This window comes from Photobacterium sp. SP02 (assembly GCF_038519165.1).
Taxonomy (GTDB): Bacteria; Pseudomonadota; Gammaproteobacteria; order Enterobacterales; family Vibrionaceae; genus Photobacterium; species Photobacterium halotolerans.
The window spans coordinates 115,344-171,993 of record NZ_JASJOJ010000004.1 but is presented as its reverse complement, the minus strand read 5'-3'; the positions used below and the strand labels follow the sequence as shown (position 1 = coordinate 171,993).

The following is a 56,650-nucleotide window of genomic DNA, read 5'->3' as shown; positions in this document are numbered from 1 at the left end:
CTCAGGGAAACAGATTTGGACATTGATTATCTGAGTGCTTTTATTGCCCTGGCAGACTCCCTGTCTGAGCACAAGGAGCCAGCTGCTCTGTAACATCAGATCTTAGCTTTCATGATCAGCGCGTCTTCGCGGCCGTTAGCACTGACACTGCTGTCGGCCCGGTAATAGTCTTGCCGGCGACTGACCAGCTCGAAACCACTGGCCAGGTATAACTGACTGGCCCTGGTATTGCCGGCCCGCACTTCGAGCCAGATGTCCTGCCCGCCATCTGCTTGGGCGGCAGTCACAAACGCCGCCAGCAACTGACGGCCCAGCCCTTGTCCCTGCCACTCAGGATCAACCGCAATATTAAACAGGCTCACTTCACCGGCCACGGACTGGCCAAAACAGTAGCCCGCCACTTTGCCGTCAACCCGCATCACCAGATTCAGGGCGATACGGGACGGCGTTTCTCTGATCTGGCTTTCTGTCCAGGGAAACGGGTGCGCACGTTGCTCGATCGCCCACACCTCATCAAGGTGCGCTGCTGTCATAGGCAGGAATTCAATCATTGAAGGCACAGATCTGCTGCCACAATGCTTTCTTGCTGGCGGGGTTATCATGCATCTGACGCAGTGACGCTGAGTGCAGTACCTGGCAATCGGACGGCTCAACGCCCTGACAACCGGCGAACCAGCACCAGGTCAGATGATGCTCACCCAGCTCAGACAAGGCGTGTGGCGGCAGAGTCAATGCCTGCTCCGGGGTCAGCTTCATGCTGCGCAGAATATTGCCGAACAACCAGGCATCGTGTTCATCCATCTCATCCGCGGTCACAAACAGCAATTGACAGGATTCAGGTAAATCAATCACAGACTGAACCCAGTCAGGAAAACACTCAGGCTTTCTGATTTGCCAGTTGGTCAGTCCCATTTCCTGCAATAGCTGCATGTCTCTTTGTTGCATGATGTGTTTACCGCTTTTGATGTTCTGTTAGGCCGGGAGCGCGGAAAATGGGGCGCTGTATTCAACCAGGCCATGATGACCGCTCAGGGTGGATGGCAGCAGTTCCTGAACCATGAAAGCCTCTTCCGGCACCGGCCAGGTGCAGCGCAAGCCGTGCTCCGCCGCCGTGACATAACCGCCTTTACGGTAATAGCTGTGATCCCCCAGCACCACCACCACAGGGTAACCCAGCTCTGCCAGTATTTCTGCACTTTCGCGCATCAGTGTCTGGCCGATCCCCTGCCCGCGGTATTCGGCTTTCACCACTAAGGGTGCCAGCCCTTGCCAGCCTAAGTCCTGCCCGCTGACAGTGACCGGACTGAAAAAGATATGACCAACCACTTCACCTTCATCATTGCATGCCACCAGCGATAACGTCATATGGCCATTTTCACGCAGGGTCATGACCAAATCCGCTTCCGCTTCGGTATCAAATGTGTGTCGCAGCAAGGCATCGATAGTCAGAATGTCCGCCGGCACTTCAGTTCGAATCAGCATAGTTATCCTCGAAGAGACAGTCGTCAGACCGTCATTGAATGTGGCGGGTATCCGCCACATTTAGCCGGCCCTATTTTGCGGCCAGGCCAGTGTGATAACAACCTCTTTCTCGCCAGACACAAAAAAGGATATCAGCACAGATTCATAGTAATGATACCTTCCCTGCCGACACTAGGGCCGTCCGCCTGGAATCAGGCCAGTCAATATTTTGCTGATTCGTATTTGTGTTGCAGACATGCAGATGAAAAATCAATGTCATACCGAGCCAACCGGGCTTTTCTTCTTCTCGCCAATACAATTGCAAATATTAACCGCTGAAATAATCTGCTTTTAAAACATTATTTTAGATTCATACATCTCGTTTACTCCGGCTAGTTTTTTGTAACCGGTGTCAATAAATCCATTTTTTTACATTTCAAATCAAAATTTTCTCATGAAAATAGGATTTTTTGACAATCAGACATTTTCTGACGTTATATTACGGGTACGACTTAGCCAGAAAGGGACATCCGAGCGATGTCAGCAGTAACAGACAATTTCGCCATGCCGACTGAATTCATCAACAATTGGTTTTTTCAACTGACAGGCAATAGCCCATTCCTGTTCGCCATTCTGGACAAGCAACACCACTATGTCGCAGTCAATCAACACTACTGCCAGCTCAGCGGCCTCAGCCGGGAAGAACTGGTGGGGCGCCGTGATAGCGAAATACTCGGTGAAACCTTTTACCACACCCTGCAGCCATACTACGAACGCGCCCTGAACGGCGAATACGTGGAAGGTGATGTGATTCTCAATGAACACAGGCATCACACCTGCCTGTATTTCAGTGTGTCGCCACTGCGCGATGAGAGCGGCGAAGTGACCGGCCTGGCTCTGCATGCGATGGATACTTCTGAACGCTTACACCTTGCCAATGCCGTGGCTGAACGTGAAGACCACTTTAACCAACTCAGCCAGCTGATGTCTGATGGCTGCCTGCTGATCGAAAGAAATCAAGTGTTGTCCGCCAACCCGATGGCCGCTCAGCTGCTGGGCTTTGCTTCTCCGGATGACATGACTGGCGAAGATTTAGGGCAGCTATTAATAGACAGCAGAAACAACCGGCCTTTTGGTGAGCAACTGGCCGGACTGAGCAACGGCAAAGCCTACCATTGCCTGACCAGTCAACGATGTCAGGTGGAAAATGTACTGACACTGACCCTGAAAGACACCCTGGTGGTTGGCTCCCCGGCCAGTCTGGTTGTCCTGAGGCAGCCACAGACACAACAAGTCCAGCCCGAGCAGGTGGAACAGCTGATTCATACCGACCCGCTGACAGGTTTGTATAACCGCCACGGATTCAGCCGTCGCCTGGAGCAGATGATCAACCGACAGACCCCGTTAGTCATGCTGTATCTGGACATAGATAATTTCAAAAACATCAACGATTCCCTGGGCCATCACATTGGCGATCGGGTGCTGCAGGAAATTTCCCAGCGCCTGCGTCAACTGTTGCCGGAGAACGCTGTGATAGGTCACCTGGGAGGGGATGAATTCGGCATTCTGCTGCCCGATCCCATCCATGCTGAAATTGGCGAGCAGGTCTCGAAAAAGATTATTGCCCTGGTGAACCAGCCTTTCGACCTGATGCACTTCAGCAAGCATCTGGCCTGTTCGATCGGGATGGTGAACTACCCGGGCAACGGCAGTGATGCACGTTTGCTGCTGCAGCATGCCGATACCGCTATGTATGAAGCCAAGAATCGCGGGCGTAACCGTCTGGTTACCTTTGACGAGACCATGAACAAAGAAGCACGAATGCGGTTGTGGCTGGAAATTGAACTGCAGAAAGCCTTACAGAACAAAGGGCTGGAAGTCTGGTATCAGCCCAAAGTCAGTGCGAGGGATTTCTCCATTCACGGTGCCGAAGCTCTGGTGCGCTGGAAACACCCGATTGAAGGTTACATCAGCCCGGCCCAGTTTATCCCGGTGGCTGAACGCTCAGGCCTGATCGAACAGCTTGGCCAGGTGGTGATGAAAGAAGTCTTCACCACGGTTAAATACTGGAAAAAACAGGGGCTCCTTCAGGGCCGGGTGGCGATCAACCTGTCACCGCAGCAATTTGGTAATCCCAACCTGATTCAGTATGTCTCAGACTTGCAGCGAGCCACAGGTGTCAACCCGGATGATATCACTTTTGAACTGACCGAAAGTGCCATGCTGGGGGAAAACGAACACACCATACAAATGCTGAACGCCATCAAAAAACTGGGGTTTGCCTTATCGATTGACGATTTTGGGACTGGCTACTCCTCTTTGTCTTACCTGGCCCGATTCCCGCTGGACGAGCTCAAAATCGACCGGGCATTTATCAAAGATCTGGAAACCGTGCCTAAGCAGCTGACCCTGATCGAAAACATTATCAATCTGGGTAAGTCGCTGAATATGAGTGTCGTCGCTGAAGGTGTGGAAACGCGCCAGCAAGCCGCCCTGCTATCCAATCTCAATTGCGATTTCATACAGGGCTTTCACTTTTTCCGCCCGCTGCCGAAGCATGATCTGGAAACCATACTGATGAAAAACTTCCGCGGCAGATTTTAGGCCTGATGCACAGTCATCCCCCCTGCTGTGCGACAATCTCTTCTGTCCTGCGCAGCAGGTAATCCTTAAACGCCTGACAGCGAGCAGGCATTGGATGCCTGGGGCGAAAGTACAGATTGATATCAAACTGGCTGGCAACATAATCAGTCAGTAGCACAGTTAATGCCCCTGACGCCAGAGCGTCCTTAATCACAGAATGCGGCAAATAGGCCACACCGGCGCCTCTGATTGCCATATCGCGCAGTATCTCACTGTTATCACATTCCAGCGCATCGCTGATAGCCACAGCGCGGTTAATGCCATTTAACCGGAAATACCAGCGATTACCTCCAACCAGTGAACTGGCATAAAGGCAGCGGTGATCTCTTAAATCTTCCGGTTCCGTTGGTCTGCCGCACCGTGCCAGATAGCCTGGCGACGCGCAGGCGTATAACGGCTCACTGAGCAACAACCGGCGGATCAGCAAAGAGTCTTTCTCTTCCGTTTCCCGGTTGGTCGCTTTGGCCCGGATAATAAAATCCACATGTAACGGATCAGTCTCCCCTGCTTCAATAAACAAGCGAAAGTTCACCTGGGGATGCATTTCCATGTATTCCGCTATGATTTCACGCAGATAATAACTGGCGTACAGCGGTGTCGATGAGATACTGATAATGCCCCGCTGTTCATCTGCCATACTGCCCACTTCAGCGCAGATGGTATCAATTTCCGGCAACAGAGAAGAAAAACGGCGATACAGCATTTCTCCGGCATCCGTCGGTACGAGTTGGCGGGTACTGCGTTTGATCAGCTCGACGGCCATCAGCCCTTCCAGCTCCTTTACCCACCGGCTGGCCGCCGCCGCGGAAATGCCCCACACCTCCGCAGCCTCGCGAAACGAGCCATGCTGGATAACGGAACAAAAAAACACGATTTTATCTAATTGTTGCTGGCGAGGATTAATCCCGACCAGTGACTGGGTCATAGCACATTCCTTATGGTTTGAACGCCCGCCCGACCATGCTTTTCAGGCATGGGCCGGGAGCAATGAGCTTCAATAATGCCTGCGCAATCCTGGCTGCACTAACACCGGCACCTCGTCTTACAGCTCGCTTCACAGTCTTATGATCCACATCCGGCGATTTAAACGGTTTTGTGCCCAAACTGAGGAGAAAAAATCTCTGCTGACATCAAAGTCAGACCGGGATCAATCACAGGAGTGAATGACATGTGCGCCAGAATATCACGCTCAAGATCCACGCCTGGCGCAATTTCTTCCAGCACCAGACCTTGCGGTTCAAGCCGGAACACGGCACGTTCAGTAATATAGCGCACCGGTTGTCTGGTCTGGATGGCCCGTGAAGCGGAAAACGTAATTTGTTCCGCTGTCTCAACAAACTTACTCTGGCGGCCTTCCTGCAGAATATGCAGCGCTCCGTTCCTGACGGCGATCTCTAACCCAGCAGCTGTAAAAGTGCCACAGAAAAACAAAGATTTAGCATGCTGACTGATGTTGATGAAACCACCACAGCCCGGCAGTTTATCCCCAAAGCGGGACACATTGATATCGCCGCGGGCAGAACACTGTGCCAGGCCGAGAAAGGCCTGATCGATCCCGCCGCCATCATAAAAATCGAACATCTGATCCTGAGTAATGATGGCCTGCGGGTGTCTGCTGGCACCAAAATCCAGCCCGCTGGCCGGCAGACCGCCGATAGCGCCGGGCTCGACGGTAAGAGTCATGGTATCAAGGATGCCCAGCTTGCCGGCAACAATTGCAATGTACTCCGGCACGCCAATCCCCAGATTCAGTACAGCGCCGGGCGTCAGCTCCTGCACGGCGCGGCGGGCAATAAGGGTTTTGGCATCCAGTTGTTCCGGCAGACTATCCCGGTGCGCTACCTGATGTTCGCCTGAACCTGCCCGTCCGACAAAATCGGGATTGAAACGGGTGGCAAAGGTCTGCATGTGTTCCGCTTCATCATGGCAAAGCACAATAGCGTCGACAAAAATACCCGGAATTTTGATGCTATGAGGATCGAGTGTACCGGCCGGCACCAGCCGTTTGACCTGCACGACCACTTTGCCGCCCTGATTACGGGCTGCCTGCGCTGCGGCCAGATTTTCCACCACCAGACACTCATCTTCCATCGTGATATTGCCGTTTTCATCTGCCGTTGTGCCGCGCAAAATAGCCATATCCACCGGCAGGCGACGGTAAAACAGGTACTCTTCGCCGTTGATCTCCAGCACAGACACCAGATCGTCGCGGGTTATCGCATTAATCTTGCCGCCTTCAAGCCGGGGATCGACAAAGGTTCCCAGCCCGGTTGTTGTCACTGTCCCGGGCTTTCCGGCTGCCGTATCGCGCAAGAGGTGTGAAATCACCCCCTGGGGCAGGTTGTACGCCTCAATCTCATTGCTCAGGGCCAGCTTTTGCAGGTCGGGCACCAGGCCCCAGTGGCCGCCAATCACCCGCTTAACCATACCCGGTCTGGCCAGATGATTCGCCGCCCGTCCTTGTCCGTCTCCCTGACCGGCTGCAAAGATCAATGTCAGATCGCGGGGTGAGGTTTCACTGTCGTAGCGTTCACCCAAGGCCCTGATGATCGACTCTGGTACCACGGAACCGATAAATCCCCCCAGCATGACGGACTGCCCGTCGGTGATCCATGCCGCGGCTTCTTCAGCCGTAAGTTGGGTAACTGCCATGCGCAACTTCCTTTTACCGTGCAATTGCCTGAAGTGTATGAATCCCATCCCCTTGCTTTAATAGCTACAGATGAAATTGTGTTTTTCGAAACTGGCCACAACCAGCCACAAACACGTGATAACATATTGAAATTAATAAAAAATATCATTATCAATTAAAACAGGGGCTGCGATTTACACCTGGTATAGCATGATGCGGCTCGCACTTTACCACTGAATATAAAAATTGGACCGACCAGTGATGTTTTCAATCACGACTGAGAGGTCTAGGATGTTAACGACCTGTTACAACTATAACCATGAAACGGAGAGAGAATATGGATGTTGCCGTGATACTGCTCACGCTTGTGGGTTTGATGTACTTTGCCTACCGAGGCGTGTCAGTTCTGATCCTCGCCCCCATTTTAGCCATGGCCGCTGCACTGCTTACCAGCGATTTCCCTTTTTTGTATGCACTGTCTAATGTCTTCATGCCCGCCGCAGCCAATTACATCAAACTGTACTTCCCCATCTTCATCGCCGGGGCTATCTTTGGCAAACTGATGGGCGCATCGGGTGCTGCCCGTGCTTTATCACGTTTTATCATTCAGCATCTGGGTACCAAACACGCGATATTGTCTGTCGTGCTGGCGACCGCGTTGCTGACGTACGGCGGCGTGTCACTCTTTGTGGTGGTCTTTGCCATGTATCCGATTGGTGCAGCCACTTTCCGCGCGGCCGGTATTCCTAAGCGCCTGCTGCCTGCGGCGATCACTCTGGGTGCTTTCACCTTTACCATGACGGCGCTGCCGGGCACGCCGCAGTACCTGAACACCATGCCAACCATACCGTTCGGCACCACTATTTACGCGGCACCGGCCTTGGGCTTGCTGGCCGGAACTATGATGCTGGTGCTGGGAGTATTGTGGATCAAATACCGCGCCCAGAAGGCCATTGCGGCTGGTGAAAATTATGGCGACCATGATGAAAGTGATAAAGATCTGGATGACAGCGCCGCAACACCGAGCGTCTTGATGGCACTGGTTCCGATTCTGATGGTATTTGTCATCAACTTTGTACTGACCAATATTTACTTCAAATCACCTGCTGTGATTGCCGAATATGAAACACTGGATACGCGGATCAACGGCACCTGGCCTGTGATTATCGCGCTGGCTGTCGCCATTATCTTCATGCTGGTGAGCTATCGTCGCTATCTGTTTGATACCAACAAACACGTCTTCGACGGTTCGGTGGGCTCTCTGCTGCCCATTTTCAACACGGCTTCTGAGGTAGGCTATGGTGCTGTGATTACCGCCCTGTCGGCCTTTGTGATTATCAAAGCCGGTATTGCCGCCATTGATATTCCGGATCTGTTCAAAGTGGCGCTCACCTCGACCAGTCTTGCCGGTATTATTGGCTCGTCGTCCGGCGGGACAGGTATGGTGCTGGCTCTGCTGGGCAATGATTTTCTGAGTACCGGGATTAACCCTGAAGTGCTGCATCGCGTGGTCTTGCTGGCCGCTGGCGGGCTGGATACACTGCCGCACTGTGGTGCTGTGATTACTTTGCTGGCGGTTTGTCGCCTGACTCACAGACAGAGCTATGGGGATATTGCCGTGGTGACTATGGCGATTCCGCTGATGGCGGCCTTTACTGTCATAGTGGTACACCTCAGTACCGGTCTGGTCTGACAGGCTCGGATCAACAACGCCCCGATTAATGCGGGGCGTTGTTATTAGCCGGTATTCTGGATTATTTTACGCTGTTATTCGCTGCGACAAGGCTGAATATAGATGGCATCTGACGGAAAACGGCCATCCTGGCTGGGATGCTGGCGATGTAATCGACACAAATCCTGAAAAATGCTGATCGCTGTGACTGTAAATGCTTCTGCCTGCCAGCTATCATCCTGCTTGATCTCAATCATCACTTTGTCGCCCTGGCTGACATGCTCAGGTAAGCGAATGTCGTAGGTATGGCTGAATGCCAGCAACCAGTAATTATCGACAGTCACCAGGCGGCCTTCGCCCGGCGTGGATACCGAATAAACATAGTCGAGCTGCTGTGCTTTGGCTACGCTGACCGCCACCATTGCCATTAACGTGAAAGCGACATAAAGCCTGAACATAACCGCCACCTGCAAAGCACTCTTTCTAACACTATAGTGATTGCAGCTGGTCGGTATTTTCTTAACTCAGCGACAGAGCGGCTTAAAGTTCATCGCCTATGTCGCCGCTGGTATCGGCTTCACCCTGCAAACTCGCCAGTAAACGATTGAGCTCCAGAGTCGCAAACCTGTGCTCAACAAACTCGTAGACATTGCCGGCTAAAGCCAGTTTATACAGCTGAACAGCTTCCGCATACTGGTTGTTATGCTGATAACGCTTGGCCATATAGAAGTAGCTCTCGGTCAAACGCTCCGCCATCTGCTCATTGGTTTCACTGTCTTTCACTATGCCATCGAGAAGCTGTTGTTCCGATTCGCCGCCAAGCAGCATACCGGCAATGTTCCAGCCCCAGTCTTCGCGCTCTGCCTGGTCAAACCGGTTCTGCAGATTTTGTTTGGCTTTGTCCGGCTCTGATTCCAGCTCAACCATATACAGCCAGATAGCACGGTAAGGATCATTGGGATCCTGCTGATAATGCGCCAGTAAATCCTGTTTGGCTAAGTCAAACCGACCGCCATAATACAACGCGATACCGCGGTTTCGCTGTGCAAACGGATGGCTGATATCCAGTTCCAGTGCAGAGTCAAAGGCCTCGTAGGCCGCGTCAAAATGCGCACTCTGCGTAAAATACACCCCAAGAATATTAAAAATATCAGGCTGTGCGGGGTACAGAGACAGCGACTGGTTAAAGTCCAGTCGGGCCAGATCACGCAGGCCAATGCCATCATGAAGCAGCCCGCGCTCATAGTAGATCTGCGAACGGGTTTCATCGTTCAGATCACTGCGTCCCAATAGCTGATCAATACGTGCTAACTGGATTTGTTGCTGTATGGTTGGCTGCAGCGGGACCGCAATCAGCGGTTGCTCCCAGCTGGAATAGGTACTCGTAGAACACCCTGCCAACATAACGGCCATCGCAATGGCTACGTACTTACACCTCTTTGCAAACAATGCCATTCTCCCCTGCCCGTGCGAACCCGTTGCCGCTCATCAACACTTGATGAGCCAAAGGTAGCGATTCGGTTTTGATAGTTCATTGGTATAAAAAAGGGGCTGTCACAGCCCCACTTTTATTACGTAATGAAGACAGGCTTATCCAGATGGATTAAGCATCTTCACCAGCGGCTGGTGCCTGCTCAGGTTGTGCTTCCTTCATGCTCAGACGGATGCGGCCCTGACGGTCGATTTCCAGTACTTTGACCTGTACTTCCTGACCCATTTGCAGGTAATCAGAAACCTTCTCAACACGCTCCTGAGCGATTTGAGAAATGTGTACCAGACCTTCTTTTGTACCGATAACAGAAACAAAAGCACCAAAATCAACAATTCGCACTACTTTACCAGTATAGATGCGGCCAACTTCAACGTCTGCGGTGATTTCTTCGATACGGCGAATCGCTTCTTTCGCAGCAGTCCCTTCGGTGGCTGCAATTTTCACTGTACCGTCGTCTTCGATTTCAATCGTTGTACCGGTTTCTTCGGTCAGCTGACGAATTACCGCACCACCTTTACCGATCACATCTTTGATCTTCTCTGGGTTGATCTTCATGGTGTGAATACGAGGAGCAAACTGAGAAATGTCATCGCGAGCAGTGCTGATAGCCTGATCCATCACACCCAGGATGTGAATACGGGCGCCTTTAGCCTGGTTCAGAGCAATCTGCATGATCTCTTTGGTAATACCTTCGATCTTGATATCCATCTGCAGTGCAGTAATACCGTCGTTAGTACCGGCCACTTTGAAGTCCATGTCACCCAGGTGATCTTCATCGCCCAGAATGTCAGACAGAACCACGAAATCGTCGCCTTCTTTCACCAGACCCATAGCGATACCCGCTACAGAGGCTTTGATTGGCACACCGGCGTCCATCAGAGCCAGAGAGGTACCACAGACAGAGGCCATAGAAGACGAACCGTTTGATTCAGTGATCTCAGACACTACACGTACAGTGTACGGGAACTCGTCAACTGATGGCATTACCGCTTTGATACCGCGCTTAGCCAGTTTACCGTGGCCGATTTCACGACGCTTAGGCGAACCCACAAAGCCAGTTTCACCTACACAGTATGGAGGGAAGTTGTAGTGCAGCAGGAAGTGTTCTTTACGCTCACCGGTCAGCTCGTCCAGGATCTGCGCGTCACGCTGGGTACCCAGAGTGGCAGAAACCAGCGCCTGCGTTTCACCACGGGTAAACAGTGATGAACCGTGAGTACGTGGCAGTACACCAGTACGAACGTCCAGAGCACGAACCATGTCTTTTTCACGGCCATCAATACGCGGGTTACCGGCAATGATGCGGCTGCGAACCACGTTCTTCTCCAGAGAGCCCAGCATGTCGCGGATTTCGCGCTCATCCAGTGCGGCATCTTCTGCCAGCAGTTCAGCTACCACGTCAGCTTTGATGGCACCCACTTTCTCGTAACGCGCCATTTTTTCAGTGATTTGGTAAGCATCTGTCAGACGACCTTCTGCTTTTTCAGCCACGCGTGCTTTCAGTTCGGTGTTAACGGCCGGAGCCACCCAATCCCACGCCGGGGTTGCCACTTCTGCAGCGAATTCTTTGATGGCATTGATCACAGTTTGTTGCTGGTCATGACCAAAAACAACGGCTTGCAGCATTTGCTCTTCAGTCAGACGGTCTGCTTCTGATTCAACCATCAGCACTGCGTTATCTGTACCGGCAACAACCAGATCCAAACGGCTCTCAGCCAGTTCTTTGTTGCTTGGGTTCAGCACAAGCTGGTCATTGATGTAACCCACACGGGCTGCACCGATTGGACCGTTGAAAGGAATACCTGAGATAGCCAGAGCGGCAGAGGTACCAATCATGGTCACGATATCTGGGTTAACGTCCGGGTTAACAGAAACCACAGTCGCAATCACCTGCACTTCGTTTTTGAACGCATCAGGGAACAGCGGACGGATTGGACGGTCAACCAGACGGGCCGTCAGGGTTTCATTTTCAGAAGGACGGCCTTCACGTTTGAAGAAACCACCCGGGATTTTACCGGCAGCGTAAGTACGCTCCTGGTAGTTAACAGTCAGAGGGAAAAAGTCCTGGCCTTCTACCGCTTCTTTTTTGCCCACAACAGAAACGAAGACGGAAGTGTCATCCATGCTAGCCATTACAGCGGCAGTAGCCTGACGCGCCATCACACCGGTTTCCAGTGTTACGGTATGGTTGCCGTACTGGAAGGTTTTAACGATAGGATTCACGTGAATTTCCTTAAAATATTGATCTGCTTTTCTATTTGCGTCTGTAAGTATATCCGACACAGCAAAAAGCGTCATGTGAAGTGGGGTACTTTAAGCACATTTCACGCATCGCGACTAATGGCAAAAGCCGATTTGGGCAGCCTCTGTCAATAGCCGCGACCTCTAGGTCGACGAAAACGACTCGTGAACGCTATTCAGTACCGTTTTAAAACAACTTTCCAGTCAGAGATTGGCATCTCCGACCGACAGATGCAAAAAAGAAAGGAGCCAATCGGCTCCTTTCTTCCAGCAATCTTAGCGACGCAGACCCAGACGCTCGATCAGAGACTGGTAACGACCCAGATCTTTGCCTTTCAGGTAGTCCAGCAGCTTACGACGACGAGAAACCATGCGCAGCAGACCACGACGGCTGTGGTGATCGCCTTTGTGCTCTGCAAAGTGACCTTGCAGGTGGTTGATCTGTGCAGTCAGCAGTGCAACCTGAACTTCAGGTGAACCCGTGTCGTTTGCGCCTTGCGCGTATTCAGCAACGATAGTTGCTTTAGTTTCTGCATTCAGAGACATAACTCATTCCTAATACAAAATAGTAAAATTTGTGCCAGCCAATCTCTGATTCAGCCGACACCCGAGCCGCGAATTATACGCACCTGTCCGGAAGGCCGCAAGCGGAATATGATTCACCTGACAGGCCGCTGAGCGGCTTATTTCTCTTGGTCAGCCTGGTCCCGATTGGCCAGCACACGCTTAGGCGCCACCATGTTCTCGGCATTGATTTCACCCACACCGATGAAATCACGTTGCTCACCGGCTGTCAGCCTAACCAAGGTGCCGGCATCAGGCACACGACCGGCCTGGACTGGTTGGCCATTGAGCACATAACTGGCGACACCCGGCAGTAAGTTCACTTCCGGTAAATCCTGTACTGCCGAGTCGGTTGGCAACAGCAGCGGATCCAGCAGCTCTTTCGGCTGAATATCCTGCTCTCTGGCCTGCTCCAGCAGCGCTTCGAGCTGCTCTAGCGTGACCATTTTGTCCAACGGGTACTTAGAGACACCGATACGGCGCAGATAAGTGACATGCGCTCCGCAGCCCAGCATCTCACCCAGATCATCAACGATAGTGCGGATATAGGTGCCTTTGGAGCAATGGACTTCCATCTCAACTTCGTTGTCGCTAAAGCGCAGCAGTGAGATTTCATACACTGTGATATCGCGGGCCTCACGAGGTACTTCTTTGCCTTCACGGGCATATTCGTACAACGGGCGTCCCTGATATTTCAGCGCCGAAAACATAGACGGAATTTGCTTGGTTGTACCGCGAAACTTGGCAATACAGCGCTCCAGCAGACCACGGTCTACCTTCACTTCTCGGGTTTCGACCACTTCGCCATCCGAATCCGAGGTATTGGTACGCTCGCCCAGCTTGGCGATGACCCGATAACGCTTATCGGAATCCAGCAAGAACTGGGAAAACTTGGTCGCTTCCCCCAGGCAGATTGGCAGCATACCCGTCGCAAGCGGATCCAAAGCGCCGGTGTGGCCTGCTTTTTCCGCAAAAAAGAGACGTTTTACTTTTTGCAGGGCATCATTTGATGTGATGCCGCCCGGCTTATCCAGCAGCAGAACACCGTCTACCGGACGCCCTTTACGACGACGCGCCATTAGTTATCCTCACCTTCGTCCTTAGGTTCGTCAACGCGGCGTGCTTCGTCATCACGAACAACCTTGCTTACCAGGTTGGAGATGCGCATGCCTTCGGTCAGCGACTGGTCAAAAATAAAGTTCAACTCAGGTGTCACTCGCAGACGGATTTGCTTACCCAGCAGCGAACGAATGTAAGGTGCCATTTCGCGCAACGCTTCCAGGCTGTCTTCCGGTGTTTGTTCACCGATAGTCAGGAAGGTGACATACACTTTGGCGTATCCCATATCTCGGGAGACTTCCACACTGGAAATTGTCGCCATGCCAATACGGGGATCTTTAATTTCGCGTTGCAGAATCACTGCCAGCTCTTTTTGCAGCTGCTGAGCAACACGTTGTGTACGGCTGAATTCTTTAGCCATTTGATTCTCTCTCTAAAAGTCGGCCGCCTACCTCGACACAAAGGGGAGCCGAAGCTCCCCAGTGTTCATTCCAGGTCAGCGAGCAACCTGATTAATCCAGCGTACGCTGAATTTCAACGATTTCGAAAACTTCAATCTGGTCACCAACGCGAACATCATTGTAGTTCTTCACGCCGATACCACACTCGTAACCGTTCTTCACTTCTTGTACGTCATCTTTAAAGCGACGCAGTGATTCCAGTTCACCTTCGTAAATAACAATGTTATCACGCAGGACACGAATTGGGTTGTTACGCTTGATGGTACCTTCGGTAACCATACAACCGGCAATCGCACCCAGTTTCGGTGATTTGAACACATCACGTACTTCAGCCAGACCGATGATTTCCTGCTTGAACTCAGGAGACAGCATGCCGCCCATCGCTGCTTTCACTTCATCAATCAGCTGATAGATGATGGAATAGTAGCGCAGATCCAGGTTCTCAGCTTCGATGGTCTTACGGGCAGACGCATCCGCACGGACGTTGAAGCCCAGCAGAATCGCGTTAGACGCGGCAGCCAGTACGGCGTCAGTTTCAGTGATACCACCTACGCCGGAACCGACGATGTTCACTTTCACTTCTTCCGTTGACAGCTTACGCAGTGAATCGGCAATCGCTTCCACAGAACCCTGTACATCGGCTTTCAGTACAACATTCAGTTCAGCCACTTCACCTGCAGTCATGTTAGAGAACATGTTCTCCAGCTTGGCTTTCTGCTGGCGAGCCAGTTTCACATCGCGGAACTTACCTTGACGGTAGAGTGCCACTTCGCGCGCTTTACGCTCATCACGGACAACAGTCGCTTCGTCACCCGAAGACGGTACACCAGACAGACCCAGAATCTCAACCGGGATAGACGGACCCGCTTCTTCAATGTCACGACCCAGCTCATCACGCATAGCACGTACGCGACCATATTCCAGGCCACACAGTACGATGTCGCCTTTGCGCAGCGTACCTTCCTGAACCAGCACAGTCGCAACCGGACCACGGCCTTTATCCAGGCGGGATTCAACCACCACACCTTTCGCCATGCCTTCAGAAACGGCTTTCAGTTCCAGAACTTCTGCTTGCAGCAGAATTGCTTCCAGCAGACCATCGATGTTCGTACCCTGTTTGGCAGAGATATGAACAAACATGTTCTCGCCGCCCCACTCTTCCGGCATCACGTCGTACTGGGCCAGCTCGTTCTTCACGTTGTCTGGGTTAGCATCTTCTTTATCGATCTTGTTCACAGCAACGATCAGCGGTACACCTGCCGCTTTCGCGTGCTGGATCGCTTCAATCGTCTGTGGCATCACGCCATCGTCTGCGGCAACCACCAGGACAACGATATCCGTCGCCTGTGCACCACGGGCACGCATAGCGGTAAACGCGGCGTGTCCAGGGGTATCCAGGAAGGTGATCATACCGTTATCGGTTTCAACGTGGTATGCACCAATGTGCTGAGTAATACCACCGGCTTCGCCTGCCGCAACGTGCGCTTTACGGATGTAATCCAGGGTAGATGTTTTACCGTGGTCAACGTGACCCATGATAGTCACAACCGGAGCACGAGGGACAACAGTCAGATTCTCGTCGCGATCAGACAGTACGGCTTCTTCCAGCTCGTTCTCTTTACGCAGGATAACCTTGTGGCCCATTTCTTCAGCAACCAGCTGTGCGGTTTCCTGATCGATAACCTGGTTGATCGTGGCCATAGCGCCAAGCTTCATCATCACTTTGATAACTTCAGCCGCTTTCACCGCCATCTTGTTAGCCAGTTCAGCAACAACGATGGTTTCACCGATAACAACATCGGCTTTGGCAACAGTGGCTGTTTTATCGAAGCCATGACGCATTGACGTAGGCTTGCTCATTTGCTGCTTGCCACGACCACGCTGGTTACGTCCACCTCGTTGAGGCATCGCACGTTCACGCGGCTCATCACCCTTAGGACCGCTGGCGGCTTTTTTCTTTTTAGCACGGCGACGAGATTCTTCCTCGCGACGGTCTTGTTCATCTTCCGCCGCACGGGCATGGGTAGAAGTAGTCGTGTGGTAGTCTGATTGTTCCATAGCACCTGTTTCCTGGTCCTTTTTCGACCAGTTCTTTTCATTGATTTCTGCCATTTTGCGTGCCTCTTCTAGCTGACGCTGACTGTCTTCCTCGGCTTTACGCTTGGCTTCCTCTTCCCGGCGGCGTTGCAGTTCTTCAGCTTCTTTCTTAGTAGCCTGTTGCTCAGCGGCACGCTTCGCTTTCTCTTCTGCCTGACGTGGATTGGCATCCACTGCATCACGATTAGCTTGCTTCTCTGACTGCTGGGCTTTCTCTTCTGTTAAGCGTTTTTCTTCCGCTTCACGCTGAGCTTTTTCTTCAGCTTCACGTTTAGCCCGCTCTTCTGCTTCGCGTTTCGCTGCTTCTTCTGCAGCACGCTTGGCTTCCTCTTCAGCCTTGCGCGCTTCTTCAGCACGCTGCTCTTCTTCAAGGGCTGAGCGCTTGACATAGGTGCGTTTTTTACGCACCTCTACTTGAATGTTTTTACTCTTTCCGCCTGTACCCGATACACTCAGCGTGCTACGGGTCTTACGTTGCAGAGTCAGGCGGGTCGGTGCCTCGTCAGTGTTACCACCGTGTTCTTTCTTCAGGTGGCTCAACAGAGACTCTTTTTCCTGTTGGTTGACACTGTCTTCAGCTTTTTTGCTGATGCCAGCATCGGCAAACTGTTGAAGCAAACGATCAATCGGGGTACCGATTTCTTCGGCAAGTGCCTTAATTGAAACCTCTGACATGCTGCTCCTCCCTTGCTAATTAATTATGCTTCGTCGCTGAACCAGCAGATATTACGGGCAGCCATGATCAATTCACCCGCGCTGGTTTCATTCAGGCCTTCGATGTCCAGTAGGTCATCAGTACCTTGGTCAGCCAGATCTTCCAGCGTACAGATACCTTTAGCGGCCAGTTTGAATGCCAGTTCGCGTTCCATACCATCCAGGCTCAGCAGGTCTTCGGCAGGCTCAACCCCATCCAAAGACTCTTCCTGCGCAAGGGCAATAGTGGTCAGTGCTTCTTTCGCACGGTTACGCAATTCGTTAACCGTATCTTCGTCCAGGCCGTCAATTGACATTAATTCCTGAACAGGTACATAGGCTACTTCTTCCAGGCTGGTAAAGCCTTCTTCAACCAGGACAATCGAGAATTCTTCATCGATTTCCAGGTACTTGACAAACAGATCAATCGACGCCTGCGCTTCGGCCTGGTGCTTTTTCTGCAGATCTTCCACAGTCATCACATTCAGTTCCCAGCCGGTCAGGACAGATGCCAGTCGAACGTTCTGACCGCTACGACCAATGGCCTGCGCCAGATTGTCTTTCTCAACCGCGATATCCATGGTGTGGTTGTCTTCATCAACGATGATAGAGCTTACCTCAGCCGGTGCCATGGCATTGATAACGTACTGAGCGGCGTTTTCGTCCCACAGTACGATATCGATACGTTCACCACCCAGCTCACCGGATACCGCCTGAACACGCGCACCACGCATACCAACACAAGCGCCGACAGGGTCGATACGTTTGTCATTGGTTTTCACTGCAATCTTGGCACGAGAGCCAGGATCACGGGCAGCGCCCATCAGTTCAATCATCTCTTCACCGATTTCCGGTACTTCGATGCGGAACAATTCAGACAGCATTTCAGGCTTAGAACGAGTCATGAACAACTGGAAACCACGCGCTTCAGGGCGCACAGCATACAGCAGACCACGTACGCGGTCACCTGGACGGAAGTTTTCACGTGGCAGCTGATCTTCACGCAGAATCACAGCTTCAGCGTTGTTACCCAGATCAACAATAATGGCATCGCGGTTTACTTTCTTCACCACGCCTGTGATCAGCTCACCTTCATTATCGATAAACTGTTCAACGATCTGCGCACGCTCAGCTTCACGCACTTTCTGTACGATAACCTGTTTGGCCGTTTGCGTCGTGATGCGGTCAAAGGTCACAGAATCAATCTGCTCTTCAACATAATCACCCAGCTCAACAGTTTCATCGTCATACTGCGCGGCTTCCAGAGTAATTTCCAGAGTTGGCGCCGTTACTTCGTCCACAGCTTTCCAGCGACGGTAAGTATCGAAGTCGCCCGTTTTACGATCAATCGCAACGCGCACGTCAATTTCAGCTTCGTACTTTTTCTTTGTTGCTGTTGCCAGTGCAATCTCCAATGCTTCGAAGATACGCTCACGCGGAACAGCTTTCTCGTTGGATACCGCTTCAACGACAGCCAAGATTTCTTTGTTCATTTCTAATGCCCCAATTTAGCGGTTAGAATTTTGGAACCAGGTTGGCTTTGGCAATATTGCTAAGCGCAAAGGTTTCTTCATCGCCTTTCACGTTCAACGTGACTAGCTCACCGTCAACGGCAACAATGTCACCTTTCCACTTACGGCGATTACTCATCGCCATTTTCAGGACCAGGCTGACCTCGTGGCCAATAAACTGCTCATAATGTGCCGCTCTGAACAGCGGACGATCCAGACCCGGGGAAGAAACCTCCAGGTTATAAGCAACAGTAATAGGATCTTCAACATCCATCACTGCACTGATCTGACGGCTCACATCGGCACAATCATCGACTGTGATACCGTTCTCGTGGTCAATGAACACACGCAATGTGGAATGTTCACCCGCACGAATAAACTCCAGACCCACCAGTTCATAGCCCAAGGCAGTAACTGGCGCTTCCAGTAGTTCAGTTAGTTGCATCTCTAAAGCGGTCAAGACAACCCCCTGGAAACAAAAAAAGGGCATTAAAGCCCAGTAGATACCTGAATGGTCATGTTTCAGATAATAAAAAACCCCGAATTACGGGGTTTATTATCTCTGGACCCTGATAGCTAAAACCTCTTAAAGGTTATAGCAGAAAAACGAAATCGATTCTGTTCCGGGAATCGTCGTCTTTCAAAACTCGGTTATGGTGCCGGTTTAATCTGGGCGGCAATCCATCGATGGCCTGAGAAAATAACTCAAACCTTCGTCCAAGTTGGTTGCGGGGGCCGGATTTGAACCGACGACCTTCGGGTTATGAGCCCGACGAGCTACCAAGCTGCTCCACCCCGCGTCCGTAATTCTGAGAGCGATTATATCCCTCAGTGGTTACTCTTTCAAGTAACGGAAACAATGGTGCCGAGAAGGGGACTTGAACCCCTACACCTTACGGCACTAGCACCTCATGCTAGCGTGTCTACCAATTTCACCATCTCGGCAAATCTGTTAATTACTGAGGAATATCGCTATTTACAGGCGCTTGCTCAGTTGTATCAACAGCTTGTTCTTGCTGTGCTGGGGCACTTAAGTTTTCCCAGCCACTTGTTGCATCCGCTTGTTTTGCGCTTAAATTGCCCAGAACCAAGCTGATCACAAAAAATACAGTTGCAAAAATTGCAGTCATTCGGGTTAAAAAATTACCAGAGCCGCTGGCACCGAACAAAGTTCCTGATGCACCAGCCCCGAATGAGGCTCCCATATCTGCGCCTTTACCCTGTTGAACCAGAACCAGGCCAATTACACCAAGCGCAGCCAACAGATAAATCACAAGTAGAATTTCGTACATGGGTTCCACCTATGTTCCATAGTGTTGTGCCGGCTTTGCAACAGCAGTGCCAGCGCACCCCTTTGTCAGGAGCGAGGGAATACTAGCGAATGCCGACAGGAGTGACAAGCGATTTTTCTCAGAATGTAGTGATTGATGAATCGCTTGTGTAATAAATGAACAGTTTTCAGATAAGGATTCCGGTTACAGACTGACAAACCGGAATCCCTTTCAAGGCAAGCTGTTAACAGCACTCTTTGACAGCAGCAGCAATCGACAGGGCCGAATCACTCACCAGAGCACCGTCTTCACCTTCAACCATGACACGAATCAGCGGTTCAGTACCAGATTTACGCAATAATACGCGACCACGCTCACCGAGTTTAGCTTCTGCGGCTGCTTTTGCGGCCAGTACCGCCTCAGACTCCAATGGGTTGGAATCGCCAGCGAAACGGACATTTTCCAGCACTTGCGGGAACATAGTCAGCCCCTCACACAAGGCTTTGAGTGACAATTTACTGCTGACAATCGAGGCCATCACCTGCAGGCCAGCTACTATACCGTCACCTGTCGTCACTTTGTCCAGCACTATGACATGGCCAGAGTTTTCCGCGCCTATGGTCCACTGGTTTTTAACCAGCTCTTCCATTACATAGCGATCGCCGACCTGAGCACGAACAAACGGGATCCCCAGGTTTTTCAGCGCCAGCTCCATCCCCAGGTTTGTCATTAATGTGCCTACGACGCCCCCTTTCAGCTCACCACGACGCAATGCATCACGGGCAATGATATACGCAATCTGGTCACCGTCGACCTTGTTACCGTCTTCATCAACCATGATCACCCGGTCACCATCACCGTCCAGCGCAATACCGAAATCCGCTTTTTCCTGCAGGACTTTAGCCTGCAAGGCGCGCACATCCGTCGCCCCGACCTCGGCATTGATATTGATACCGTTTGGCTCGCAGCCCAGAGTGATCACTTCCGCACCCAACTCGCGAAACACGTTCGGTGCTATGTGGTAAGTGGCACCGTGGGCGCAGTCGACAACAACCTTGTAGCCTTCCAGGCTCAAATGAGATGGAAACGTTCCCTTGCAAAATTCGATGTAACGGCCGGCCGCATCGTTAATCCGATAGGCTTTGCCGAGACTGGCAGATTCGACACACACCAGCTCTTTATCCATTTCGGCTTCAATGGCCGCTTCGACAGCGTCAGGCAGTTTAGTCCCCTCAGACGAGAAGAACTTGATACCGTTGTCATAATAAGGGTTATGAGAGGCCGAAATCACAATGCCTGCTTCGGCACGAAATGTCCGCGTCAGATAGGCCACGGCAGGTGTCGGCATTGGCCCGGTAAAGGCGGCCTGCAAACCTGCGGCGGCCAATCCGGCTTCCAGTGCAGATTCCAGCATATAACCGGAAATGCGTGTGTCTTTACCAATAATGACTTTTTTGGTGCCCTGCTGTGACAACACGCGGCCCGCCGCCCAGCCCAATTTCAAGACAAACTCAGGGGTGATGGGTGACTGGCCAACACGGCCACGGACACCATCGGTGCCGAAATATTTACGTTCAGCCATTAATCTTCGCTCCTAGCGCTTTATTTTCCTGTTCAAGCGTCATACGGCAGACAGCCAGTACATCCTGTGTTTCACGGGTATCATGGACACGGATAATCTGGGCGCCTTTCATCGCTGCAATGGCAGCGCAGGCCAGGCTCCCTGCCAGTGCTTCCGCAGGTGTTTTATTCAGTAATTTACAAATCATCGATTTTCTGGACATTCCTACCAGCAGCGGTAAGCCAAACTGATGGAACTGCTCCAAATGTGCCAGCAACTGATAATTGTGTTCCAGGGTTTTACCAAAACCGTACCCAGGATCCAGCAACAGTTGATCACGACGAATACCGGCTTTTTCACAGGCTTGAATGCGCTCCGAAAGAAACGTACTCACATCTGACAGCAGGTCATCATAATGCGGCTGATGCTGCATTGTACGCGGTTGGCCCTGCATATGCATTAAACAAATAGGGACGCCGGCAGCCGCTGCGGCTTCTATCGCGCCCGGTTCAAGCAGTGCGCGAATATCATTAATCAAATCAGCCCCGGCGTTAGCCGCTTCAGCCATCACTTGCGCTTTGCTGGTATCCACTGAGATCCAGCAATCAAATCGTTGGTGTATGGCTTCCACAACAGGCACAACACGGTCGAGCTCTTCCGCGACAGACACATCGGCCGCACCGGGTCGGGTCGATTCACCGCCAATATCAATGATACTGGTGCCGACGGCCAGCATGTCTTCAACATGCCTTAAGGCATCGTCCAGCTGATTGAATTTACCGCCATCAGAAAATGAATCCGGGGTGAAATTGAGGATTCCCATGGCATGAGGATAAGAAAGGTCTAAGATTTTTTCTTTGCTTTTCAGTAACAAGGCCCATTACTCCTGACTGGGGGAGCGCTCATACTATCCCGAGGCTCGCTTGTTTCTTTACAACTGAGAATATCTGACACAGCAGAAACAAAAAACCCCGAGTCTCCCCGGGGTTTTATATTCACCGCCAGGCATCAGGCCTGCGGTTTATCATTTTCTTCGCTGTGGTGTGGCTGAACCTGCTCTGGCTTCTCAGCCGGCTTGTCGCTTGCCGCATCACTGGCTTTATCTTGTGACTCAGGCGCTTCCGCTTTCAGGGTGTCGTCTTTGTCACCCCAGCCTTTTGGTGCGCGAATCTCAGATTTACGCTCCATCAGGTCGTCAAGCTGACCTGCATCTATGGTTTCATACTTCATCAACGCATCTTTCATTGAATGAAGAATATCCATATTGCTTGCCAGAATTTCACGCGCACGCTCATAGTTACGGTCGATAATGGCACGGACTTCAGTATCAATGGTACGCGCTGTGTCATCAGACATGTGTTTTGTCTTAGTCACTGAACGCCCCAGGAATACTTCACCTTCGTCTTCTGCGTATAACAGAGGACCCAGTTTATCCGAGAAGCCCCACTGAGTGACCATTTTACGGGCAATATCAGTGGCGCGTTCAATATCGTTTGACGCACCGGTAGAGACTTTTTCTACCCCGTAGATCAGCTCTTCTGCCAGTCGGCCACCGTATAAGCTGGAAATCATCGACTCCAGATACTCTTTGGAGTGGCTGACGCGATCCTGCTCCGGCAGGTACATGGTCACACCCAGTGCCCGACCCCGAGGGATAATGGACACTTTATAAACCGGGTCATGATCCGGTACCAGTCGGCCAATAATGGCGTGGCCCGCTTCGTGATATGCGGTCGATTCTTTCTGCTCTTCAGACATCACCATAGATTTACGCTCAGCGCCCATCATGATCTTGTCTTTCGCCAGTTCGAATTCCACCATAGACACAGTACGCTTGTTGCCGCGGGCAGCAAACAGCGCCGCTTCGTTCACCAGGTTGGCCAAATCAGCACCAGAGAAGCCTGGCGTACCACGGGCAATCAGTGATGGTTCAACATCCCCATCCAGCGGTACCTTGCGCATGTGCACTTTCAGGATTTGTTCACGGCCACGCACATCGGGCAGACCGACAACAACCTGACGGTCAAAACGACCTGGACGCAACAGAGCCGGGTCCAGAACGTCTGGTCGGTTGGTCGCTGCAATCACGATAATACCTTCGTGACCTTCGAAACCATCCATTTCCACCAGCATCTGGTTAAGTGTCTGCTCACGTTCATCGTGACCACCACCAACGCCCGCACCACGTTGACGACCTACAGCATCAATTTCATCGATGAAAATAATGCAAGGCGCCGCTTTCTTAGCCTGTTCAAACATGTCACGGACACGGGATGCACCCACACCGACAAACATTTCGACGAAGTCAGAACCAGAGATAGTAAAGAATGGGACTTTCGCTTCACCGGCGATGGCTTTGGCCAGTAAGGTTTTACCCGTACCAGGAGGACCTACCATCAGCACACCGGTTGGGATTTTACCACCCAGTTTCTGGAAGCGGCTGGGATCACGCAGGTAATCCACCAGCTCTTTCACGTCTTCTTTGGCTTCATCGCAGCCGGCAACGTCGTTGAACGTTGTTTTAATCTGGTCTTCACTCATCATGCGTGCTTTAGATTTGCCGAACGACATGGCACCTTTGCCACCTCCGCCCTGCATCTGGCGCATAAAGAAAATCCAGACCCCGATCAGTAACAGCATCGGGAACCAGGATATGAAGATAGAAGCCAGTAAGCTCGGCTCTTCCGGTGGTGTCCCAACCACTTTTACGTTGGCATTAATCAGATCGTCCAGCAATTTCTGATCATTCAGGACAGGCAAGTAAGTCACATAACGGGTGTTATCACGCTTAAATACCGTAATTTCACGATCACTGAACCGTACTTCCCTAATCTGATCCTGACCGATTTCCCGGACAAAAGTCGTATAGTCGACTTGACGGCCAGCACTATCTCCCGGACCGAAGCTCTGAAAAACAGACATCAGCACCACGGCGATGACTAACCACAAAATCAAGTTTTTTGCCATGTCACTCAAGGTGTTAACCTCGCGATAACTTTAAAGATGAATGTAGGGTACTACAGTTTATAACCTGTAGCCACAATATAGACTTCACGGGAGCGATCCCTGGATGAGTCTGGTTTACGGATTTTAACTGCCTTGAACATGCTACGCACCTCGGCCAGATACTGATCGAAGCCTTCGCCCTGGAAAACTTTTACCGCAAAACTTCCATTGGGCGCAAGCACCTGCCTGCACATATCTAATGCTAGTTCAACAAGATACATTGCTCTAGGCTGATCTGACGCCAGATTACCGCTCATGTTCGGCGCCATGTCAGACAAAACAACATCAACCATATCTGGCTGAATTCGCTCAAGTAATGCATCCAGCACAGCTTCTTCACGGAAGTCGCCCTGTAAAAAGCTCACACCAGGCAGGGAATCCATTGGCAGAATATCACAGGCAATCACTTGCCCTGAATCGCCAACAACACTGGCCGCATACTGAGACCAGCCCCCGGGTGCAGCACCCAGATCGACAACTGTCATCCCTGGTTTTAACAACTTATCTTTGCTCTGGATTTCCTCCAGTTTGAAAATGGCTCGGGAACGGTAACCCTTTTTCTGGGCTTCCATGACATACTTATCATCAAAATGTTCCTTCAGCCAGCGTCCGGAACTGGCAGAATGTTTCTTTTTACTCATGCATTACCCAATGCGAATCAACCCAACAGCCGATGGTTCCCGTTCTGGTTCAGCAGTACTACTTTTACTGTGGCCCAGAGTTGGCAGGAACACCAGCGTAACGAAACAACGTTAGTCATATTGACTAGATGGCGTTAGAATACCCTGTTTTCAACCCTTGTTATAGATATTGAGTCACCATGAATCTAAGCACCAAACAGAAGCAATACCTGAAAGGCCTTGCTCACAGCCTCAAGCCTGTAGTCCTGATGGGCGCCAACGGCCTGACTGAAGCCGTGCTGTCAGAAATCGAACTGGCCCTGAACCACCATGAACTGATCAAGGTGAAGGTTGCCGCGGAAGAACGCGAAACCAAGCTGTTGATTGTCGATGCCATCGTTCGTGAAACTCAGGCAGAAAAGGTACAGGTTATCGGTAATATCCTGGTGCTGTACCGTCAGTCGGAAGACCGGAAAATCGAGCTTCCCCGCAAATAAAAAAGGCCGCCAACGCGGCCTTTTTTACTTTTCAAGGCCCGGTTGCTGTTACATTTATTAACAATAAAGCACCCGGCCCTGACCTTTAAACGTACTCGACCTTCTCGATCTCAAACTCTTTTCGACCACCAGGGGTGGCAATACTGACTTCATCACCTTCCTGTTTGCCAATCAAACCACGTGCAATGGGCGAGTTAACTGAAATCAGACCTTTTTTAATGTCAGCTTCATCATCCCCTACGATGCAGTAGGTCACTTCACCGTCAGTATTCACATCCAGCAAAGTCACTGTGGAGCCAAAAATCACTTTGCCGTGATTCGTCATCTTGGTGACATCAATAACCTGAGCCACAGACAACTTATACTCAATATCGCGAATCTGTGCTTCACAGATCCCCTGCTCCTCTCGGGCCGCGTGATACTCCGCATTCTCTTTCAGGTCACCCAGCTCACGAGCTTCAGCAATGGCCTCTGTAATCTGTGGACGACGTTTCATCAAGGCGTCCAGCTCTTGACGCAGCTGCTGTTCGCCGCGGACTGTCATTGGGATCTTTTCCATAAAGTAATCTACCTCGAAACGCCAGAAAAGCAGGATTGCTTTTCGGACAAAAAAAAAGCCAGCCCAGCACAAGTCTGGGCTAACGCATGAATAGAAGAAACGGCTTTTCTGCCTAACAAGATACCTAATACACGGCCTCGGATGCAACCTCTGTCTACAGCTTGCGGTTTAGTCGCTGTCTCTCCATCACATTCCGTCGCTTGCCGCCCTGCACAATTTCGCAGGGCGGCCGCCTTTGTCTGAGTTCCCTGATGCACAAGCGCTGTGGTATTCGGGATAGGAAAACATATCTTACAGGATATTAACGAACTTTCATTGCCACCCCGCTCTCTTACCCCCTATGATTGCCAGTTAGGTTTACAACGGCTCGTCACCATTATGAAAAACAAAGTTGGCTTATTTTTCGCGGCACTCGTGTTATCCCATTCGGCATTTGCCGAATTTTCTCCTGATACCGCGATGGCATCACTCCCCTCAGGGCATGATCTGGCTCTCATTATTACTGACCCGGCAACGGGCAACACCATTTTCAGCCAGCGCGCTGAACAATTGCAGGCTCCCGCCAGCACTCAGAAACTGCTGACAGCCTTAGCAGCCAGGTTGTACCTGGAGCAGAATTTTCGTTTCAGCACTCGGCTAGAGCAGAACAAAGAGCACTTTATTATCCGTTTCAGTGGCGATCCGACGCTATCTCGTGGCGATCTTGCTGCCATGCTGCACACTTTGAAACAAAAAGGTGTCCATCGCATCAAAGGGAATATCTACCTTAACGGCAGCCAGTTTACCGGCTACGAACAGGCATCCGGCTGGCCCTGGGATAGCCTTGGCGTCTGTTACAGTGCCCCGTCCAGCAGTATCACACTGGAACACAACTGTGTTCAGGCGGCCTTATACAGTGACCGGCCACTGGGCCAGCCGACCCGGCTTCATATCCCTGCCCATCAGCCAGTCAGTGCCACCAGCCTGGCCAAAGTCGTCAGCAAAGCACAGCAAAAATCCACCTTCTGCTCTTTGGAGCTGCAAACCCAGCCCGGCAACCATTACCAGCTCAACGGCTGCCTGCCGCAGCGGGATAAGCCCTTGCCGCTGAATTTTGCAGTCGTGGATACCGAGGCCTATGTCCGCGAGGTGCTATTGCAAGAGCTCGACAGAAGAGGCATAGCTTTTGATGGCAAAATCCTGCGCGATGACACTCAGACAGGCCAGCTGATCACCAGCCACAGCTCAGCACCTTTGCCGGTATTACTAAAAGTTATGCTGGAAGATTCTGACAACCTGATTGCCGATAACCTTGCCAAAACCCTGGGGCAGCGCTTCTACGATCAACCGGGCAGTTTTCACAATGGCACCGAAGCAATCAAGCAGATCATCGCTGAGCATACCGGTATCGATCTGAGCCGGGCGGTGCTGGCCGACGGTTCTGGCTTATCCCGGGACAACCGCATCATGGCCAGCGACATGATGAAAGTGATGACTTACATCTACCAGCATAATGACAGCCTGAACTTGCTTGCTGATTTGCCCGTTTCTGGCGAAACGGGCACCCTGCGTTACCGCCAGAGTATCCGGCATGAGCCGCTGAAAAATCGACTGGCCGCTAAATCGGGTTCTCTCTACGGCACGTTCAATTTAGCCGGCGTGATGACAGCCAAATCCGGCAAACCCTTATTATTTGTTCAGTTTGTTACTAACTATCTGCCACCAGAAAAAACAGAAGATGCCCCGGCTGTCATGCCGGAAATTTTCAGGTTTGAACGTCAGTTATATACAGATCTGTATGAGTCGTTTTAACCAGATTCAGACTTGAACCGCGAACTGGCGTCATCATCGCGTGCAAAAAATAACACGAAAAAAAGCCCGTCGTTTCACAACGACGGGCTTGCTATTGCTTTATCAGCGGGCTGTTAAGCCTTGTTCAATCTTGCGTGAAGCTCTTGTACTGAGGTCACCTTATTGCGGTCATCCGCAGTCAGTGCCATACAGGTGGCAAACGCAGCGTTCAGGGTCGTGGTGTAATTCACCTTCTCCAGCAACGCACCGCGGCGCAACACTTTAGAATCTTCAATCGCCTGACGGCCTTCTGCGGTGTTGATGATATAGCTGTACTCGTTGTTCTTGATACGGTCAAGAATATGAGGACGGCCTTCATGCACCTTGTTCACCAGGCGTGGGTTAATACCCGCTTCGCCCAGAATCACCGCAGTACCGTGGGTCGCATCCAGCTCGTAACCCAGCTTCACCAGCTTAGCGGCCAGGTCGACCACACGGCGTTTGTCGTTGTTACGGACAGACAGCAGTGCGCGGCCGGCATTTTCACGGCTGTGCTCTTTACCGCAGCCCAGTTCAGCCTTAGCAAAGGCTTCAGCGAACGTATCGCCCACACCCATCACTTCGCCGGTTGAGCGCATTTCAGGGCCAAGCAGCGGGTCGACACCCGGGAACTTGTTGAAAGGCAGCACCACTTCCTTCACGGAATAGTAAGGAGGAATGATTTCCTTGGTGAAACCTTGCTGTTCCAGCGTCTGACCGGCCATCACACGTGCGGCGATTTTCGCCAGTGGGGCACCCGTTGCTTTGGAGACAAAAGGTACTGTCCGCGCGGCACGCGGGTTAACTTCAATCAGGTACACTTCGTTGTCTTTGACCGCAAACTGGGTATTCATCAGGCCGCGAACACCGAGCTCAAACGCCAGCTTCTCAACCTGACGGCGCATTTCATCCTGAATTTCCTGGCTCAGAGTATAAGCTGGCAGCGAACAGGCTGAGTCACCTGAGTGAACACCCGCTTGCTCGATATGCTCCATGATACCGCCGATCACCACACGCTCGCCGTCGCAGATGGCATCCACATCCACTTCCGTGGCATCGTCCAGGAAGCGATCCAGCAGCACAGGCGATTCGTTCGATACGCTGACCGCTTCGTTGAAATAACGGCGCAGGTCGTTTTCGTCGTACACGATTTCCATCGCACGACCGCCCAGTACATACGAAGGACGCACCACCAGAGGGAAACCGATATCTTTCGATTTCTCAATAGCCTGTTCCATCGCTGTTACTGTCGCATTTTCCGGCTGCTTCAGGCCCAGACGCTCAACAGCGGCCTGGAAACGTTCACGGTCTTCGGCGCGGTCAATCGCATCCGGGCTGGTACCAATAATCGGCACACCGGCCGCTTCCAGTGCACGTGCCAGTTTGAGCGGCGTTTGGCCACCGTACTGAACGATAACACCTTTAGGCTTCTCGACGCGCACAATGGCCAGTACGTCTTCCAGCGTAACAGGTTCAAAATACAGACGATCCGAGGTGTCGTAGTCGGTGGAGACTGTCTCAGGGTTACAGTTCACCATAATGGTTTCGTAACCGTCTTCGCGCAGCGCCAGAGAAGCATGTACACAGCAATAATCGAATTCGATACCCTGACCGATACGGTTCGGGCCGCCACCCAGCACCATGATCTTGTCACGATCGGTCGGGTTGGCTTCACATTCTTCGTCATAAGACGAATACATGTAAGCGGTGTCTGAAGAGAACTCAGCCGCACAGGTATCAACACGCTTGTAAACAGGGTGGATATCGTGACGGTCACGTTCTTTGCGGATTTCCAGCTCAGCCACACCCAGCAGCTTAGCCAGCCGGGCATCCGAGAAACCTTTGCGCTTCAGCTTACGCAGGAAATCGCCGGTCAGACCCGCAAAGCCGTCTTCTTTGACCTTGGCTTCCATTTGGACGATCTCTTCGATCTGTACCAGGAACCAGCGGTCGACATTGGTCAGGTTGAAGACACCATCCACAGACAACCCGGCACGGAAAGCATCGGCGATGTACCAGATACGCTCAGCACCGGCTTCTTTCAGCTCGTGGCGAATCTTAGTCAGCGCTTCAGGATCGTCCAGATCCACCATTTCATCAAAGCCGTTGGCGCCCACTTCCAGGCCACGCAGGGCTTTTTGCAGTGATTCCTGCTGGTTACGGCCGATGGCCATCACTTCACCCACAGACTTCATCTGAGTCGTCAGACGATCGTTGGCACCCGCGAACTTTTCAAAGTTGAAGCGTGGGATCTTAGTAACAACGTAATCTATGGTTGGCTCGAACGAGGCTGGTGTTGCACCACCCGTGATGTCGTTCATCAGCTCATCCAGTGTGAAACCTATCGCCAGCTTGGCGGCCACTTTGGCAATCGGGAAGCCGGTCGCTTTCGAGGCCAGGGCAGACGAGCGGGAAACACGCGGGTTCATCTCAATGATAACCATGCGGCCATCTTTCGGGTTAATACCGAACTGGACGTTTGAACCACCGGTTTCCACACCGATTTCGCGCAGTACCGCCAGCGACGCGTTACGCATCAGCTGGTATTCTTTGTCCGTCAGCGTCTGGGCAGGCGCGACTGTGATGGAGTCACCGGTGTGAATACCCATTGGATCGAAGTTTTCAATGGCACAGACGATGATACAGTTGTCGTTCTTATCACGAACCACTTCCATCTCGTACTCTTTCCAGCCAATCAGGGACTCGTCAATCAGCAGTTCGTTGGTCGGTGATAAGTCCAGACCACGGCGACAGATTTCTTCAAATTCTTCTTTGTTATAGGCGATACCACCGCCTGTACCACCCATGGTGAAAGACGGACGGATGATACAGGGGAAGCCGACCATATCGAGGACTTTGTAGGCTTCTTCCATGGTTTTCGCGGTATCGGCGCGCGGACACTCCAGACCAATCGACTTCATGGCTTTATCAAAGCGCGAGCGGTCTTCAGCTTTGTCAATCGCATCAGCCGTCGCACCAATCATTTCTACGCCGAATTCGGCCAGCACGCCGTGACGCTCCAGATCCAGCGCACAGTTCAGCGCGGTCTGGCCGCCCATCGTCGGCAGGACGGCATCAGGACGCTCTTTTTCAATGATCTTGCGTACAACTTCCCAGTGGATCGGCTCAATATAAGTCGCATCCGCCATTTCCGGATCGGTCATGATCGTGGCCGGGTTCGAGTTCACCAGGATAACGCGGTAACCTTCTTCACGCAGCGCTTTACATGCTTGAGCACCTGAGTAGTCAAACTCACACGCCTGGCCAATCACGATAGGACCGGCACCCAGAATCAGAACACTTTGTATGTCAGTACGTTTTGGCATCGTTTACTACTCCGGCTTAGGCGCTGTGCTGTTTAATCAGGTCGATAAAGTGGTCAAAAAGTGGTGCCGCATCGTGCGGACCCGGGCTGGCTTCAGGGTGACCCTGGAAGCTGAAAGCCGGCTTGTCGGTACGGTGGATGCCCTGCAGGGAGCCATCGAACAGCGACTTGTGGGTGGCACGCAGGTTATCCGGCAGTGTGTCTTCATCAGCCGCAAAACCGTGGTTCTGGCTGGTGATCATCACAACATTGCGGTCCAGATCTTTGACCGGGTGGTTGGCACCGTGGTGACCAAATTTCATTTTCACTGTCTTGGCACCGCTTGCCAGCGCCAGGATCTGGTGTCCCAGGCAGATGCCAAACACAGGCAGGCCTTTGTCCAGAAATGTTTTCGTCGCTTCAATCGCGTAAGTACAAGGCTCCGGGTCGCCCGGGCCATTCGACAGGAAGACGCCATCCGGATTCATCGCCAGCACTTCTTCTGCTGAGGTTTCTGCCGGAACGACAGTCAGGCGGCAACCACGGTCAACCAGCATGCGCAGGATATTACGCTTGGCACCGAAGTCATAAGCCACCACATGGTAAGGTAACTCGCCGGCCTCTTTGGCTTCCGGCAGCCCGCCTTCCAGCGTCCAGGAACCCTGCGCCCAGCTGTAGCTTTCTTTGGTCGACACCACCTTCGCCAGATCCATCCCTTTCAGGCCAGGAAAGGCTTTGGCTTTTTCCAGCGCCAGCGCTGCGTCGAGATTGTCACCCGCCATGATGCAACCATTCTGCGCGCCTTTCTCACGCAGCAGACGGGTCAGCTTACGGGTGTCAATGTCAGCGATACCAACAATGTTTTGAGATTTCAGATAATCAGACAATGTCTGCTGGGAGCGGAAGTTTGAAGCAATAAGAGGGAGGTCGCGAATTACCAGGCCTTGCGCGTGGATTGCAGTAGATTCTTCGTCTTCGGAATTGGTTCCGGTATTGCCAATGTGGGGATAAGTAAGAGTGACAATCTGTTGAGAGTAAGAGGGGTCAGTGAGAATTTCCTGGTACCCCGTCATCGAGGTATTGAAAACAACTTCACCAACGGCCGAACCATCTGCACCGATGGATACGCCGTGGAACACAGTCCCGTCTTCAAGGACTAACAGCGCCGATTTGTTCAAGACAACCTCCAATCTTCATAAAAACGCAAATAAAACAGATAAAATTGCATTTACCCATTCCATAGAAAGTCAAAACCCCAGTCAAGCCGAATTTTGACAAATTGCGCGCATTCTAGTGATCCATGCCCAAACTGTCAACAACAGGGGGAAATTAAATTTTAAATATCGACCACTCCGGCCGCTTAAGCCACCAAACCAGAGAAAGCATATCTTTTCCTGCCTTTTTCCATCGACCTTCCGGGTTGCATGTTCAGGCAACCGTTTGCCAAGCCAGCCAAACGCGTACTACAAATTATCAAGCGGGTAAACCACAGAAATCCGACGACATAACACCTGCTTTTAGAGCGCAGGAAGACACCAAGCACAACAAGCACACAAAAAAGCAAGCAAACCCTTAGATTTACAGCGAAGAGCGCAACAAGAATGCTTTGTCGTTCAATTTGATGATTTATGCAAAACGAAGGAGGGTGAAACAGAGGACTGAGCAGAACACTGCAGCCGGCACCGGCTGCAGTGTGACAGAAGTGATTTACAGATCGTTCAGACCAAGCACATCCTGCATGGTATAAAAACCCGCCGGTTGCTTATCCAGCCAAGCCGCCGCGCGGACTGCTCCGTTGGCAAATGTCATACGGTCTGTTGCTTTGTGAGTGATTTCTACCCGCTCGCCAATATCAGCAAACATAGCCGTGTGCTCACCGATAATGTCGCCGGCGCGAATCGTTGCGAAGCCGATTTCATCGCGGCTGCGCTCACCGGTAATCCCTTCACGGGCATAGACAGCAACATCGCTCAGTTTTTTCCCCATTGCGCCGGCAATCGCCTCGCCCATACCCAGCGCCGTGCCGGAAGGTGCGTCGACTTTATGTCTGTGGTGGGCTTCTATGATTTCGATATCACAGTAATCCCCCATGATCTTGGCCGCTTTCTCCAGCAGCTTGAACGTCAGGTTGACGCCTACGCTGTAGTTGGGGGCCATCACAACGGCTATCTGACTGGCGGCAGCATCGATCCGGGCTTTTTCTTCTTCGCTAAAGCCGGTTGTCCCAATGACAATTTTCTTATTATGGCGCTGGCACAGCGCCAGATTCGCCAGTGTTGCGACTGGCGCTGTGAAATCAATCAGCACATCAAAATCATTGATCGCTTTTTCAATATCATCGACCACAGCCACTTCCAGCTTGCCAATACCCGCCAGTTCGCCGGCATCAACGCCGATCAGGCTGCTCTGAGGACGCTCAGTCGCTGCACCCACCTGTGCCTGTTCAGACTGTGCTGTCGCTTTCAGTAACTGGCGTCCCATTCGCCCTGCCGCACCGGCAATCGCGATTCTGACCATAGCTGTTTCTCCTTAAAACATTCAGCAGATGAAGGTCTGTTTATCTTTCAGGGCCAGATTGACCGGCCTACACGCCAAGACCATGAAAGATAAACAGCCCATTAATCTAGCCTGTATAACGGTGAAAAAAAACCCCGGTATGACCGGGGTTCCAGAAATAATCCTGCGACGGGCTGCTTAGCCTACATTTTTGACCTGCAATTCCCGCGGCACTTCAAAAAACATATTTTCTTCGCGGCCGCTCAGCTCTTCCACTTCGCCACCGGCCAGTGCCTGAATTCGGGCGATAATCTGGTTGACCAGCGCTTCCGGCGCAGAGGCGCCCGCTGTCACGCCCACACTCGCTTTGCCGGTCAGCCAGTTGGCATCGACATCTTCGGCACAGTCCGTCAGGTAGCTTGGGGTACCCAGTTTTTCTGCTAATTCACGCAGGCGATTGGAGTTTGAGGAGTTTTTTGACCCCACCACTATCATCACATCGACGCTGGCGGCCATTTCACGCACGGCATCCTGGCGATTCTGGGTTGCATAACAGATGTCATCTTTGCGCGGCCCCTGAATATCCGGGAAGACCTGACGCAAGCGATCAATGACCTCTGCGGTTTCGTCCACCGACAAAGTCGTCTGGCTGACGTAGTGCAGGTTGCCCGGATCTCTCACCACAGCTTTCAGCTTGTCAACATCGACCGGGGTTTCAACCAGGTACATACCGCCTGTGTCGCTGGCGTACTGGCCCATAGTCCCTTCGACTTCAGGGTGACCGGCATGGCCGATCAGCACCACTTCCATATCGCGGCGACTGGCGCGGGCTACTTCCATGTGGACTTTGGTGACCAGAGGGCATGTCGCATCAAACACGGTTAACTTGCGCGCTTTGGCTTCATTGCGAACAGCCTGAGACACCCCGTGAGCAGAGAAAATAACAATATTATCATCCGGCACTTCACTCAGCTCTTCGACAAAGACTGCCCCACGCTGTTTCAGTCCTTCAACCACAAACCGGTTGTGAACCACCTCATGGCGCACGTAAATAGGCGGCTGATACAGCTCCAGCGCACGCTCAACGATACTGATTGCCCGATCAACACCGGCACAGAAACCACGAGGGTTAGCAAGTAAGATTTTCATATCTGAGGACTCTTTACCTTGATCCTTCCACTCCTGACCTCAAGAGGGCCAGGAACGGATATGGGTTTACCCTTCGATGCTGACCACTTCAACATCAAAGGTCACCCGCTGGCCGGCCAGCGGATGATTGAAATCAACAGTGACAGAATCACCGACCACAGCGGTAATCACACCAGGGATATCCTGCCCGTCCGGGCCGCTGAATGCAATGATAGCGCCGACTTCTGCCGGGGCGTCAGAGCCAAAGCGGGTTAAATCAACATGATGGATATTGTCAGGGTTCGGCATACCGAACGCATCTTCCGGCTCAAGCACAAACTGGTTTTTCTCGCCCTGCGCCAGACCAAGCAGGCAACGTTCAAAGTTGTCAGTCAGGCTGCCATCGCCCATACGAAACTTAGCCGGTTTCCCCATAGACTGAGTAGACTCAGCGACAGAGCCGTCTTCCAGCTTGATGGAAAAGTGCATTAAAACTTCACTGTTGTGCGTGATGACCGACATACATACATCCTGATTACGAATTACTGAGTGGTGCGGCAGGCCTTAACTATCATGCTTACCGGATAAATCCATCGCTTTTTACAATAAAGCGCCGCCCATCGCAACGAGCAGCGCCTGGTTCGTGAGCCTGAACGCCTTACTGGCTGGCTTTGGTCTTGGTCTTTCCGGCCAGTAAGCCTTCCAGAATGATCAGACCCGCGCCAACGCAAATTGCCGAGTCGGCAATATTAAACGCCGGCCAGTGGTGTTGCCCGATATAGAAATCGAGAAAATCCACCACAAAGCCATGGTACAGACGATCAAACAGGTTGCCGAGTGCACCACCTATGATAAGCGCATAGGCAGAGTTGACCATAGTATGGCTGGCTGGCGTACGCCGCATCCAGACCATGAGTAACGCAGTCACCCCTAAGGCAATAGCAGTAAACAGCCATCGCTGCCAGCCGCTGGCATCACTGAGAAAGCTGAAGGCCGCGCCGTAGTTGTGCACATACAGCAAATTAAAGAAGGGCAAGACTTCAATGCGGTTAGGCCAACCGTAACCCATGGTGTCCATCACCAGCAGCTTAGTGCCGATATCGATGGCAAAGACCAGAACCGCCAGCCACAGCCAGCGAATTCCGGATTGCTTCAAAGCAGGTAAATTACTCATCAGGCAAACTTGCGCTCTTCACCCTGACCGTCGATGTTGGTCACACAGCGGCCACAAATTTCTTCATGGCCGGCAATGGTGCCGACATCGGCCACATGGTGCCAACAGCGGTCACACTTGGCCGCTTCCGATGCTGTCACCAGCACCGACAGGCCGGCCACCTCAGTCGGTTTCGCCTCTGCCGGCTTACTGTCGGCCAAAGCCACCTGGGCTTTGGAGGTCAGCAGCACAAAGCGCAGCTCATTTTCCAGACTGCTGAGCTTGGCTGCCAGCTCAGGTTCGGCAAACAGCGTCACCTCTGCCTGCAGCGCACCGCCAAGGCGTTTTTCGTTACGCGCTTCTTCCAGCAGTTTGTTCACTGCGCCGCGAACCGCCTGGATCTCAGTCCAGAATTCGTTGCTGAATGCTTCATTGTCAGACAGCGCAAACAGGCCGTCGAACCACTCGCCGGTGAAGACAAAGGTGTCACGCTCGCCCGGCATCTCATTCCAGATTTCATCGGCGGTGAAAGACATGATTGGCGCCATCCAGCGAACCAGAGCTTCGACAATGTAGTACAAAGCGGTCTGGCAGCTGCGCTGGGCATGGCCCCCGCGTTTGGCGGTGTACTGGCGATCTTTGATCACATCGAGATAGAAAGAGCCCATTTCGATCGAACAGAAGTGCATCAGACGTTGGGTCACTGTGTGCAGGTTGTATTCATCGTAAGCTTTGATGATTTCATCCTGTGCCGCTTTGGCTTGCGCGACCGCCCAGCGATCCAGCGCGACCATCTCTTCGGCCGGCACGCAGTCGGTGGCCGGGTTGAAGCCGCTCAGGTTGGCCAGCAGGAAACGCGCCGTGTTACGGATACGACGGTAAGCATCAGCGCTGCGCTTGAGGATTTCATCTGACACCGCCACTTCGCCTGTGTAGTCAGTCGATGCGACCCACAGACGCAGGATATCAGCGCCCAGCTTGTTGGTAACATCTTTTGGCGCGACCACGTTACCGATAGATTTCGACATCTTACGGCCCTGGCCATCAACCACGAAACCGTGGGTCAGCACCTGGCGGTAAGGAGCCTTGTTTTTCATCGCCACCGATGAAATCAGCGAAGACTGGAACCAGCCACGATGCTGATCAGAACCTTCCAGATAAAGATCGGCCGAATTGCCATTGAACTCTTCGCGGTTATCAACCACGGCATAGTGGGTGACACCGGAGTCAAACCAGACATCCAGGGTGTCGAGCACTTTTTCGTATTGCTCAGCATCGGCTTCACCCATGATCTCGGCAGGATTGAGATCCCACCACGCCTGGATGCCTTTTTCTTCCACCAGCTGAGCCACTTTTTCAATCAGTGCCAGGCTGTCCGGATGCAGTTCCTGCGTTTCTTTATGGACGAACAGTGCAATCGGCACACCCCAGGTGCGCTGACGTGAGATACACCACTCAGGGCGACCTTCGACCATGCTCTCGATACGGCTCTGGCCCCACTCAGGCATCCACTGAACACCTTTGATTTCTTCCAGCGCTTTGGCACGCAGTCCGTTCTGATCCATGGAAATAAACCACTGCGGGGTGGCCCGGAAGATGATTGGGGTCTTGTGACGCCAGCAATGCGGGTAGCTGTGCTCATAAGAGTGATGATGCAGCAAGGCACCGTGTTCTTTCAGCGTCTCGACAACTGCGTCGTTGGCTTTGAAGACGTGCTGACCGGCAAACAGCTCGGTATCCGGCAGGTATACCCCGTTACTGCCGACCGGGTTGGCCACTTCCAGACCGTACTTCTGACCGACCACAAAGTCTTCCTGGCCGTGGCCTGGCGCTGTGTGTACGCAACCGGTACCGGATTCGGTGGTCACATGATCACCCAGAATCACAGGCACATCGAAGCTGTAGAACGGATGATTAAAGCGCAGCAGATCCAGCTCGATGCCTTTACAGAAGCCCAGATTGTGGAAATGCTCGATACCGGCACGATCCATCACATCTTTTGCCAGCTCAGCGGCCACGATCAGACGTTGAGGCTGCTCGCCTTCCACCTGGATCAGGACATATTCCAGATCGTCACGCACGGCTACCGCACGGTTGGCCGGCAATGTCCAGGGCGTGGTGGTCCAGATCACAATGGACACATCACCCTGCCCCTGATGATCACTGGCCAGATTAAACTTGCTTAAGACTTCTGCTTCATCAACGGCTTTGAATTTCACGTCGATGGACGGCGAGACCTTGTTTTTGTATTCCACTTCGGCTTCAGCCAGTGCTGAACCGCAGTCGGTACACCAGTGAACAGGTTTGAACCCTTTCAGCAGGTGGCCGTTATCGGCAATTTTGCCCAAGGCACGAATGATGTTGGCTTCGGTAGCAAAATCCATCGTGCGGTAAGGCTTGTCCCACTCACCCAGTACTCCGAGGCGGATAAAACTTTCTTTCTGGCCTTCAACCTGACCGGCTGCATACGCCCGGCATTTTTCGCGGAATTCGGCGGCAGAGACTTTGTGGCCGGGTTTACCGACTTTTTTCTCAACCATCAGCTCGATCGGCAGACCGTGGCAATCCCAGCCCGGCACGTAAGGCGCGTCAAAGCCGGACATCGACTTTGACTTGATAATAATGTCTTTGAGAATCTTGTTCAGTGCGTGACCAATATGAATATCACCATTGGCATATGGAGGGCCGTCATGCAGTACGAAAGATTTTTTACCTTTCTTGACTTTACGGATTTCACCGTAGAGATCCTCGTCATACCAACGCTTAAGCATTGCAGGCTCGCGTTGCGCCAGGTTGCCTCGCATCGGAAACCCTGTTTCAGGCAGGTTCAGGGTATCTTTATAGTCGCTCATTGATTCTCAATTCCGTTACTTGGGCGAAGTTGGACATGTTGACGATGCTCAGACAGCCACACCCGCGCAGTCTGGGCATCACGCTCGATTTGCGCTTTCAGCGCATCAAAGGAGGCGAATTTAATTTCATCTCGTAATTTGTGGTGTAGCACCACTTCAATCTGACAACCATAAATATCAGACTGATAATCAAATAAATGGACTTCCAGTTGCTGACGCTCGCCGTTCACTGTCGGTCGGCGGCCGATATTCGCCACCCCGGGCAATGGCTGTTGCGCCACCCCCAGCACTTCAACGGCATACACACCGGAAACCGGTGACACCCGGCGCTTCAGCGGCACGTTGGCCGTGGGGAAGCCTATGGTCCGGCCCAGCTTCTGGCCATGTGACACCCGGCCGGTAATACTGTACGGGCGACCCAGCATGGCTTCCGCTGAGGCCAGATCATCACTGGCCAGTGCTTCGCGGATTGCCGTACTGCTCACGCGCTGAGTATCCACACAGTAACTCTGGGTACTGACAACCTCAAAGCCGAATTCACGCCCGGCGGCTTCCAGCATGGCAAAATCGCCGCTGCGGCCTTTGCCGAAGCGAAAGTCGTCACCAACAACCAGAAACTTAACACCCAATTGTTCCACCAACAAGCGACGGACGAAATCTTCCGGTGCCATATCGGCAAAGCGGGCGTTGAAATTGACACACAACAGGCGATCTATACCTGCATGGCTGAGCTGCTGATACTTGTCGCGAAAACGGGTCAGCCTTGCCGGCGCCTTGCCTTTGGCAAAGAGCTCCATGGGCTGAGGCTCGAAACTCATCACAGTCGAAGGAACCCCTAATCGCCGGGCTTGCTCCAGTACCTGACGCAGCACGGCCAGATGGCCCTGATGGACCCCGTCAAAGTTGCCAATTGTCAGAACACAGCCGTGGTGACCGGGCCGGATATTATGAATTCCTCGGATCAATTCCATCTGCAGCTAATCATTACCAAAGTCAAAAACTGACGGATTATATACCAGAGCGCAACAGGGTTAAAACCATGCTCGCCGTAAGATGTACTTTTTTGCCTCAATTGCGTGCCGGCCTTAATCCGTATCGCGCACCTTAGCTTTCGCTGCGCAGGTGGTGCAAACGGACACCTGTCACCGTCAGTGATAACAGGTAAGTCACGGCGCCAATGCCTATCAGGCCAGTCAGCCAGTACACACGCTGAACCAGACCCAATGACAGCCAGTGCGCCATATCCGGCGACAGCCATAACAGCACGCCCACCATAGCCACACCGGCAATCACCAGACGGACCACAAATCCAAACGTCGTGCGTGAAATACGGTACACCCCGGCACGGTGCAGACCGCGGTACAAGAGTGCGGCGTTGACCAGTGCCGACAAGGCCGTTGCCAGCGCCAGGCCAACATAGCCTAAGAAATAGGCAAAAATCGCATTGAATACCATGTTAGTGACCATAGCAATCACGCCATAGCGCACCGGGGTACGGGTGTCTTGTCTTGCATAGTAACCAGGCGCCAGCACCTTGATTAACATAAAGTTCAGCAGGCCAGATGCGTAAGCCAGCAGCGACATGCCCGCCTGCTCGACATCATTGGGGGTAAATTCCCCCCGCATGAAAAGCACCATCAGCATAGGCTTCGCCAGCACCATTAGCCCCAGCATAGCAGGCAAACCGAGCAGAAGTACCATTCTGACCCCCCAATCCATGGTGTGGGCAAAATGCTCCCGGTTCTGATCCACATGCTTGCGCGACAAGGCCGGCAGGATCACGGTCGCAATGGCAATCCCAAACAAACCCAAAGGAAATTCAAGCAGCCGGTCTGAGTAATACAGCCAGCTGATCGATCCCGTCATCAGAAAGCTGGCGATGAAAGTATCAAACAGCAAGTTAATCTGGCTCACTGACACACCGAACAAGGCCGGTATCATCAGAGTGCGGATTTTCACCACGCCGGGATCGCGCCATCCCCAGCGAGGACGTACCAGCACCCCTTCCCGGTAAAGAAAGGGCAACTGAAACAGAAACTGCACTAAACCGCCCAGAAAAACGCCCAGCGCCAGGCCGATTTCAGGCTGATCCATATTCGGCGATACCCACCAGGCACACAAAATAATGGAGATATTGAGAAATACCGGGGTAAACGAAGAAACGGCAAATTTCCCTAAGGTATTGAGGACGGCCCCCGACAAAGCGACCAGAGTGATAAACCACAGGTAAGGAAACGTGATTTTCAGCAACAGGCTTGCCAGTTCAAACTTCGGCGCTGCCGGCCCGTCATTGAGCCAGTCAATAAACCAACCGGCACCAAACAAGGCAGTAATTGCCCCGGAACCCAACACGCCCAACAGGGTGACCAGGGTAACTATCCCCCCCAGCGTACCGGACACCCGGGCGATAAGCTCACGGGTCTTGTCTTTATCACCCGCCGCATGGGCTTCAGTCAGCACGGGAACGAAGGCTTGCGAGAAAGCCCCTTCGGCAAACAGGCGGCGAAGGAAGTTAGGGATCTTATTGGCGAAGAAAAAAACATCGGCAGCCGCACCGGCTCCCATCAGGTTTGCTACCACTACATCTCGCACTAAACCCATGACGCGAGATACTAAAGTCATACTGCTGACAATCAGCCCGGAGCGCAAAAGACGCTTACTCACAAAAAAACCTCATAAAAGATGGCCCAGAAAGGTGACTTGCAGAGCCAAATGCTGGTAGAATCTGCCGCCATATTAACCGTGTTAATGCACAAGTGCCAATTTCAATGGCGCGGCTGTTATTTGCACAAATCATTTGACATTGTTCGGTTTTAGAGGCATATTCCTCGGCCTTAAATTGTCACCATACCAAGAATTTGGGAGTTACACCCTTGGCAAATATCAAATCTGCTAAGAAACGTGCAATCACTTCTGAAAAACGTCGTCAGCACAACGCTAGCCGTCGTTCTATGATGCGCACTTTCTTCAAAAAAGTTGTTGCTGCTATTGAAGCAGGCGATAAAGAAGCCGCCGTTAAGGCCTTCGCTGACATGCAACCTGTTATGGACCGTATGGCTACTAAAGGCCTGGTTCACAAAAACAAGGCTGCTCGTCATAAAGCGCGCCTGTCTGCAAAAATCAACGCTCTGTAATTTCAGTGCATTGATGCTACAGCAATAAAAAAACCGGCTATGGCCGGTTTTTTTATATCCGCTGTTTACTGTAACGCCTCGTCCCAGACTGGCAATTAGTACTTAGCAGTACATTTGCTGCAACAGCTGAATCATCGACTTCACTTCCTGGCTTCTCAGCCTGTAGAACACAGTCTGCGACTCTTTACGTGTCGCCACCAGGCCATCACGCCTTAGCCAGGCAAGATGCTGTGACAAGGCCGACTGGCTTAATTCCAGACGGTCACTCATCGTTCCAACCGACAACTCTCCTTCCAGCAAGTAGCATAAAATCAGCAGCCGCCGCTCATTAGCCATAGCCTTAAGCAAAGATACTGCCTGAGGAGCACTGTGATGTAACGTTATGGTTTCCATCTTCCCACCGCTTGAACTTCAGTGATTTATCTATTGACTTCTATCACTGAAAAAGGCGGTCATTTGAACAATTTTCTGAAGTCAGCTTCGCAAATTTTCTTCACCGCAGGGTGCATGATCATACGTTCGGCAAAAATAACGTAATATTCCTCCCGAATCGCCCTTACTCGCTTCACTTCGCGTACGGTATGCGACTGTTCAATTTCTTCGGCATAAATCGAAGGCGCCACAAACATAGATTTACGAAACGAGCCGAACGCTTTCATTAACGCCGCATCATCAAACTCACCCAAGATATTGGGCGTGATCCCCTGCTGATCAAACCAGTGGTGCAGTTTACGTCCCATTGCCGTACGGCGTCCCGGCACCAGCAGCTTGTACTCTTCAAGGCAGGCGGGAAAACTGAGTGATTTGTCAGCATCCGAACAGAAAAAGCTCATGCTGGACTCGCCCAGTTTTTTACTGAACAGCCCAGGACTCTGTGTGGAGTCCACCGGGCAATCAGACAAAATCATATCCAGCTTATGCTGAGACAATTGCTCCAGCAGCATTTCATGCGTCGACTCGTAGCAGCGTAAATGAATGCGCTCATCTTCCGGGATACCTGCCATTAAAATCTTACTGACCAGGCGTTTTGACAGCGCATCCGCGACCCCGACTTCCAGCAGCTGATTCTCGCGCTGGGTATAATTCACGATATCCAGTAATTCATAACTGAGATCAAACATTTTATCGGCGTACTTAAAGACCAGCTGTCCCAGCTCTGTGGGCTCAATGTTACGGCCGACCCTTTTGGTCAGCTTACCGTTCAGCCTTTCCTCAAGCGCCCTTATCTGGCCTGTCACTGTCTGCGGCGCGAGAAATAATGCATCGGCCGCTTTGGTCACTGACCCTTGCTTGCAGACCATCCAGAAATAATACAGGTGATTGTAATTCAGGTGCGACACTGTCGTAGGCCTCGATACTCAACAAATAAAAAACCCCAGGCCTTATCAGCCTGGGGTTATCCTATGTGTTTTTTATCCGAAAAGACACTGAGTCTGGGAACGGGAAAGGATTATTGCGCCTGTATTTCAGTCACTGTTTCCGCTGACACCAAATGGCGGGAGCGTTCACCCGCCCGCTGCTCCAGTGCCCGGGCCAGAAAACCTGTGGGGGCATCTTCCTGCCGTTCCTGGCTCTGATTCACCCCCTGCTCAAAGCCGGTAAGATAGGCTTGGCACAACTCATTATCAAGCTGCTGCTGGCAGTGACTGTAGTCAGCCGCAGCCGCTGAGGCACCGGCCGAACTCAGGCCCAATACCAGTACAATTAATGCTTTCATAAACATCTCCCTGTCCCGGATTACGATGATGTCTGACTGTCCTTAACCGCCTTGGCAGCCGGAAGCGAACGGTGCAGCAGTATATAGCCGACAACAGCTGCGGTGGTCGACCCTATCAGAATCCCCAGCTTGGAATAAGTAATCAGCTCGAGATCAGCACCGCTGAATGCCAGCATCGAAATAAATATCGACATAGTAAAACCGATACCGCACAACACAGACACCGCAAATATCTGTCCAAAACCTGTCCCTTCAGGTAAACGCGCTATGCCCATTTTCACTGCCAGATAGCTCGCGGTAAAAATACCCAGCGGCTTACCAACAAACAGGCCCAGCGCAATCCCCAGCGGCAGCATCGCGGTCAGACCTTCTGCCGAGACACCTGCCAGCGAAATTCCCGCATTCGCAAAGGCAAACAGTGGCAAGATCAGATACGCGACATACGGATGTAATCCATGCTCCAGTGTCTTGAGCGGCGAGATTTCTTTGCCCTGCTTATTCTGCCCCTGAAGCGGGATGGCAAAGCCCAGTACGACACCCGCCAGCGTGGCATGCACGCCCGACTGCAGCACGCTGAACCAGAGCACCAGCCCGACCAGGATATACCAGACCAGGTTAGTGACATTGCGTGCGTGCATAATAAAGAGCACAGCGGTAGCTGCGAATGCCACGGCCAGCGCAATGGCCGACAAATCACTGCTGTAGAACAAGGCGATGATAACAATGACACCCAGGTCATCAATAATTGCTAATGCCAGCAAAAAGACTTTCAGGCTAACCGGCACCCTGTTACCCAGAAGGGCCATAATACCCAACGCAAATGCGATATCTGTCGCAGCTGGAATTGCCCAGCCACCAATTGCCACTGGGTCGGCATAGTTAAAAAGCACATACACTAAAGCCGGCGCGACCATACCACCCAATGCGGCGATAGCAGGGAAAATCGCTTTCTCTTTCGTATTCAGTGCGCCTTCGATCAGTTCACGCTTCACTTCCAGGCCAATCACCAGGAAGAAAATCGCCATCAAACCATCGTTAATCCAATGCGCTACCGACAGGCCTGCAATATAAGTATGTAATGCGCCCTCATACACTGACTGTAAAGGCGAATTGGCAATCATCATGGCCAGGGCCGCCGCGACGATCAGCAAGATGCCGCCGGCAGACTCTAATTTGAAGAATTTCAGAATTACATCGGTCATTGACCGCAGCTCCTTACTACTCATTGTAAAATCACACTTTTTTATTGGTGTGCGGTTGAAACAGTGTAGACGCCTACTGACATCTCTGTGAAATCGTTTGTTTAGAGTCAATAGATCGGAAAAACCGAACCATTGGCAGTAATACACCGTAATACCCGCAGTATCTAACTATCATCCCAGGCCAGTGACAGCACACTTTCCAGAGTAAGCCACCATCACTATGACACTGAAAACCCATCCGGCAAATTTTTTATCTGTTTTTTTTCGACATCCTTCTCTTCAATACTAATAAAGGTTTTATCAAAAAAATCACAGCGTTAAGCCTATAGATAAAAAGATAGATCCTGATCCCATTCTTTGCTCCTGGCCACAAAATCCACTGGTATGACAGAAAGGATTCGCTGTGTCATATTTCTGAAATATTCGTTCTCTACTATCGCGGCAACATTCAAAAAACTGACACCAAAATGACATCGCAATGTCACGGAGAACAGAATATGACTACCCAAGCCACCACAGCTGAGCCAATGCAAAGCTCCATGCGATGGGTTCGTTGGGCAAACCTGGTTTTCATGCTTTATCTGCTGCTGGTCGCGGTCTCCCTGGTGAGCGGCGGCTTTAAGTGGTCGGTAGGAGAGCAGGCCAAAACCCTGTTTGAATTTGCCTCACACCCTATTGCAGGCCTGATGATCGGTCTGGTAGCCACCTCTCTCATCCAATCTTCCAGTACAGTTACCTCTATCATAGTGGGTCTTGTTGCTGGTGGTCTGCCCGTTGAAACCGCGATTCCTATGGTGATGGGTGCCAATATTGGTACGACTATGACCAATACACTGGTCAGTCTGGGCCATGCCCGCTGTAAAGATGAATTCCGCCGCGCATTTTCTGCCGCCACAGTGCATGATTTCTTCAATCTGCTGGCCGTGCTGATCTTCCTGCCACTGGAAATGATGTTTGGCCTGCTGCAAAAAATTTCGGCCTGGCTGGTTTCACCCCTGATGTCGACCGGTGACATGAGCATGAAGGGGCTGGACTTCATTAAGCCCCTGACTAAACCGGCAGTGAACGCCGTAAAAGCGCCACTGGAATCAATGGGTACCATGGGCGGTGTGATTATGATTGCCCTGGGTATCGCGCTCATCTTCCTGGCGATTACTGTCATGGGTAAGCTGATGCGCAGCCTGATGGTTGGCCGTGCCCGTGACATCCTGAAGAGTGCGATTGGCCGTGGCCCGGTACACGGTATCGTGTCAGGTTCGATTGTGACCATACTGGTACAGTCGTCCTCTACGACAACCAGTTTGATGGTGCCTCTGGTCGGTACCGGAGTGCTGAAAGTACGCGATGTGTATCCGTTTACGCTGGGAGCCAACATAGGCACCTGTATTACTGCACTGCTGGCTGCAACGGCTATTTCCGGCGACCATGCCGTGTTTGCCCTGCAAATTGCGCTGGTGCACCTGTGCTTTAATGTGCTGGCAACCCTGCTGATCTTTGGCTTGCCGTTCCTGCGTGAACTGCCGCTGAAGGGCGCTATCTACCTGGGCGAGCTGGCAGTGAAAAGCAAATCGACCGTGGCGGCCTATCTAGGGCTGGTCTTTATCATTATCCCGGGCTGCATTCTGGCCTTAACGGCATAAGCAAGGCCTGATGAATACTAAAAAATCCCGGCTCACTGTGAGCCGGGATTTTTTTCATCTGATGATAACCGGCTATCCTACCCACCAGCAACACCTGTGGATGCTCAGGCTGCCGTCAGCCACTTTAGCGTCCGTGCTTTCAGGTACAAAAAAGCCCCACATTCGTGAGGCTCTGGGTTTTAACTTTTATCAGACGGAAAACGGATACTGTATCGGCTCATGGTGCTGATAATCTTCTACGTTAAAATCGTCCATAGTGACCCAGGTTTCCAGATCGTCCAGTGATTTAATCTCTGGGTTAATCACCAGCCGGGGCGATGGATACGGCTCTCGCTTGAGCTGAACATCGCGCATCAGCGCCAGTTGATCTTCATAGATATGCGCGTTGACAATCTTGTGGTAGGCCTTACCGGCTTTATGGCCTGTGATTTGCGCCATCAGAGCCAGCAAGGTGTAGACCTGAATCTGATTAAAATTGAGCCCGAGCGGCACATCGCAGGAACGCTGGTAGCTGGTCAGATACAGGCTGTCGCCCAACAGCGAAAAAGTATGAGTGTGCATACACGGGCGCAGGCAGCCCATCTCAAATTCACCCGGGTTATAAAACGTCAGTATCTCACCACGATCGTCGAGGCCACGGCTCAGATCATCGACAATCTTTCGCAGTTGATCCAAGGTGCTGCCATCAGACTTGCGCCAGCTTCTGCCCTGCACGCCGTACACACGGCCCATGTCGTCGGTACCTTTGCGGTGAGGATTACTCAGCCATGCCTGATTGTCATTGGCATTGGCATTCCATGTGTTACAACCGATCGCACGAAACTGTGCTGCACTGTCGTAGCCACGCAGATAGCCGAGCAGTTCGGCTATCGCCGCTTTCCAGTAACTTTTACGCGTGGTGATCAGCGGAAACTGATTGTTGGCAACATCATAAGTCAGGTCAGCGTTAATCAGCGTCAGGCAACGCTTGCCTGTCCGTTCATTGGTAACCCACTTACCTTCACTGATAATCCGCTGGCATAAATCTAAATACTGTTTCATGTCTCTGTTAACCCAAAATGGCGGGAGAAAATCTGCCTGCAAGCATACCATAATCACAAATCAGGCAGCCAATGGGCTGCCTGAAACGACTGTTAAGCGGTGCGGTGATTACCGGCCCGCTTATAGGCCCATACCATCAGCAGTGCACCGCCTATCACCATAGGCAGAGACAGAATCTGCCCCATGCTGATCCAGCCGGCAAACAGGCCAAGCTGAGCGTCGGGTTCACGGCAGTATTCAACCAGGAACCTGAACGAGCCGTAACCCAGCAGGAATAACCCGGATGCGGCACCCGCCGGACGCGGTTTACGGATAAAGACATTCAGGATGATCAGCAATACCAGGCCTTCCAGGAAAAACTCATATAACTGAGAAGGATGGCGAGGCAGCGGTCCGCCTGTCGGGAAAACCATGCCCCAGGGCACATCTGTTACCCGGCCCCAGAGTTCGCCATTGATGAAATTCCCAAGCCGGCCAGCGCCCAGACCGAACGGCACTAACGGCGCCACAAAGTCCGCCACGTCGAAGAAGCGGCGGCCATTGCGGTGGGCATACCAGACCATAGCGGTCATCACGCCTAATAAGCCACCATGGAACGACATGCCTCCGGTCCAGACTTTAAATAAGTAAAGCGGATCGGCCAGGAAGACTTCGAAGTTGTAAAACAAGACATAACCCACACGGCCGCCGATCACCACCCCCAGGAAACCCACAAACAGCAGGTCGCTGACTTGATCTCGTGTCCAGCCACTGCCTGGCTTATCTGCACGACGGTTTGCCAGCCAGAGCGCAAAGACGAAGCCCAGCAGGTACATCAATCCATACCAGCGGATCGCCAGCGGGCCGATTTGAAACAGGATTGGGTCAAAGTTTGGAAAAGTCAGATAACCTTGGCTCATTCAACATACTCGTGGTTAATCAATAAAGAAGTTCACGGCGGTACAGCATGTACCCACAATGAAAAGTCTCATGCCAGTCCCCGTGACTGACCCGAGTTAAAACAACATTTTACCACCCACAAATAACAAAAAGATGGCAAAGATTTTTTTCAGTGTCGGAGTCGGTAAGCGACTGACCATACGCGCGCCATATCGGGTGGTCAGCACAGAGGTGCAAACCACCCCCAACAGTGCCGGCAGATAGACATAACCCAGGCTGTAAGGCGGCAGGCTGTCATCACCGCTGCCCGCCACAATAAACCCGGCCATGCCCGCGATGGCAATAATGGACCCGCAAAAAGCGGCTGTCCCGATAGAACGACGCATTTCGACGCCATACCAGCTCAGATAAGGTACGATCAGCGAACCGCCACCGATTCCCGCTAAACTGGCCACCAGGCCAATCACACTGCCACTGCCGGCGATCGCAACCCGACCCGGAATAGGATGACGCCCTGTGACTTTCAATGAGAGCAGCATTTGCAGCGCCAGTAAAAGCACAATACCAGCAAATATCCTGGGCAGCCAATCCGCAGGCACCCACTCGGCCACAGCACTCCCGGCAATGCCCCCCAGCACCATACCCGGTGCGAGCAACCTGACCAAAGAGACATCCACATTCCCCAGCCGCAAATGGCTGCGCGCCGAAGAGCCGGACGTCAGCACAATACAGGCCAGCGAGGTCGCCAGCGCAATATGCATGACGACCCCAGATTCGATCCCGGTTTGGGGTAACATCCAGACTAACGCGGGGACAATTAATAATCCCCCGCCAATCCCCAGCAAACCTGCCAGCAGGCCGACCACAGCCCCCAGCCCCAGACACATCAGGAGCAGCCATACCATATCCGGCATCATTTACCTGCCCGGATGAAGCCGCCCATACCGCGTTGTTCGACAAACTCTGTTGCCATTTGCCTGACATCATGGCCGAAGGTCGCCTGTAACGCCTTATCGGCGAGTTGCGTCATATCGGCCAGACTGGCATGACGAAGGACATATTTAATTTTGGCAACGTTGCGGGTATTCATACTTAAAGAGCGGTATCCCATTCCAACCAAGAGTAAGGCGCCGAGAGGGTCACCAGCCAGTTCGCCACACACGCTCACCGGGATTGATAACGCATGGCTGGTATCCTGAATGTGCTTCAGTGCCTGAATGACTGCCGGATGGAAAGTATCATAGACACTGGCAACACGAGAATTGTTCCTGTCGACAGCTAATAAATATTGCGTTAAGTCGTTGCTGCCTACCGAAATAAAGTCGACCCGCCCTTTCAGGGCCGGCAGCTGATATAAGATCGACGGGACTTCGATCATAATGCCCAGTCTGGGTCGCTTGAGCACTTGTCCTTTGCTGGCAGCGTACACAGACACTTCATTAAAAGCACGTTCAATCAATGCTTTGGATTCATCCAGCTCAGGAATGCCGGAAATCATAGGCAAGAGTATGTCCATGTTATCAAGGCCAATACTGGCCTTGAGCATGGCCCTGACCTGAATAAGGAAAATTTCAGGATGATCCAGGGTAAAACGGATACCGCGCCAGCCAAGGAAAGGATTATCTTCTTCAATGGTCAGATAAGGCAACGGTTTATCGCCGCCTATGTCCAAGGTACGCATGACCACAGATTTACCCGGGTAAGAGGCCAGTATCGAGCGGTACTGAGCCGCCTGTTCCTCTTCCGACGGAAAACTGCGCTGCAGTAAAAATGGCACTTCGGTGCGGTACAGACCGACACCATCGACCCCTTTGTTGACAGCAATATTGGTGTCAGCACTTAATCCGGCATTCAGATACAGATAGATCCTTTCCTGATCTTCCGTTTCCGCCGCTTTATCCAGATCTTGTTCTACCAGAGCCGTCAGCTCATTTTCTTCTTTCAGTAACCGCTTGTATTCGGCCAGAATCTGCCGGTTGGGTTCAATGAGCAGATCGCCGCGATAACCGTCGACCACCACCAGAGCGTTGTGCACTTTTTCCGGGACAAAATCGACGCCCATGATGGCAGGAATGCCCAGCGCCCGGGAAAGAATCGCCGCGTGGGAGTTGGCGGCACCTTCCTGAGCCACCACAGCAGCCAGTTTATCTCGCGGAATACTGGCCAGCATGGCGGCGGTCAGCTCACGGGTCAGCAGGACGATAGGGGCATCCCACTGGTGCTCGACTCCCTCTTCGTTATGAAGGAAAAACAGCAGGCGCTGGCCAAGTTCGCGAATATCGTGCGACCGTTCGCGCAGGTAGTCATCCTTCATATTGGCAAAGCGAACCGAGTAGGCCTCCACTGTCTGCCTGACGGCCCATTCGGCCTGATCGCCGCCAGCGACTTTGGCAAACAGATCCTTACGCAGCATGGGATCATTGAGCAGGTGGCTGAACAGATCAAAAATCGCCAGAGTGTCTTTGTGCAGCTCGCTGTCAAAGCGTTTTCGCAACCGGCGAAACTCATTACTCGCCATCTCAATGGCAATGCTCAGGCGTTCCTGTTCAAACTCTCTGTCCAGACAGGAGGCAGGTGATACGGCTTCCAGCCGGGGCTGGTTGTCATCCCACCAGGCTTTGGCGATGGCAACCCCGGTTGAGGCCGCCGAACCGGTTAAATGCAGTCCGTCACGATGGCCGGGCCACATCCCCTGCGCTTTGGCATGCGCCAGAATCACCGCCAGCTGTGCGGCCAGCGTGACCATGAAAGATTCTTCGCTTTCAGTGAATTCACGCATATCGCGTTGCTGGATCACCAATACGCCAAGGACTTTGCGCTGATGGATAATGGGGGTGCCGAAAAAGGAGCGGAAGGTTTCTTCGTTGGTGCCCGGGATATGTTTGAAGTTAGGATGCTGGCGCGCATCGGCCACATTGACAGGTTCAGCCTGACGGCCAACCAGACCGACCAGACCTTCATCAAAGCCAAGCCCGACCTGATAAGAAGGCTTGGTCAGCCCCTGGGTAGCCATGAGCATATATTGCTTGCGGTGTTCATGAACAATGTAGACTGAGCAGCACTCAGTCTTCATTGCCTGGCAAATACTGACGACCAGCAGATCCAGCGCCTCGAGTAATGTCGGAGCACTGGCCACTTTCTCTACAATTTCTCTTAGCTGGGTCAGCATAAGCGTTACTTTCCCTAGGTTAACTCCGCTTGTGTTTACGTTTTAACTTGCGTTCCTTGCGCTCCTTGAAAGGCATCGCCATCGCCGCGAACTCTTTCAGCGCCCGGCGATAAACGTCCCGTTTAAAGGACACAACCTGACGAACCGGATACCAGTAGCTGACCCAACGCCAGCCATCGAACTCCGGTGTACTGCCACGCTGCATGTTCACCTTAGACTCATCGCATTCCAGACTCAGCAAAAACCATTTTTGCTTTTGTCCGATACAAACTGGTTTGGAATCCCACCTTACCAGACGTTTAGGTAATTTGTATCGCAGCCAATGACGGCTGGATGCCAGAATCCTAACGTCTTTTCTGGTGAGACCCACTTCCTCATACAGTTCACGGTACATGGCCTGTTCCGGGGTTTCCCCTTCATCAATACCGCCTTGTGGAAACTGCCAAGAGTGTTGTCCATATCGTCGAGCCCAAAATACCTGGCCATGGCTGTTACAGATAACTATCCCCACATTAGGGCGATATCCATCGCCATCAATCACTGGACGACCTCAAGTAAAAATATCAATTAACAGTGATTTTTTCACAGAATTAGCCTCAGGGTAAACATTCATTGTCATCAATCACTGTTTTTTCCTACCTAGCACTCACTTTATGGATAACTTAAGAGGAATTCAGAGGTTATAAACAAAGAAATGAGACCTCTCCCACATTTATTCACGCTTTCTGTGGATAGTTGTGTGTAGAAGCTCTTCTATTGTCCATTTAATCAACAATAAAGCAGGATCCAAACAATTGCCACCCCAGTACAGAAAAAACAACAAATAACTTAAATTCAAATACTTAAAACAACAACCAACTTAAAATACAGCTAAAGCCTCAACCGGTTTCCAGAGGATCATTGCGACTGGTTAAAGATCAACCACCCTTGGCTTTATCCACACCCCTCGATAATTAACGGTTAAATAAGCACCGCAAAAGCGTTTAAATACTGCGCAAAACCCTGTAGATACGTCCAGCTCATACAATATTCACATTGTTCAAAAAAGTACCTGTGGATATCTTCATCCCAGGATCCAACACAAACAACCTGATCAAGCGGATAGTCATTCACCTGCACAGCGTCTCAACTGTGTTAAAATACATGGCCAAGTTTTCGAAAAGTTACTCATCCTAATGACGATCTCCAGACGACCCGCTCCGACCTCAGAATCAGAACTCCTCAGCCGGGCACAGGCGCTGGCCGGCTGTACCCTGGGCGAGCTGGCTGAGCAGGCAGGACAAATCACCCCACCGGATTTACGCCGGGATAAAGGCTGGGTGGGCCAGTTGCTGGAATGGCATCTGGGGGCAACGGCAGGCAGCCAGCCCGTCCCTGATTTCGCCAATTTGGGCATTGAACTCAAAACTATCCCCATCAGCCATCTGGGCAAACCGCTGGAAACCACCTTTGTCTGTGTTGCCCCTCTGATTGGCTTGCAGGGCGTAAACTGGGAAAACAGCCATATCCGGCACAAGCTCGCCAGGGTCCTGTGGATCCCTGTTGAAGGGGAGCGTGAAATTCCGCTTGCTGCACGCCATGTCGGCTCTCCTCTGTTGTGGAGTCCATCTGCCGACGAAGAAGCCCGGTTACGCCAGGACTGGGAAGAGCTGATGGAACTGATAGTGCTGGGTAAAGTGGAGCAGATTACGGCCCGTCACGGCGAAGTCCTGCAGCTGAGGCCCAAAGCCGCCAACAGCAGAGTGCAGACCGATGCTTACGGCGCAGACGGTCACCCGATCAAAACCTTGCCCCGGGGCTTTTATCTCAAAACCCAGTTCACCGCCGAACTGCTCAAACGCCACTTTATGCTCTGATAACAGAGCGGGCTATACATTGATCGTCATGTCATCCTGGCAACACTCAGGTTTACCATCCAGTGAGAATTCATCATGAGGATCAATCGTCCTTAATGTGATCGACTTGATCCCAAGCGGCCGCAGAAAATCCCGCACCTGCTCCATGGTCTGAAAATGCAGCATGTTGTCATCATCATCCTTTAATGGCTCAAGATGATGTTTATATTCAACTTCCATCAGATAGTCTGCCCGACCGGCATAGCTGGTCAGTACGCACTTAGGAATTTCTTCTCCGGGTGACTTTACCCAGTGCTTGAATTGGGACAGTTTCATGATCACACCTTTTCAAAGGAACTGCTTTAACTATGTGCGAACATTCGCTTATCAGCAAGGTTTGACCGTGCAGCCTTTGGGATAACTGCTTCATTTTACTGCGGCTTCTCAGTAACCCTTTCCTAGGTTATAGTCAGGGAGAATTTGCGGTCCAAGGAGGGCAAATGAAATACCATAAGATCCCCCATTCAAACCTTGAAGTGAGCCAGATCGGCCTGGGTACCATGACCTTTGGCGAGCAAAATACTGAAGCCGAGGCACACAGCCAACTCGATTTTGCGCTGGAGCGCGGTATCAACCTGATTGATACTGCTGAAATGTATCCGGTGCCGCCGAAAGCTGACACACAGGGGCTGACCGAAGCCTATATCGGCAGCTGGCTGAAGAAATCGGGCAAACGCGACCAAGTGATTCTGGCGACCAAAGTTGCCGGCCCCCGTAATGTCCCCCACATCCGTGACAATATGGCACTCGACTGGCGAAATATTCACGAAGCCGTTGAAAACAGCCTGGAAAGATTGCAAACAGACTATATCGATCTGTATCAGTTGCACTGGCCTCAGCGAGAAACCAATTGCTTTGGCAAGCTCAACTACCCTTATCCCGATACCAACACCGGTGTCACCCTGACAGATTCGCTTGAAGCACTGGCCGAGCTGGTGCGGGCAGGCAAAATTCGCTACATCGGCTTGTCTAACGAGACCCCATGGGGGGTGATGTCTTTCCTGCGACTGGCAGAGAAACACGACCTGCCGCGGGTGGTGACCATTCAGAACCCCTATAACCTGCTCAACCGCAGCTTTGAAGTGGGTCTGGCTGAAATCAGCCATTATGAAGGGGTCAAATTACTGGCTTATTCTCCGATGGCCTTCGGCACCCTGAGCGGTAAATACCTCAATGGCAAAAAACCCGACGGTGCCCGCTGTTCGCTGTTTGAGCGCTTTGTCCGTTATTTCACGCCGCAAGGTGTGGCGGCCACGGAAGCCTATGTCAAAGTGGCAAGAAAACACGGTCTGGATCCGGCGCAAATGGCTCTGGCCTTTGTTAACCAGCAGCCGTTTAATGCCTCAACCCTGATTGGCGCAACCAGCCTGTCTCAGCTTGAAGCCAACATCGACAGCCTGTCGGTGGAACTCAGTGCAGACGTTCTGGCAGACTTAGAACAAGTCGGTATCACCTACTCAAATCCTTGTCCTTAATACTATTTTATTTTTCCAAGCTGAAAAAAAGCCCCCATCTAAGTGGGGGCTGTCAGTGTTTTTCAGACCTTACTCCGCAGAGTAAGGCCTGAGATTACGTCAGACTTCGCCACCTCAACGCTCGCCTCAGATGACGTGTTTTACGGCTGACTCGCAGACTGACCAGGGCTGAATCCACACGCAGGTCTTTGTCGATGCCCATATCTTTGAGAATATGTGGCGATAAATGTGGCAGATGAACCTGCATACGTCGGTGCTCGCGACGCCATGCTTCTTCTTCACGGTGTAAATCAAGACGGATAAGTAAAACAGCAAAACGTAAATAGACTGATTGGCGCATAAGTGTGCTCTCCAGGTTGATAAAATGGAGGGACGCAGATACGACCGTTTTCAGGCTGACAACATACTAGCCGCGACAGACGTATCCGCGGCCCATTTACAGAGTGTATTACTGTAAAAAGTAACTAAGATCGATGATCTTAGTGCTGATGGGAAGTGTGATCCTTAACACCAGCAGGACGCAGACATTTAGTATTGAATGTGCTCATTGTGTGTTCCTCCTGGTTATAAGATAGAATGATGTGATATGAGTGTTATTTTTGCCTGATAGTGCATCAAAAACAAGAAGTTATTTTGCATCACAGAATAAAAAGGGAAATACTCCACCGAATGCACAAGGCGATGGCTCAAGCCAGACAGATTGCTGTCTTTAGCCTAAAATATCAGCGTATTCCTCTTTCGCCGTACAGATGCCATTCAGCTTTCCGGTTTCGGTCAGGACAGTTTCATGGTTTTCATCATAGCCAGCAACGCTCTGCCCGCCTGGCCTAAAGCATGCTGGCTGCTCCATGCCAGATCTATCGGTTGCTTCCATGCCTGTGCCTCAAAGGCAGGTTCCAGTCTGACGATCTGCCCGGCCCGCACTCTGTCTCTGACCATGTCAGCGGGCAATACTGTCCAGCCGATACCCCGCTGAACCAGTTCCAGTGCAGACAGAATATGCTCAGTACGCCAGATAGCATCAGATACCCGCCATTCTTCACTGTCCTGACCATAGCGGCCTGTCAGTAATACCTGCCGGTATTGTCTGAGATCCGGCCAGTCCACTGTTTTCAGTGCCGCCAGTGGATGATTGCTGGCCGCCACACACCAGACATCAACCTGTCCCAGGCCATGGACAGCGATATCAGGATGCAGGAAAGACAACTGCACCATCAGCGCCAGCTGTGCCCGGCCTTCATTGAGCAGTTTCACCACATCCCCCATACCCACAGTCAGAATTTCCACCTCAACGAACGGAAAGCCGGATTCAAACTGCTGCAAGGTATCGGCCAGTGCCGGGATCATCGCCATGGATTCCACCACCAGGGTCAACTTGGGCTCCACCCCCTGCTGAAAACTGTCGGCAGCCACTTGCAGCTCCCCGCACTGTGCCAGCACCCGTCTGGCTTTGACCAGTAAGGCTTCACCATTAGGCGTCAGCACCGGCCATTTACCGCTGCGATCAAACAGTGCCAGATCGAAATCCGTTTCCAGATTAGCGATGGCGGTGCTGATAACCGACTGCGCTTTACCCAGCTTACGGGCTGCAGCCGAAAACGACCCCGTTTCCGCCGCGGTGACAAATGCCCTGAGCTGTTCAAGAGAGAAATCCAACTTAAAACCCTTAATCTATCTGTTATTACGATAGTAACTAACTTTTATCTATCTGTATTT

49 protein-coding genes and 2 tRNA genes are annotated in these 56,650 nt (G+C 52.0%); 8 read left to right on the top strand and 43 right to left on the bottom strand.

Annotated features, from left to right (window positions below; genetic code table 11):
- Positions 1 to 95: 95 nt before the first annotated feature.
- Genes rimI through P0Y67_RS03410 form a run of 3 tightly spaced genes read right to left on the bottom strand, consistent with a single transcriptional unit; the run spans position 96 to position 1,482 of the window.
- Positions 96 to 551, bottom strand: coding sequence for a ribosomal protein S18-alanine N-acetyltransferase (gene rimI, locus P0Y67_RS03420; protein WP_342390751.1), 456 nt, complete (start codon positions 549 to 551; stop codon positions 96 to 98).
- Entirely contained in the window at positions 544 to 945 is a 402-nt protein-coding gene (locus P0Y67_RS03415; protein ID WP_342390747.1) for a DNA polymerase III subunit psi, read from the bottom strand. The genes rimI and P0Y67_RS03415 overlap by 8 nt, the downstream gene beginning before the upstream one ends.
- A gap of 27 nt (positions 946 to 972) precedes the next feature.
- Complete coding sequence (locus P0Y67_RS03410) at positions 973 to 1,482, bottom strand: GNAT family N-acetyltransferase (protein ID WP_342390746.1); 510 nt, start codon at positions 1,480 to 1,482, stop codon at positions 973 to 975.
- Positions 1,483 to 2,025: 543 nt separating this feature from the next.
- Here P0Y67_RS03410 and P0Y67_RS03405 point away from each other — a divergent pair.
- Positions 2,026 to 4,065, top strand: a complete 2,040-nt coding sequence (locus P0Y67_RS03405; protein WP_342390750.1) for a putative bifunctional diguanylate cyclase/phosphodiesterase — start codon at positions 2,026 to 2,028, stop codon at positions 4,063 to 4,065.
- A gap of 13 nt (positions 4,066 to 4,078) precedes the next feature.
- Here P0Y67_RS03405 and P0Y67_RS03400 read toward each other — a convergent pair whose 3' ends face one another.
- Positions 4,079 to 5,029, bottom strand: a complete 951-nt coding sequence (locus tag P0Y67_RS03400) for a LysR family transcriptional regulator (protein WP_342390745.1) — start codon at positions 5,027 to 5,029, stop codon at positions 4,079 to 4,081.
- Positions 5,030 to 5,187: 158 nt separating this feature from the next.
- On the bottom strand, positions 5,188 to 6,756 hold the full coding sequence (locus P0Y67_RS03395; protein ID WP_342390744.1) for an acyl CoA:acetate/3-ketoacid CoA transferase: 1,569 nt from the start codon (positions 6,754 to 6,756) through the stop codon (positions 5,188 to 5,190).
- A 317-nt stretch (positions 6,757 to 7,073) separates the two neighbouring features.
- Here P0Y67_RS03395 and P0Y67_RS03390 point away from each other — a divergent pair, with 317 nt between their 5' ends.
- A complete protein-coding gene (locus P0Y67_RS03390) occupies positions 7,074 to 8,429 on the top strand; it encodes a GntP family permease (protein ID WP_342390743.1) in 1,356 nt (451 codons plus the stop codon).
- Positions 8,430 to 8,503: 74 nt separating this feature from the next.
- Here the strand turns inward: P0Y67_RS03390 and P0Y67_RS03385 are convergent, their stop codons facing one another.
- The 16 genes from P0Y67_RS03385 to rlmE all read right to left on the bottom strand — a co-directional run bounded on the left by P0Y67_RS03385 (position 8,504) and on the right by rlmE (position 25,005).
- Complete coding sequence (locus P0Y67_RS03385) at positions 8,504 to 8,866, bottom strand: hypothetical protein (RefSeq protein ID WP_342390742.1); 363 nt, start codon at positions 8,864 to 8,866, stop codon at positions 8,504 to 8,506.
- Between the two features lie 82 nt (positions 8,867 to 8,948).
- A complete protein-coding gene (gene nlpI, locus P0Y67_RS03380) occupies positions 8,949 to 9,863 on the bottom strand; it encodes a lipoprotein NlpI (RefSeq protein ID WP_342390741.1) in 915 nt (304 codons plus the stop codon).
- A 148-nt stretch (positions 9,864 to 10,011) separates the two neighbouring features.
- Positions 10,012 to 12,123, bottom strand: coding sequence for a polyribonucleotide nucleotidyltransferase (gene pnp, locus P0Y67_RS03375; protein ID WP_027253064.1), 2,112 nt, complete (start codon positions 12,121 to 12,123; stop codon positions 10,012 to 10,014).
- Positions 12,124 to 12,417: 294 nt separating this feature from the next.
- Positions 12,418 to 12,687 (bottom strand): 30S ribosomal protein S15, encoded by a 270-nt coding sequence (rpsO, locus tag P0Y67_RS03370; protein ID WP_027253065.1) that lies wholly within the window; start codon positions 12,685 to 12,687, stop codon positions 12,418 to 12,420.
- A 137-nt stretch (positions 12,688 to 12,824) separates the two neighbouring features.
- The gene (gene truB, locus P0Y67_RS03365; protein WP_342390740.1) at positions 12,825 to 13,784 is read right to left on the bottom strand and encodes a tRNA pseudouridine(55) synthase TruB; all 960 of its coding nucleotides are present in this window, start codon (positions 13,782 to 13,784) and stop codon (positions 12,825 to 12,827) included.
- Positions 13,784 to 14,185 (bottom strand): 30S ribosome-binding factor RbfA, encoded by a 402-nt coding sequence (gene rbfA, locus P0Y67_RS03360; RefSeq protein ID WP_027253067.1) that lies wholly within the window; start codon positions 14,183 to 14,185, stop codon positions 13,784 to 13,786. Before rbfA ends, truB begins: the two co-directional genes overlap by 1 nt.
- 91 nt (positions 14,186 to 14,276) lie before the next feature.
- Positions 14,277 to 16,997: a translation initiation factor IF-2 gene (infB, locus tag P0Y67_RS03355; RefSeq protein WP_342390739.1), complete on the bottom strand. Its 2,721-nt coding sequence runs from the start codon at positions 16,995 to 16,997 to the stop codon at positions 14,277 to 14,279.
- A 23-nt stretch (positions 16,998 to 17,020) separates the two neighbouring features.
- Positions 17,021 to 18,508 (bottom strand): transcription termination factor NusA, encoded by a 1,488-nt coding sequence (gene nusA, locus P0Y67_RS03350; protein ID WP_027253069.1) that lies wholly within the window; start codon positions 18,506 to 18,508, stop codon positions 17,021 to 17,023.
- A gap of 22 nt (positions 18,509 to 18,530) precedes the next feature.
- On the bottom strand, positions 18,531 to 18,986 hold the full coding sequence (gene rimP, locus P0Y67_RS03345; RefSeq protein WP_342390738.1) for a ribosome maturation factor RimP: 456 nt from the start codon (positions 18,984 to 18,986) through the stop codon (positions 18,531 to 18,533).
- A 263-nt stretch (positions 18,987 to 19,249) separates the two neighbouring features.
- Positions 19,250 to 19,326, bottom strand: a tRNA-Met gene (locus tag P0Y67_RS03340).
- 60 nt (positions 19,327 to 19,386) lie between these two features.
- Positions 19,387 to 19,471, bottom strand: a tRNA-Leu gene (locus tag P0Y67_RS03335).
- Between the two features lie 11 nt (positions 19,472 to 19,482).
- On the bottom strand, positions 19,483 to 19,818 hold the full coding sequence (secG, locus tag P0Y67_RS03330) for a preprotein translocase subunit SecG (protein ID WP_192015583.1): 336 nt from the start codon (positions 19,816 to 19,818) through the stop codon (positions 19,483 to 19,485).
- 223 nt (positions 19,819 to 20,041) lie between these two features.
- Positions 20,042 to 21,379 carry a phosphoglucosamine mutase gene (glmM, locus tag P0Y67_RS03325; RefSeq protein ID WP_342390737.1) on the bottom strand — a complete coding sequence of 446 codons (1,338 nt, stop codon included), beginning with the start codon at positions 21,377 to 21,379 and terminating at the stop codon, positions 20,042 to 20,044.
- Positions 21,372 to 22,232: a dihydropteroate synthase gene (folP, locus tag P0Y67_RS03320; protein ID WP_342390736.1), complete on the bottom strand. Its 861-nt coding sequence runs from the start codon at positions 22,230 to 22,232 to the stop codon at positions 21,372 to 21,374. The genes glmM and folP overlap by 8 nt, the downstream gene beginning before the upstream one ends.
- Before the next feature lie 134 nt (positions 22,233 to 22,366).
- Complete coding sequence (gene ftsH / locus P0Y67_RS03315; protein ID WP_342390735.1) at positions 22,367 to 24,325, bottom strand: ATP-dependent zinc metalloprotease FtsH; 1,959 nt, start codon at positions 24,323 to 24,325, stop codon at positions 22,367 to 22,369.
- Between the two features lie 50 nt (positions 24,326 to 24,375).
- Positions 24,376 to 25,005 (bottom strand): 23S rRNA (uridine(2552)-2'-O)-methyltransferase RlmE, encoded by a 630-nt coding sequence (gene rlmE / locus P0Y67_RS03310; RefSeq protein ID WP_027253075.1) that lies wholly within the window; start codon positions 25,003 to 25,005, stop codon positions 24,376 to 24,378.
- Positions 25,006 to 25,184: 179 nt separating this feature from the next.
- Between rlmE and yhbY the strand changes: the two genes are divergently transcribed.
- Entirely contained in the window at positions 25,185 to 25,481 is a 297-nt protein-coding gene (gene yhbY / locus P0Y67_RS03305) for a ribosome assembly RNA-binding protein YhbY (RefSeq protein WP_027253076.1), read from the top strand.
- Between the two features lie 85 nt (positions 25,482 to 25,566).
- On the opposite strand, the gene greA is transcribed toward yhbY, so the two are convergent.
- Positions 25,567 to 26,040, bottom strand: a complete 474-nt coding sequence (gene greA, locus P0Y67_RS03300; RefSeq protein ID WP_192015579.1) for a transcription elongation factor GreA — start codon at positions 26,038 to 26,040, stop codon at positions 25,567 to 25,569.
- A gap of 378 nt (positions 26,041 to 26,418) precedes the next feature.
- Between greA and dacB the strand changes: the two genes are divergently transcribed.
- Positions 26,419 to 27,831, top strand: coding sequence for a serine-type D-Ala-D-Ala carboxypeptidase (dacB, locus tag P0Y67_RS03295; RefSeq protein WP_342390734.1), 1,413 nt, complete (start codon positions 26,419 to 26,421; stop codon positions 27,829 to 27,831).
- Positions 27,832 to 27,944: 113 nt separating this feature from the next.
- On the opposite strand, the gene carB is transcribed toward dacB, so the two are convergent.
- The 9 genes from carB to murJ all read right to left on the bottom strand — a co-directional run bounded on the left by carB (position 27,945) and on the right by murJ (position 41,446).
- Positions 27,945 to 31,175: a carbamoyl-phosphate synthase large subunit gene (gene carB / locus P0Y67_RS03290; RefSeq protein WP_192015577.1), complete on the bottom strand. Its 3,231-nt coding sequence runs from the start codon at positions 31,173 to 31,175 to the stop codon at positions 27,945 to 27,947.
- Positions 31,176 to 31,191: 16 nt separating this feature from the next.
- A complete protein-coding gene (gene carA / locus P0Y67_RS03285) occupies positions 31,192 to 32,331 on the bottom strand; it encodes a glutamine-hydrolyzing carbamoyl-phosphate synthase small subunit (protein WP_192015576.1) in 1,140 nt (379 codons plus the stop codon).
- A 529-nt stretch (positions 32,332 to 32,860) separates the two neighbouring features.
- The gene (gene dapB / locus P0Y67_RS03280; RefSeq protein WP_046218990.1) at positions 32,861 to 33,670 is read right to left on the bottom strand and encodes a 4-hydroxy-tetrahydrodipicolinate reductase; all 810 of its coding nucleotides are present in this window, start codon (positions 33,668 to 33,670) and stop codon (positions 32,861 to 32,863) included.
- Between the two features lie 177 nt (positions 33,671 to 33,847).
- Positions 33,848 to 34,798 carry a 4-hydroxy-3-methylbut-2-enyl diphosphate reductase gene (gene ispH / locus P0Y67_RS03275; protein WP_342390733.1) on the bottom strand — a complete coding sequence of 317 codons (951 nt, stop codon included), beginning with the start codon at positions 34,796 to 34,798 and terminating at the stop codon, positions 33,848 to 33,850.
- A gap of 66 nt (positions 34,799 to 34,864) precedes the next feature.
- Positions 34,865 to 35,299 (bottom strand): FKBP-type peptidyl-prolyl cis-trans isomerase, encoded by a 435-nt coding sequence (fkpB, locus tag P0Y67_RS03270; RefSeq protein WP_027253083.1) that lies wholly within the window; start codon positions 35,297 to 35,299, stop codon positions 34,865 to 34,867.
- Between the two features lie 136 nt (positions 35,300 to 35,435).
- Complete coding sequence (gene lspA, locus P0Y67_RS03265) at positions 35,436 to 35,951, bottom strand: signal peptidase II (RefSeq protein WP_342390732.1); 516 nt, start codon at positions 35,949 to 35,951, stop codon at positions 35,436 to 35,438.
- Positions 35,951 to 38,782, bottom strand: a complete 2,832-nt coding sequence (ileS, locus tag P0Y67_RS03260) for an isoleucine--tRNA ligase (RefSeq protein ID WP_342390731.1) — start codon at positions 38,780 to 38,782, stop codon at positions 35,951 to 35,953. The genes lspA and ileS overlap by 1 nt, the downstream gene beginning before the upstream one ends.
- On the bottom strand, positions 38,779 to 39,753 hold the full coding sequence (gene ribF, locus P0Y67_RS03255) for a bifunctional riboflavin kinase/FAD synthetase (protein WP_342390730.1): 975 nt from the start codon (positions 39,751 to 39,753) through the stop codon (positions 38,779 to 38,781). The genes ileS and ribF overlap by 4 nt, the downstream gene beginning before the upstream one ends.
- A gap of 133 nt (positions 39,754 to 39,886) precedes the next feature.
- Positions 39,887 to 41,446, bottom strand: a complete 1,560-nt coding sequence (gene murJ, locus P0Y67_RS03250) for a murein biosynthesis integral membrane protein MurJ (RefSeq protein ID WP_342390729.1) — start codon at positions 41,444 to 41,446, stop codon at positions 39,887 to 39,889.
- A gap of 209 nt (positions 41,447 to 41,655) precedes the next feature.
- Between murJ and rpsT the strand changes: the two genes are divergently transcribed.
- Entirely contained in the window at positions 41,656 to 41,916 is a 261-nt protein-coding gene (gene rpsT / locus P0Y67_RS03245) for a 30S ribosomal protein S20 (RefSeq protein WP_027253088.1), read from the top strand.
- Between the two features lie 102 nt (positions 41,917 to 42,018).
- On the opposite strand, the gene P0Y67_RS03240 is transcribed toward rpsT, so the two are convergent.
- From P0Y67_RS03240 to nhaA, 4 genes are all read right to left on the bottom strand, one after another.
- Complete coding sequence (locus P0Y67_RS03240) at positions 42,019 to 42,309, bottom strand: ArsR/SmtB family transcription factor (RefSeq protein WP_027253089.1); 291 nt, start codon at positions 42,307 to 42,309, stop codon at positions 42,019 to 42,021.
- A 59-nt stretch (positions 42,310 to 42,368) separates the two neighbouring features.
- Positions 42,369 to 43,256 (bottom strand): transcriptional activator NhaR, encoded by an 888-nt coding sequence (gene nhaR, locus P0Y67_RS03235; RefSeq protein ID WP_342390728.1) that lies wholly within the window; start codon positions 43,254 to 43,256, stop codon positions 42,369 to 42,371.
- A 110-nt stretch (positions 43,257 to 43,366) separates the two neighbouring features.
- Positions 43,367 to 43,633: a hypothetical protein gene (locus P0Y67_RS03230; RefSeq protein WP_342390727.1), complete on the bottom strand. Its 267-nt coding sequence runs from the start codon at positions 43,631 to 43,633 to the stop codon at positions 43,367 to 43,369.
- Between the two features lie 20 nt (positions 43,634 to 43,653).
- Positions 43,654 to 44,835 (bottom strand): Na+/H+ antiporter NhaA, encoded by a 1,182-nt coding sequence (gene nhaA / locus P0Y67_RS03225; RefSeq protein ID WP_342390726.1) that lies wholly within the window; start codon positions 44,833 to 44,835, stop codon positions 43,654 to 43,656.
- 497 nt (positions 44,836 to 45,332) lie between these two features.
- Here nhaA and P0Y67_RS03220 point away from each other — a divergent pair, with 497 nt between their 5' ends.
- The gene (locus P0Y67_RS03220) at positions 45,333 to 46,475 is read left to right on the top strand and encodes a Na/Pi symporter (RefSeq protein WP_342390725.1); all 1,143 of its coding nucleotides are present in this window, start codon (positions 45,333 to 45,335) and stop codon (positions 46,473 to 46,475) included.
- A gap of 189 nt (positions 46,476 to 46,664) precedes the next feature.
- Here the strand turns inward: P0Y67_RS03220 and P0Y67_RS03215 are convergent, their stop codons facing one another.
- From P0Y67_RS03215 to rppH, 5 genes are all read right to left on the bottom strand, one after another.
- Positions 46,665 to 47,516, bottom strand: a complete 852-nt coding sequence (locus P0Y67_RS03215; RefSeq protein WP_342390724.1) for a thymidylate synthase — start codon at positions 47,514 to 47,516, stop codon at positions 46,665 to 46,667.
- Between the two features lie 92 nt (positions 47,517 to 47,608).
- Complete coding sequence (gene lgt / locus P0Y67_RS03210; protein ID WP_342390723.1) at positions 47,609 to 48,415, bottom strand: prolipoprotein diacylglyceryl transferase; 807 nt, start codon at positions 48,413 to 48,415, stop codon at positions 47,609 to 47,611.
- 96 nt (positions 48,416 to 48,511) lie between these two features.
- The gene (locus tag P0Y67_RS03205) at positions 48,512 to 49,312 is read right to left on the bottom strand and encodes a sulfite exporter TauE/SafE family protein (RefSeq protein ID WP_342390722.1); all 801 of its coding nucleotides are present in this window, start codon (positions 49,310 to 49,312) and stop codon (positions 48,512 to 48,514) included.
- Positions 49,309 to 51,564 carry a phosphoenolpyruvate--protein phosphotransferase gene (gene ptsP / locus P0Y67_RS03200; protein WP_342390721.1) on the bottom strand — a complete coding sequence of 752 codons (2,256 nt, stop codon included), beginning with the start codon at positions 51,562 to 51,564 and terminating at the stop codon, positions 49,309 to 49,311. The genes P0Y67_RS03205 and ptsP overlap by 4 nt, the downstream gene beginning before the upstream one ends.
- Positions 51,565 to 51,583: 19 nt before the next feature.
- Positions 51,584 to 52,105, bottom strand: coding sequence for an RNA pyrophosphohydrolase (gene rppH / locus P0Y67_RS03195; protein WP_027253098.1), 522 nt, complete (start codon positions 52,103 to 52,105; stop codon positions 51,584 to 51,586).
- A 634-nt stretch (positions 52,106 to 52,739) separates the two neighbouring features.
- Here rppH and mutH point away from each other — a divergent pair.
- Entirely contained in the window at positions 52,740 to 53,420 is a 681-nt protein-coding gene (gene mutH, locus P0Y67_RS03190) for a DNA mismatch repair endonuclease MutH (RefSeq protein WP_342390720.1), read from the top strand.
- A 12-nt stretch (positions 53,421 to 53,432) separates the two neighbouring features.
- On the opposite strand, the gene P0Y67_RS03185 is transcribed toward mutH, so the two are convergent.
- On the bottom strand, positions 53,433 to 53,735 hold the full coding sequence (locus P0Y67_RS03185; protein ID WP_342390719.1) for a DUF6482 family protein: 303 nt from the start codon (positions 53,733 to 53,735) through the stop codon (positions 53,433 to 53,435).
- Between the two features lie 164 nt (positions 53,736 to 53,899).
- Between P0Y67_RS03185 and P0Y67_RS03180 the strand changes: the two genes are divergently transcribed.
- The gene (locus P0Y67_RS03180; RefSeq protein WP_342390718.1) at positions 53,900 to 54,934 is read left to right on the top strand and encodes an NADP(H)-dependent aldo-keto reductase; all 1,035 of its coding nucleotides are present in this window, start codon (positions 53,900 to 53,902) and stop codon (positions 54,932 to 54,934) included.
- Between the two features lie 94 nt (positions 54,935 to 55,028).
- On the opposite strand, the gene P0Y67_RS03175 is transcribed toward P0Y67_RS03180, so the two are convergent.
- Positions 55,029 to 55,274 (bottom strand): hypothetical protein, encoded by a 246-nt coding sequence (locus P0Y67_RS03175; protein ID WP_192015556.1) that lies wholly within the window; start codon positions 55,272 to 55,274, stop codon positions 55,029 to 55,031.
- A 434-nt stretch (positions 55,275 to 55,708) separates the two neighbouring features.
- A complete protein-coding gene (locus tag P0Y67_RS03170) occupies positions 55,709 to 56,590 on the bottom strand; it encodes a LysR family transcriptional regulator (protein WP_342390717.1) in 882 nt (293 codons plus the stop codon).
- Positions 56,591 to 56,650 lie beyond the last annotated feature (60 nt).

Excerpts from the sequence above, each read along its gene's own strand:
- rimI (WP_342390751.1), bottom strand. The coding sequence starts at position 551 with ATGATTGAATTCCTGCCTATGACAGCAGCGCACCTTGATGAGGTGTGG.
- P0Y67_RS03415 (WP_342390747.1), bottom strand. The coding sequence starts at position 945 with ATGCAACAAAGAGACATGCAGCTATTGCAGGAAATGGGACTGACCAAC.
- P0Y67_RS03410 (WP_342390746.1), bottom strand. The coding sequence starts at position 1,482 with ATGCTGATTCGAACTGAAGTGCCGGCGGACATTCTGACTATCGATGCC.
- P0Y67_RS03405 (WP_342390750.1), top strand. The coding sequence starts at position 2,026 with ATGCCGACTGAATTCATCAACAATTGGTTTTTTCAACTGACAGGCAAT.
- P0Y67_RS03400 (WP_342390745.1), bottom strand. The coding sequence starts at position 5,029 with ATGACCCAGTCACTGGTCGGGATTAATCCTCGCCAGCAACAATTAGAT.
- P0Y67_RS03395 (WP_342390744.1), bottom strand. The coding sequence starts at position 6,756 with ATGGCAGTTACCCAACTTACGGCTGAAGAAGCCGCGGCATGGATCACC.
- P0Y67_RS03390 (WP_342390743.1), top strand. The coding sequence starts at position 7,074 with ATGGATGTTGCCGTGATACTGCTCACGCTTGTGGGTTTGATGTACTTT.
- P0Y67_RS03385 (WP_342390742.1), bottom strand. The coding sequence starts at position 8,866 with ATGTTCAGGCTTTATGTCGCTTTCACGTTAATGGCAATGGTGGCGGTC.
- nlpI (WP_342390741.1), bottom strand. The coding sequence starts at position 9,863 with ATGGCATTGTTTGCAAAGAGGTGTAAGTACGTAGCCATTGCGATGGCC.
- rpsO (WP_027253065.1), bottom strand. The coding sequence starts at position 12,687 with ATGTCTCTGAATGCAGAAACTAAAGCAACTATCGTTGCTGAATACGCG.
- truB (WP_342390740.1), bottom strand. The coding sequence starts at position 13,784 with ATGGCGCGTCGTCGTAAAGGGCGTCCGGTAGACGGTGTTCTGCTGCTG.
- rbfA (WP_027253067.1), bottom strand. The coding sequence starts at position 14,185 with ATGGCTAAAGAATTCAGCCGTACACAACGTGTTGCTCAGCAGCTGCAA.
- infB (WP_342390739.1), bottom strand. The coding sequence starts at position 16,997 with ATGTCAGAGGTTTCAATTAAGGCACTTGCCGAAGAAATCGGTACCCCG.
- nusA (WP_027253069.1), bottom strand. The coding sequence starts at position 18,508 with ATGAACAAAGAAATCTTGGCTGTCGTTGAAGCGGTATCCAACGAGAAA.
- secG (WP_192015583.1), bottom strand. The coding sequence starts at position 19,818 with ATGTACGAAATTCTACTTGTGATTTATCTGTTGGCTGCGCTTGGTGTA.
- glmM (WP_342390737.1), bottom strand. The coding sequence starts at position 21,379 with ATGGCTGAACGTAAATATTTCGGCACCGATGGTGTCCGTGGCCGTGTT.
- ftsH (WP_342390735.1), bottom strand. The coding sequence starts at position 24,325 with ATGGCAAAAAACTTGATTTTGTGGTTAGTCATCGCCGTGGTGCTGATG.
- rlmE (WP_027253075.1), bottom strand. The coding sequence starts at position 25,005 with ATGAGTAAAAAGAAACATTCTGCCAGTTCCGGACGCTGGCTGAAGGAA.
- yhbY (WP_027253076.1), top strand. The coding sequence starts at position 25,185 with ATGAATCTAAGCACCAAACAGAAGCAATACCTGAAAGGCCTTGCTCAC.
- greA (WP_192015579.1), bottom strand. The coding sequence starts at position 26,040 with ATGGAAAAGATCCCAATGACAGTCCGCGGCGAACAGCAGCTGCGTCAA.
- dacB (WP_342390734.1), top strand. The coding sequence starts at position 26,419 with ATGAAAAACAAAGTTGGCTTATTTTTCGCGGCACTCGTGTTATCCCAT.
- carB (WP_192015577.1), bottom strand. The coding sequence starts at position 31,175 with ATGCCAAAACGTACTGACATACAAAGTGTTCTGATTCTGGGTGCCGGT.
- dapB (WP_046218990.1), bottom strand. The coding sequence starts at position 33,670 with ATGGTCAGAATCGCGATTGCCGGTGCGGCAGGGCGAATGGGACGCCAG.
- ispH (WP_342390733.1), bottom strand. The coding sequence starts at position 34,798 with ATGAAAATCTTACTTGCTAACCCTCGTGGTTTCTGTGCCGGTGTTGAT.
- fkpB (WP_027253083.1), bottom strand. The coding sequence starts at position 35,299 with ATGTCGGTCATCACGCACAACAGTGAAGTTTTAATGCACTTTTCCATC.
- lspA (WP_342390732.1), bottom strand. The coding sequence starts at position 35,951 with ATGAGTAATTTACCTGCTTTGAAGCAATCCGGAATTCGCTGGCTGTGG.
- ileS (WP_342390731.1), bottom strand. The coding sequence starts at position 38,782 with ATGAGCGACTATAAAGATACCCTGAACCTGCCTGAAACAGGGTTTCCG.
- ribF (WP_342390730.1), bottom strand. The coding sequence starts at position 39,753 with ATGGAATTGATCCGAGGAATTCATAATATCCGGCCCGGTCACCACGGC.
- P0Y67_RS03240 (WP_027253089.1), bottom strand. The coding sequence starts at position 42,309 with ATGGAAACCATAACGTTACATCACAGTGCTCCTCAGGCAGTATCTTTG.
- P0Y67_RS03230 (WP_342390727.1), bottom strand. The coding sequence starts at position 43,633 with ATGAAAGCATTAATTGTACTGGTATTGGGCCTGAGTTCGGCCGGTGCC.
- nhaA (WP_342390726.1), bottom strand. The coding sequence starts at position 44,835 with ATGACCGATGTAATTCTGAAATTCTTCAAATTAGAGTCTGCCGGCGGC.
- P0Y67_RS03220 (WP_342390725.1), top strand. The coding sequence starts at position 45,333 with ATGACTACCCAAGCCACCACAGCTGAGCCAATGCAAAGCTCCATGCGA.
- P0Y67_RS03215 (WP_342390724.1), bottom strand. The coding sequence starts at position 47,516 with ATGAAACAGTATTTAGATTTATGCCAGCGGATTATCAGTGAAGGTAAG.
- lgt (WP_342390723.1), bottom strand. The coding sequence starts at position 48,415 with ATGAGCCAAGGTTATCTGACTTTTCCAAACTTTGACCCAATCCTGTTT.
- P0Y67_RS03205 (WP_342390722.1), bottom strand. The coding sequence starts at position 49,312 with ATGATGCCGGATATGGTATGGCTGCTCCTGATGTGTCTGGGGCTGGGG.
- ptsP (WP_342390721.1), bottom strand. The coding sequence starts at position 51,564 with ATGCTGACCCAGCTAAGAGAAATTGTAGAGAAAGTGGCCAGTGCTCCG.
- mutH (WP_342390720.1), top strand. The coding sequence starts at position 52,740 with ATGACGATCTCCAGACGACCCGCTCCGACCTCAGAATCAGAACTCCTC.
- P0Y67_RS03185 (WP_342390719.1), bottom strand. The coding sequence starts at position 53,735 with ATGAAACTGTCCCAATTCAAGCACTGGGTAAAGTCACCCGGAGAAGAA.
- P0Y67_RS03180 (WP_342390718.1), top strand. The coding sequence starts at position 53,900 with ATGAAATACCATAAGATCCCCCATTCAAACCTTGAAGTGAGCCAGATC.
- P0Y67_RS03175 (WP_192015556.1), bottom strand. The coding sequence starts at position 55,274 with ATGCGCCAATCAGTCTATTTACGTTTTGCTGTTTTACTTATCCGTCTT.